The organism is Pseudarthrobacter sp. CCNWLW207 (assembly GCF_037203945.1).
Taxonomy (GTDB): domain Bacteria; phylum Actinomycetota; class Actinomycetes; order Actinomycetales; family Micrococcaceae; genus Arthrobacter.
Map to the genome: position 1 here is coordinate 385,984 of NZ_JBBCBS010000003.1, position 57,671 is coordinate 443,654.

Genomic DNA, 57,671 nt, shown 5'->3' on the forward strand with positions numbered 1-57,671 from the left:
CTTTTAGTATTGTGCTGCCCGTTTTTACTCACCTAGGCCGCGGCGGGTGGTTTCAGGACCTGGCCCGGGAGCAGGACGTCCGGGTTCTCACCAATTTGAGCTTTGTTGGCCTGGTACCAGCGAGGCCAGTGCAGGGCCACCTCGACGTCAGAGGCGGTGGATCCCAGGTCGCGGGCCGCGATGTCCCAGAGCGTGTCCCCGGCAAGTACTGTGACGCCTGCCCGCGCTGTTGGAGGCGCCTGCCTGGCCCGGGAGGGCGAGGCGACAACGAGGTCCGGTTCAGTGATGGGAGAAGTTGGCCGCCAGTTCGGATGCATCCCCGACAGGGGAGCCTGATGTTCCAACGCCATACCCCCGGAGCCAGTTGATACTAGGGCGATTGTGCCGGCGGTAGGTACCCATACCGCCGGCGCCGCGACCGATTGCGTTGGGCCCCAGCCAGGTCCGGAAACCCGCTCATCGGCATGGGCGAGAGGGGTGGAGACGATCTGAACGGCCAAGAATGCGAGCGCCAGCCGGCGCATAAAAGCCGGACAGTACCTGCTTGCCGTAGCGGCCGCGCGTTTCCGGCCCGTGCGTTCCAAGGCTGCCGCGAGGAAGGCGCAGGACATGCAGAGCATCCACCAGCTGGCAACTCCCACGCCCGCCGCAGTTGTGGCAGCACCGAGCAGTTGGTCCAGGTCAGGTCCGGGTCTGCCCGCGGTGGCGAGGACCCATGGTGCCGCGAGTCCATGCCCTGTGACCAACAGGAAGCCGCCCAACAACAGGATGGCCGATGCCATGCCGGCGTCAGTGCCAAGCTTCCGCTGCCCTGTTGCTGCCATGGCTACTCCTTGGTCTTTGATGTTGTTTAGTGCTGTTTGATGTATTCAAACATAGTTTGCGCTAGTTTATCGATTTTTGTCCATACGTTGGAGTGGATCAGGATATGAATTGACCTCTCGGCAGGGTCGCCTTACGCTGGCCGAATGCGTTGGGATGCCCTGTTCAATGACATGGAGGCCCAGTTTGCCGAAGGCGACAGGCTTTCGATGGAGGCCGAAATCTCTGAACGTGCCAGAGTGGACGCGGCCGGACTCTGTTTGGCCGACCGCCTGCGTGGATCCTTGGGGACCATCGTGAAGGTGCACCTCGTCTCCGGTGCATTTTTGGAAGGGACCCTGACATTCGCGGGGGCTGATGCCTTTGTCTTGAATGACAAGCGGCACCAGGTGCTGATTCCACACGGTGCCGTTTCGAGGTATGCCGGATTAGGCCGGTTTTCCGTGGGTGAGCCTTCTGCGGTGCGCAGCCGCATTGGGCTGTCGAATGCCCTTCGTGCCCTGGCCCGGGACCGGGCGGAGCTGACAGTCACGCTCAGAGGGGCAGATCTGCAGGACTCCGGAGTGTCGGGCGTCATCGACAAGGTAGGCCGCGACTACATCGACCTGGCTGCGCTCCGGCCCGGGGAAGCGCGGCGCGCACCACAGGTGGGACAGGTGTCCACTATCCCGTTTTCCGCCCTTGCTTCCGTCAGGTCACCGTTCAGAAGCGAACTGTAGCTCTCACGTTGTTGGCTGGCGGCCGGCAGGGACAGGGCCGAATCAGACTGATTTTGACTTGGATTCCTGGATCATCCGGCTCGCTTCGGCGTAGCGCTCCTCGATGTACTGCTCCAGCATCTTTTCCTCCACGCGCCATTGGCCGCGGCCGCCAACCTGGATCGCCTTGAGTTCTCCGCTGCGGACCAGTGCATAGGCTGCCGGCGAGTTGATCTGGAGTTGCTCTGCGACGTCTGCAAGGGTGAGGAATCGGGGCATAATGCCATTTTGCCACTTCAGGGGCCCTTCGGTGCAGTTTTCCACAATCTGATGCTGTTTGGCCTTTTTGACTTCCTGTTCAGCCTTCCATGCCGTAACAATGAGGTTGTCCGGCGTGCGGCTAACTGCGCCGGTGCGGAGCGAGGGGGAGACTGCGCGTGAGTATTGATAGTGCGACCACATCGGCGAGGTTGAAACGGCCTTCCTGGAAGGATCCTCGGCTTCTTGTTGGCGTTTTGCTTGTCCTTGCCTCCGTGGCGGGCGTTATTTCGCTTGTTGGCAGCGCCGACAGGACGACTGAGGTCTATGCTGCCCGCGATGCCATCGCGGTCGGTGAGGCGCTGACGCAGGACAACGTGGTCCGCGCCAAAGTGCGGCTAGGTGATACCGAACAGCATTACTTCACTGTCGAGGGCGGCCTGCCTGAAGATGCGGTGGCAGTGCAACGAATTGGCAAGGATCAGCTCGTTCCGCGGGAAAGTCTGGGCACCGCCGATGCCCTGGACCGCAAGCCCGTAGCGGTTACGGTAGAGCAGGTGCTGCCAAACCAAGCCGTAGCCGGCACGCGGGTCGATGTGTGGGTTGCCCTACCCGATACGAAGAATGGATACAGCGAGCCGAAGCTGCTCCTTCCAAACGCCGAAATTGCGCAGGTCACGTCGGGCTCAACAGCGTTGGGTTCGTCCCGAAGCACCGTGCTGATGGTTCTGGTGTCAGATAGCCAAATGCCAGGGCTGCTGGGCGCGCAGGCAAATCAAGCCAAGATCGCCGTGGTGTGGAATCCTGGCGGGGCCGCTTCGTGAGCATTCCCGTAGTGACCGTCGGGCAGGCGCAGGAAGATGTTGTCGGCGGACTCGAACGGTTGCACGGTCCGGTCACGGTGGTCCGTCGATGCGCCGAACTCACAGAGCTGCTCGCCGCCTGCCAAAGTGGTTTGGCCCGCGCCGCCGTGGTCGCGGACGGATGTGAAGGATTGACCGCCTCCCTTGTGGACAGGCTTGGCGCCGTCGGCGTGGTGGTCATCGCCCTCACCGATGATCCTGATGAGGCATCCCGGCTCCGCGGAATCGGTGTCGCGTCAGCTCTTTCGGGTGTTGAGCCTGCCGCCTTGGCGGCACGGATTTCTGAGGCTGTCGGCCGATTGGGGGGTTCCTTGAAGCCCGGCAATCCATCGTCCGGCCTGGCCGATCCCTCCGCGGCGTTAAGGCCTGTTCCTGCAGTCCCGGAGGAGGTCATGGACACTCCCGGTGCCGGCAGCATCATTGCTGTCTGGGGTCCCACAGGATCGCCCGGAAGGACCTTCGTAGCCGTGAATATGGCGGGCGAGCTTGCCGCTGAGGGCAAATCCGTGCTGCTGATTGATGCCGACAGCTACGGGGCCAGCGTTGCGGCGGTCCTGGGCCTCTTGGACGAATCGGCAGGCCTGGCACAGGCTTGCCGGCTCGCGGACCAAGGTCTTCTTGACGCCGACGCAATGCTCAGGATTGCCGCGCCAGTAGTGACCCGGCTTGGCACATTCCGGGTCCTGACCGGCATTACCCGGGCGGACAGATGGACCGAACTGCGCGCGGCGGCCCTTTCCCTGGTTCTTGAGCGGGCCCGGGATATCGCCGATGTAGTGGTCATCGATACGGGCTTCTGCCTGGAAGCGGATGAAGAGCTCAGCTTCGACACCATGGCCCCGCGACGCAACGCAGCCACCCTGCGGAGCCTCGAACTCGCTGACACGGTCTACGCCATCGGGTCGGCAGACCCTATCGGCGTGCCCCGGCTGGTCCGCGGCGTGGCCGAACTTGAGCTCGCCGTCCCGCATGTTGCTCCGATTGTGGTGATGAACAAGGTCCGGGCCGGTGCTGTGGGCAGGGCGCCCGAACGCCAGCTGCGCGACGCGTGGAACAGGTATGGACCAGCCGCGGCAATCAGTGCGTTCCTGCCCGCAGACGCTCCCGCGGCCGATTCGGCCCTGCTCGGCGGCTCGCTGCTGCTTGAATCCTCGCCCGAATCGAAGCTGAGGACAGCGATCGCTCAATTGGTCTGTGCATCAGTCCAGCAAAAAGGCAGATCCTCTGTATTTTCTTCCACAGCGAGGCGCCGACTAAAGGGTTAGGCTCACCATAAGAGCTGCAAAGGTGCAGCATTAATCTTGTGATGGAGGCGTTTGTCGATGTCGTCTGGATCCAGCGTGGAGGATCAACCCCTTGCCATTGGGGACCGTGAAGGTTTCCTGGGGGACTACTACCAGCATCTAGCCGAAGAGGATGCGCGCAGTTATTCGCAGGATGTGCTTGCCTCCCGGGCCGAAATGCACCGCGAGGTCGCAGCTGTTCGCCTGCCTGGCCAAGCCAAGATCGCGATCAGCACGGAGGCGGACAGCAGCGTTGTGTATGTTGTCACGGACGACATGCCGTTCCTCGTTGACTCGGTCAACGCTGAGCTGGTCCGCCAGAACTCGGCCATTCACCTGGTAATCCACCCCCTTTTCGTGGTCACCCGCAATCGCGAATCGGGACAGTTGGTCAGGGTCGACCGCGTGCCTTCCCAGTTCGGAATTTCCAGCGGCGACACCGCCGCCATGCCCAGCATGTCGCACCTCATCGCTACAGGCGACAACGCCTCCCACATGGAGTCCTGGATCGCCGTAGAAATCGATCGCACCAATGACGACGCCCGGGACGCACTGCTTGCCGGCCTGGAACGCGTCCTGGGTGATGTCCGGGCCGCCGTCGAGGACTGGCCAAAGATGCGCAACAAGGCCCTGCAGATTGCGGAGAGCCTGGACAAAGTTGCCAACCCTGCCCAGATCACGGAGCTGAGACAGGCCCAGGATCTCCTCCGCTGGCTCGATGAAGGAAACTTCACCTTCCTGGGCTACCGGGAATACGACCTCATTAACGTCGACGGCGAAGACGTCCTCGAGCTGCGCGAAGACAGCGGGCTCGGACTCCTGCGGGCTGCAGCTGATTCCCACCATGTCCAGCACCTGACTGACGCCGGCCGGAAGAAGGCACGTGAAAAGCGCGCACTCGTAATTACCAAGGCCAACTCAAGGTCAACGGTGCACCGGCCCGCGTACCTCGATTACATTGGCGTGAAGAGCTTCGACGCCGCGGGAAACGTCAACGGTGAGCGGCGCTTCATTGGACTGTTTGCCACCAGCGCCTACGCCGGGTCGGTCCGTAACATCCCGATCGTCCGGGAAAAGGTGGACGCCGTCCTGAGGAGTGCCGGCTTCCCGCCTGATTCGCATTCCGGCAAGGACCTTTTGGGAATCCTGGAGACTTATCCGCGCGACGAACTGTTCCAGATCGAGATCCCGGACCTCGCGGCGACCGCGATGGGGATCCAGCGGCTGCAGGAACGCCGCCGCACCCGGCTGTTCCTTCGGCCGGATATTTACGGCCGGTTCATGTCCGCCCTCGTATACCTTCCGCGTGACAGGTACACCACCAACGTACGGCTCCGCATAGAGGACGAGTTGCGGGAAACGTTCCAGGCTGTCTCCATCGACTACGAAGCCCGGATGACCGAGTCCGCCCTGGCTCGCCTGTTCTTCCGCATCCGCCTGCCTAAAGGCGCCGACGTCAGCCACGTTGACGCCGAAGAGCTGGAGAAACGGCTGGTTCGTGCTGCCCGCTCGTGGAGCGAAGGCATCGCAGAAGTCCTGCGAGGGCGCGAGGACGATGATCAGGCCAAGGAACTGGCCTCCATCTGGTCGGAGGCGTTCCCGGCGAGCTACCGCGTGGACTACGAAGTCGAGGAGGCCCTCCAGGACATCTCCCGCTTCGAAAAGTACGGCGCCGAAGCGGAACGCATCGCTGGGGCCAAGCAGGAGCGACCGGGTGTCCATGTCTATCTCCCCGAAGGCGCAGGAGCGACCCTTGAGGAAGACGCCCGGGTCAAGCTCTACATGCTCGAACCCAAAAGCCTCAGCCAGATCCTGCCCTATTTCCACAACATGGGCCTTGAGGTACTGGATGAGCGGCCTTTCGAGATCGAGACGGCTGACCGCCGCGACTTCTTCCTTTATGACCTTGGGCTCAAGTACCCGGCAGGTGTAGACCCGGTAGCCACCGGCGAACTGCTGGCAGACTCCTTCGGGGCCGCGGTGTCCGGTGCCATTGAATCGGACAGCTTCGACCGCCTCGTGCTCCGTGAGGGAATGCACTGGCGCCAGATCACCGTTTTGCGGGCCTACGCGCGCTACATGCGGCAGATGGGAAACACCAACTCATTCGGGTTCATCGCCGATACCCTGCTTGCCAATCCTGCGGTGACCAAAGGCCTCAGCGCGCTCTTCGCCGCCCGTTTCGATCCCTCTGTCGATGAAGATCAGCGGGCCGCGACCCAGGGCTCCGTCCGGGCTGCACTGAACGAAGCGATCGAGCAGGTCGCAACCCTCGACGCCGATCGTATCCTCCGCACCTTCATGAATTTGATCGAAGCCACGCTGCGCACCAATTACTACCAGTTCAAGCAGCACTTGAGCTTCAAGCTGGATCCGACGAATATCGACGGGCTGCCGTTCCCGCGGCCGAAGTTCGAGATCTGGGTGTATTCGCCAAGGGTGGAAGGCGTGCACCTGCGGTTTGGCAAAGTGGCACGCGGCGGGCTTCGCTGGTCTGATCGCCGCGAAGACTTCCGTACCGAGATCCTGGGCCTTGTGAAGGCCCAGACCGTCAAGAACGCGGTGATCGTCCCTACCGGTGCCAAGGGCGGCTTCTTCGCCAAACAGCTCCCTGATCCGGCAGCAGACCGCGCGGCCTGGATGGCCGAGGGCATTGAAAGCTACAAGACCTTCATCCGTGGGCTGCTGGACCTTACCGACAACCTGGTTACGAGCCCTGACGGCGAAAACCTGGTGCCGCCGTCGGACGTTGTGCGCCACGACGACGACGACTCCTACCTTGTAGTGGCGGCGGACAAGGGAACGGCTACTTTCTCCGACATCGCCAACGGCCTGGCCGCCGAGTACGGTTTCTGGCTCGGAGACGCCTTCGCCTCAGGTGGTTCCGTAGGTTACGACCACAAAGCCATGGGGATTACGGCGCGCGGCGCCTGGGAATCGGTCAAGCGCCACTTCAGTGAATTGGACCTGGACACCCAGACCCAGCCCTTCACCGTCGTCGGTGTCGGGGACATGTCAGGTGACGTCTTTGGCAACGGCATGCTCCTGTCCCGCCATATCCGCCTGCTCGCCGCCTTCGACCACCGCCACATTTTCCTCGACCCCAATCCCGATGAGGAATCGTCTTATGCTGAGCGTCAGCGGTTGTTCGAACTGCCCCGCTCCTCGTGGGATGACTACGACAAATCGCTGATTAGCGAGGGCGGCGGCGTTTTCGTCCGCCAGGCCAAGACTGTCCCTGTTTCCGAGCAGGTGCGCGCGGCGCTGGGCCTCCCGGAATCCACCACCCAGCTGAGCCCGCCGGAACTTCTTCGCGCAATTCTGTTGGCGCCTGCCGATTTGCTCTACAACGGCGGAATCGGAACATATGTGAAGGCAAGCACCGAGTCGAATGCCTCCGTCGGGGACAAAGCGAATGACGCCATCCGGGTGGATGGCCGTGACCTGCGGGTGAAAGTCGTCGGTGAAGGCGGCAACCTTGGGATGACCCAACGCGGGCGCATCGAGGCAGCACTGCAGGGCGTGATCCTCAACACTGATGCCATCGACAACTCGGCTGGCGTGGACTGCTCCGACCACGAAGTCAACATCAAGATCTTCGTGGACCGGATGGTGGCCGCTGGCAAACTCTCCGCAGAAGAACGCGCAGGATTCCTCTCGTCGATGACCGAGGAGGTGGGCAGGCTGGTACTCCAGGACAACATTGACCAGAACATCCTGCTCCTCAACGACCGGATGCGTGTTGCCGAGTGGAGCCCCAGCTATGAACGCCTGATGGACTGGCTTGAAAAATCAGCCGACCTCAAGCGTGATCTGGAAGCCCTGCCATCCACGGAGTCGTTGCGGGAAAGGCTGACCCAAGGACAGGGCCTGACGTCCCCGGAACTTTCGGTACTGGCGGCGTACGCCAAGATCGAGCTGACCTCCGCCTTGCGGGAAAGCGACCTCGCCGACGATCCCTGGTTCCGCAGCACTCTGCGGGCCTACTTCCCCCGTCAGCTCCGCGAACGGTTTGATGCCGAGCTCGACACACATCCGCTGCGGCGGGAGATCATCGCGACGGTTGTGGCGAACGACATGATCAACATGGGCGGCATCACCTTCGCCTTCCGGACGATTGAAGAGACGTCCGCCACGGAAGTCGCTGTTGCCAAGGCGTTCGTGGCCCTCCGCGAGATTTACGAGCTGGACGTCATGGTGGATGAACTCAACAGCCTCCCGGCGTCTTTCCCCACGGAGCACTGGAGCACCGTCCACCTGGACATTCGGCGGCTGCTGGACCGCGCCGTCCGCTGGCTCGTCGGGCAAGGCGGAGCCAGCAGGCCCATCGCTGATATCGTCGCCGAATTCAAACCGGTCATGGATCCCATGCGAGCCCGCCTCCTCGACTATGTGAGAGGTGACGACCGGGAGCGTCTCTCCGCCTGGCTTGAAGAAGCCAGGGAATGGAAGCTGCCGGAAGGCCTGGCTCTGCGCTGGGCTGAACTCTTTGAAAGTTTCGTGCTCCTGGACATTGCCAAGATCGCCAAGGTCCGCAAGGATCCAGTCGAGGAGATCGCCTCCGTTTACTACACCGTGTTTAATCGCTTCCACGCTGATGCCCTGCTCGAAAGAATCAGCAGCCTGCCAAGGCAGGACAGGTGGCAGGCGCTGGCACGTGCGGCCTTGCGGGACGACCTCTACTCGACGGTGTCGGACATGACCATGGCGGTGCTCGAATCCACCGGTTCGGGGCTTTCGCCGGAGGACCGGCTGAAGGAATGGGAAAGCCAGAACGCTGAACAACTGGGCAGGGCCAAGAGCATGTTCGACGAGGTCAATTCCCTCGAAGCGGACGATATGGCGTCACTGTCGGTAGCATTGAGGCTCTTGAGGTCAATCGTCCGACGCTAGGGATACTGGCGTCGCAACTGGAGGTGCAGTGGCAATCTTTACGGACCCCATCAGGGAACATGCTGATTTCGGGCCGGGCGATGCCGAATGGCTGCACCTCCTGGTGGGTGACTGGCAGATGGTTGCCGACCTCGCGTTTGCGGACCTGGCCCTCTGGTTCCCCCACCCGGACTACGGCTATGTGGCGTTGGCGCACGTCCGGCCGTCCACCACGCACACCGTTTTCCACGGGGACTTTGTGGGGGAGGGTATCAGGTCGGATCTGCAGCCCCTTGTGGACAAAGCATGGTCCAGCCGTGCCATTGAACGGTCCAGCGAAACAAACTGGAGCAGCGACATGGCTCTGCGGGTCGAGGCCGTGCCCATGGTCCGCAATGGCCGAACCTTGGCCGTTGTAACCACTCACATGGATCTGTCCAGTTCGCGAATGCCGTCAAGGCTGGAGCTCACCTATCGGCAGTGTGCCTATGACTTGCTGCGAATGGGCACGTTGGGGCTGTGGCCAGATTTTGCCTCGCCCACTGGATCCCGTCGTGGCGCACCGCGGGTGGGAGACGGCCTGATCAGGCTCGACGCTGAAGGCATCGTGCAGTATGCGAGCCCCAACGGCGTGTCCGCCTTCCGGCGGCTGGGCGACGGTGAATCGTTGGAGGGACGTTCGCTTGCGGAGGTGACAGCCAGCCTGCTGAAGGACAGGCGAATGGTCGATGAGACGCTGCCACTGGTGGTGACGGGCCGGATGCCGTGGCGCAGTGAGATTGAATCCCGCGGCGTGAGCCTGTCCCTGCGGGCAATTCCGCTTCGTGATGAGCAACACCGTTTTGGGGCGCTCGTTCTATGCCGCGACGTTTCCGAACTGAGGCGGCGCGAGATGGAGCTCGTGACCAAAGACGCGACCATCCGCGAGATCCACCACAGGGTCAAGAACAATCTGCAGACCGTGGCGGCGCTGCTGCGCATGCAGTCGCGCCGCATGGTCAGCGATGAGGCCAAGCAGGGCCTGGAGCAGGCGATGCGCCGCGTAGCCACCATTGCCCTGGTCCACGAAACGCTTTCACAGGGGCTCGCGCAAAGTGTTGACTTCGACGAACTGATCGGGCGGCAGTTCAGGCTGTCCGCTGAGGTTGCGTCACCTTCGCAGCAAGTCAAGACTCAACGGGCAGGGTTGTTCGGCGAACTGCCCAGTGACTTCGCGACCCCGCTGGCGCTGGTGATTAATGAATTGGTGACCAACGCCGTCGAGCACGGCCTCGAGGGACGCACGGGGACTGTATGGCTTCTGGCTGACCGTTCTGAAGGGGACGACGGTGAAGAACTGCTGACGGTTACCGTCGCAGATGACGGCGTGGGCCTGCCGGAGACCCCGCATGTCGAGGGACTGGGGCTCCAGATCGTCCGGACACTGGTAACCAGTGAGCTCGGCGGCACCATCGCGTGGCAGCCCCGGGAGGGCGGCGGAACCGCCGTCCGGATCCGGCTGAGCCTCATGCCGAAGTAATCGCGACACGTGCACTTGCCGTAGTCGTCCGGCTGCCAAAAGGAATGGCCGCAACCCCTTGGGGTTGCGGCCATTGCCATCTGTTGATGCCTTAGCTCAAATTACGAGGCCCGGCGGGCGCGGGCGGCCCGCCGCTTCAGGGCGCGACGCTCGTCCTCGCTCATGCCGCCCCAGACGCCGGCATCCTGTCCGGACTCCAGCGCCCACTGGAGGCACGTATCAACAACGGGGCAGCGGCGGCAAACGCTTTTGGCTTCCTCGATTTGGAGGAGGGCAGGGCCCGTGTTTCCGACCGGGAAAAACAGTTCCGGGTCCTTGTCAAGGCACGCTGCGCGGTTACGCCAATCCATGCTGATCAGTTGCTCCATTTCTGGGAAGAGCTCTTTGTGAAATTATTCACTAGTAGCTACAAAGGAAAGGGGCCCTGCGGGCCCCCTTGGTCATCTGAATTAAGCCTGTCATGTTAACGCTGTGTAAACAAGGGGTAATTAGGCTTGAAATCCCCGGAAAGCTGAGCGATACATCACATCGGTGTTAGTGGCCCTCACCACTGTCCGACTATGTCCGGTAGGGTGCCAGTGTGTCAAGACCCCCCGTACCCCCCTCGAACGCCCTTCCCGACCCTGATGCTGAAGAACCTGGACGGACAGCCGTGCGGCCCCGGGCCATCACGGTCATCGCTTCTGTCGTCGCTGCTGAAGCCACGGCTTTGCTTGGTGCAGCTGCCTGGTACGGGTACGAACTCGTTACCGGTGCCCCAGTTCTCTCGTTCTGGGGAGCCGTATTCACTTTGGCCCTGCTCCTCGCCTTTGCCGCGTGGCTCTACGCAGTGGGTCATTTCCTGTTCCGCGGATACCGCTGGACCCGGGCGGCTGCCTTAGTGGCCCAGCTTTTCGTCCTGACCATCGGATTCCCAACCCTGACGGGGGGTCTTGTCTGGGCAGGTCTTGCCATGCTCGTCCCGGCGGTCCTTGTGATCGTCCTCCTCTTCGACAAGCGGGTTGTCACTTATGCCTCGAGGACCGGCGGTTCCGCGCCGGCCATCTGACGGGCCACGCTCCCTTCTTTCGTGGCAGGCCGGACCCAGCCCAGCTGGATCGGGAGCGGCCGGCCATTTGCTATCAGAATGCTCCGACCCGGTGGCGGAGTGGGCTCCACCTCGAACCTGACTGCAAACAGGTCGCCGTCCATGACGCTCCGTGGCGCGATCAGCATCCCGTTCCCCGTGCCCCGGGCGCTGAGCGCCAAAGGTACTCGCTGGGTCAGCAGGGGACTGTACCCGGCAGTGAAAATCACACTGACCCCTCTTCCGCTAAGTTCCGCAAGATCCTGGTGTGTTGACTGCGGGAGCAAGTCGGCATCATCGACAAGTGCGATGGCGTGCCGGTCCACAGCCCCGGCCGAAGCCTCCCGAAGAACACCGGACCAGTATTCGCATGGTCCGACACCCTCATCCGGGGCCAGCCACCGAGCTGACCGTCCGTTGAGCGCAGGCAACACGTGCAGAAAGTTGGTCTTGCCGGCACCAGGCCCACCGAGCACGGCGAAAACTCCGCCAAAGGGAATCCGGAGTGAGGCCGGGGCCAATTCGTCGCCGCCGAGGCCAATGAGGAAGGTCCGTGAGCCGGGCTGGGCGGCTGCGGTCCTCGGAGCCGTGGCCACCAGAAGGTCTGATGTCGCGTCCTCGCCGGGTATTCCTCGGGCCACGAGGTCCTCTACCGTGATTCTCGTAGGCAGTGGTTCCACGCGGAAGGGTCGGCTGATGACGGAGTGGCCCACGGCTTTCTCCGCGGCAGGCCACAGGGATTCTTCGCCATCAGGATGGGCATAGAACTGGCACACGGCAGTTTTGCCGGCCGATACCGGTCCGAAGGCCACCGCTCTGCCAGGGACTGGAGCGGTGGTGGGCATCTTCGGCCAGGCAAGGCGGCTGTCGTCGTTGGCGCCACATGGAAAATAGACACGGTTCGGTACCGAAGCGAAGAATCTGGCTGTCACCAGTTCGCGTTGTCCCGAAATAGCGACGATGATTCCTGCACGGCCGCCGTCGCGGAGAAGGTCGTGGACCAGGTCTTCCGCCCAGGCCAGCGGCCCCGACCGGAGGGAGGAGGCCCACGTGCCCCATCCTGCGATGACCAGCAGCAGGGGAGTCCGATGACCGTCCCTGGAGCCCATCAGCCGCTCAGACAGCTCCTGTTTGAGTCGTTCCAGTATCCGTACAGCCCGTCGGAGGTCATGCGGACCAGCTTTAGCACCGAGGCGGCCGCCCCACTCGATGCCGTCCAGGGAAGCGTCCGCGTCAAGGACGTAGAAATGAGCCTCGGACGCATGCGATGCGAGGGCGCTGACGGCCACCGCCAGAGCCTCGGGCAGGCCTGACGCAGGTGCTCCAACGAGCCCCAGATGTCCGTGTTCGGCGGGAAGCCAGTCGAGCGGTGCTGTCCGTTGCTCGTCCGGAAGATCCATGAGGCCAAGGCGAACGGCCCACGCCTGCGGTGCGCCATTCCGGGACCCTGGGGCAGGGCAAATGTCTTGGACAGCTGACGCCAGCGGTGGTTCCAGAATGGACGGGAGTGGCGGAGCGACCGGTGGCCTTGCCGGCTGGCCCTCCAGGACCTCCCACAGGCTGGACATCGTGCTAACCAGGGGCGCGGCAGCCAGCGCGGGGGTCAGGTCCTTGTTGTCGGCAACCTGAGTGCGTTCGATGTCTGGGTCCTTGAGCACATCAGACGAAAGACGAACACGGACCCCCTCCGGGAGGCTCGCTTGTGCCGGATCCTGCAAGGACGCTGCCTGAAATTCGATCGGATCTTCCGTGCCGCGGACAAGGAAGGCCCTTCCTGGTGTCCTCAGGCTGATGTTTGACGCGGCGTTGGAATTGATGATGTCCAGCGACTCCAGATCGGATTGGACGCGCAGGGCGATGCTCGTCGTCACGTTGGCGCGAATATCTGCTGTCAAAGCCCCCTGCGGGCGCTGTGTCGCCATGATCAGATGGATGCCCAGGGAGCGCCCGATAGCGGCGATCCTCATGAGTTCCGTCAGGGCCGCGGGCGCCTGATCAACAAGCATCCGGAACTCATCAATGACTACAACGAGGTGGGCTAACACTGGATCCCCATCTGTCCGGGCAGCGCGATACGAAGCCAAATCGGGTGCCTGCGCGGATGCCAGTAATTCCTCACGGAGCCGGATCTCGGCCCGAAGTGATATCAGCGACCGCTCAAGCTCGTGTTGTGCCAGGTCAGTCAGCATTCCCACACAGTGCGGAAGGCCCAGGAGCGGTCCCAGGCCCGAGCCGCCTTTGAAGTCCACAAACAGGAAATTAATGCGGTCCGGCGGGTAAGAGAGGGCTAACGCGATGGTCATGCTGCGCAGGAGTTCGGATTTTCCCGACCCGGTGGTCCCTGCTACCAGCAAATGGGGTCCGTCCCCTTGGAGATCCAGCACGCGTTCGCCGTCGGCGGACTGACCGATTGGCACGGCCAGTCCGGGCCGGTGGCGGGACTCTACCCACCGGGCCGACGTTTCAGCGCTGCCGGGGTTGAGCAGGTCGCCTAGAAGGCAGGATTGCGGCACGAGTCTGTCCAGCGGGGCGGCGTCGCGGGCGTGCAGCCGACAAAAGCGGTTGAAGACGTCACGGGGAGCGAGGTCCGGTATGAAGCGCGTTGGGCCCCCCGGTCCCTGCAGCTGGCCTGCACGGTATGACAGTTCAATATCGGCCAGCGCCATCATGGCGGGCCGGGAGCGGAAATGGATGACTTGCCAGTGGTTTTCGATCGCGAGCGCGATGACGTCGACCTCGTCCGAGTCTCCGGCGTCGACGACCAAAAGCACACCGGGTGTTTTTGGGGAAGCGCCCTCCGGTGCCAGCACGGCAGTTGCCGCGGCAGCTGTGGCTGTCAGCATGACATCCGACAGAAAACGGGCGCTGAGTGGAAGCTGCGCGGCTGGCCCATGCACTGCAACGCGGATGTGTGCGGCCCTCGGATAACCAGCCAATTGCATGATGAGTGACCGCATGAGACCTTCCACGGACTCGTGTGGGCCGTTGACGACGGTGACGCGGCGGGCCGGATCAAGGGTCAGCGGCTGTACTCCGGCCGACGGAATTTTCAGATCCGGTGCGGCCGGCTCGAACCGGATATTGGCCGGTTGGACTGCCAGCCCGAGGCGTAGCCAGATCCCTTGTTGGCCGGAACTTTGCTCACCAGAAGTGCCGGATGGCACGCCACTGGCGAGAACCAGTTCGGAAAGGGGCGGACCGGCGCGTCGACGGCGGTCCTGGTCCTGGCGGAGAACGTTCGCAACCGCTGTGGACAATTCCTTGCGCTGGCGTCTTCCGGAGAGGACCGGTACCAGAACGGACACGGCAGACACAGCCGTGAAAGCGAGGAACATCCACATGCCTGTGACGACCGCCAGCCCTACCCCAATGGCCAGTGGGAGCCCGGCCGTCAGCACAAGGGCGGTGCGGTTTCCGGATTCCACCCGCCGGTTGATCACCAGCGGTTCCTGCACGCCTGTACCTGCGGCTCCCAATTTCGGGCCCTCAGGATCCATAAAGACCAGCGACATCGAGGAGTTGCCGCAGCGGATGACTGAGCCGGTTGCTATCACCGTATTTCGCACATACTCGCCGTCGACCTTCGTCCCGTTGGCACTGTCAAGGTCCTCGATGGTGATGGCGGTGTCGGAAACCAACAAACGGGCATGCTGCCTGGACAGGTCAGGATCGGGCACGACTATGTCCGCGTTGCTTCGCCCGATCGTGTAGCTTCCGCGCCCCAGGGGTACTACCGTCCCGGCGCCGGCGCCGCTATGGACTGCCAAAGCGAGCGGTGCCGGCAAGCTGTCGACTCGCCGTGGCCTGAGGGCGGGGCTCCGCGTGCCGCCGTCGACTATTACCGCCCCGTTCACCAGCGGCGGCTCGCCGACTGTCAGGGAGGAGAGTTGCGCGCCGTCCACGGACAGGGCACCAGTGCCGAATCCGGTTTCCAGCGCTGCCTGAATTTCCGCACCACACGTTCCCACGGTGGCGTCCACCGTGAGTTCCAATGGTGGTTGGGCTTTCCCCGTGCCGGGGCTGCGAACCAGAGTGCACTCGAGCGGCATGATGGTGAATTCCTAACGGTGGGGCCGGTCTACGCGTCCACGCTAGTAACACGGTGAGCATGCTGTCCCGCTTGGAGTGTCCCATGTGGATAAGCGCCGTGTTCGGTGGGTGATGGCGTGTTCCGCGGGCCGGCGGACTGTAACATCCGAGGCAGGCCTCCCGCCGGGTTTGGCCAGCCGCTGCAGCGTCTCGGGTAGGCTAGAACAGCAGACTTTGCACAACATTGCGCTGCCCGTATTCGAAACTGGAGATTTTGTGACTGCTGACCTCGTCATTGTAGGGTCGGGCTTTTTTGGCCTGACAATCGCAGAACAGGCCGCGACTGAGTTGGGCTTGAAGGTGGTCGTCATCGACCGTCGACACCACATCGGTGGGAACGCCTACAGCGAAAAAGAAGAGCAGACCGGGATCGAGGTGCACCGCTACGGTGCCCACCTTTTCCATACGTCCAATGAACGGGTGTGGGAGTACGTCAACCGGTTCACGACTTTCACCAATTACGTCCACAAGGTCTATGGCGTGCACAAGGGCGAGGTCTATTCGCTCCCCATCAACCTGGCCACCATTAACCAGTTCTTCCGCGCCAACCTGACGCCGGGCCAGGCACAGGCCCTGATCCAGGAGCAGGCCGGAGAGCTCGCCGGGACTGATCCGCAGAACCTCAACGACAAAGGCATCCAGCTCATTGGCCGGCCGCTGTATGAAGCGTTCATCAAGCACTACACCGGCAAGCAGTGGCAAACGGATCCCAAGGACCTGCCTGCCGGAATCATCTCCCGGCTACCGGTGCGGTACAACTACGACAACCGCTACTTCAACGACACGTACGAGGGCCTGCCCACCAACGGCTATACCGCTTGGATCGAGAAGATGGCGGAGCATCCGAACATCGAGGTGCGCCTCAACACGGACTTCTTCGATGAAACGCAGGAGTACAGCAAGAACAAGGTTGTCGGCAATATCCCGGTGATTTACACGGGTCCGATCGACCGCTATTTCGACTTCGCTGAAGGTGACCTTTCCTGGCGCACCATCGACTTCGAAGAAGAAGTATTGGAAGTTGGGGACTTCCAAGGCACGTCCGTGATGAACTACAACGACGCCGACGTGGCCTATACCCGGATCATCGAGCCGCGCCATTTCCACCCGGAGCGGGATTACCAGACCGACAAAACAGTCATCATGCGTGAGTTTTCCCGGGCTGCCGAAAAGGGCGATGAGCCTTACTACCCGATCAACACTGCTGCGGACAGGGAAAGACTGCTCAAATACCGCGACCTTGCCGCGGCAGAGCAGAGCGTGCTGTTCGGAGGGCGCCTTGGAACGTACAAGTACCTGGATATGCATATGGCTATTGGCTCTGCCCTGAGCATGTTTGACAACAAGATCCGGCCGCATTTCGAAGACGGCGCCAAGCTTGAAAGTGGAGGAGTGGACGCATGAGCGAGACGACAGACTCGAAGACGTGGTCAACGTTGCAGAGGGTGATCCTTCCATCCGCAGACCAGATGGACACGGTGTCACTTTACGTTGACGCCGGTACGGCCAGCGGCATCCGCCTTCGGGAGAATGACGAGCTGGCGCGCACTCCCAAGCTGCCTGAACAGAAGCTGCAGATGTTCAGCTCCGGCAGCCGTGAAGCGCATTTCGAAGACCTGCTGACTAGGCACTCGATGCGCGTCCGCTCGGGTGAGCAGATGTCATTTGGCACCTACTTCAACGCCTTTCCTGCCAGTTATTGGAAACGCTGGACCTCTGTCCGGGACGTTCGCTTGGTGGTACGGACGAGCGGCACCGGAACTGTCACCGTGTACAAGTCCAACGCACGCGGGTCGGTTCAGCGGGTTGACGGTAAGCACGTCGACGGCGCTGCCACCTCAGTCTTTGACCTCACCTTGAAGCCGTTTGGCGACGGCGGCTGGTACTGGTTTGACCTGGCCGCAAGTTCAGGCGAACTGCTGTTGGAGAACGGCGAATGGCAGGCCGAGAGCAGCCGCGATTCCAAGGGCCAGGTCACCCTTCAAATCACCACGATGAACAAGCCCGACTTCTGCCTGAATAACGCCCGAATCCTGGCAGGGAATCAAGACGTCCTCGAGAACGTCAAAGAGATCCTGATCGTGGACCAGGGGACGCAAAAGGTCGAAGCCGAAGATGGCTTCGCCGCAGTCAAGGAATCATTGGGCGGAAAGCTCAGGGTCATCAACCAAGCGAACCTGGGCGGGTCCGGTGGGTTCGCGCGTGGGATGTACGAGTCGGTGGAGAATGGCAGTGACTACGTGCTGCTCCTTGACGATGACATCGTGGTGGAGCCGGAAAGCATCGTTAGGCTGCTGACATTCGCTGACCACTGCAAGAAGCCAACCATCGTTGGCGGGCACATGTTTGACCTCTATAACCGCAGCGTGCTCCACACCTTTGGCGAGGTTGTTGACCCGTTCCGGATCGTCCCGGCACTCCCGCACGCGGACATGGAAGTACGGCATGACTTCAGCATTGCAAACCTCCGCCAGACCGCGTGGCTGCACCGGCGCGTGGACGTGGACTACAACGGCTGGTGGATGTGCCTGATCCCCACCGAGGTCATCAGGGAAATCGGCCTATCGCTGCCCCTATTCATTAAATGGGACGACGCCGAATACGGCCTTCGCGCCCGCGAAGCCGGATTCGCCACAGTATCCTTGCCTGGCGCCGCAGTGTGGCATGTTTCCTGGATCGATAAGGACGACCTCGTGGGATGGCAGGCGTACTTCCACGAACGCAACCGCTTGATTACCACCTTGATCCACAGCCCCTACCCGAAGGGCGGACGGGTTCTGCGCGAATCCGTGCAATCCGACGTCAAGCACCTGGTATCGATGCAGTACTTCACCGAACATGGCCGGATCGAGGCCTTGAAGGACCTTTTCAAGGGGCCGGAAGACCTCCACCGCGTGCTCGGCACCAAGTTGCCTGAAATCAACGCCCTGAAGGCGTCCTACCCGGACGCCCAATTGAAGGATGACGTCGACGACTTCCCCGCCCCGAAACTGGGCCGTGGTCCGATGGGGGGCACCGTCGTTGGCATGCCCAGCAAGAAGGAACTGATTCCCTGGGGCATCAAGACTGTTGCCCGGCAGCTGATCAAGGCGCCCGGACCGGAAAGCGCCGAGCGCCCCCAAGGGTATCTCGCCCACCGGGACAACCGCTGGTACCGGGTCGCCCACTACGACAGCGTGGTGGTCTCCAACGCCGAAGGAACGGGCGCCTCCTGGTACCAGCGCGACCCCCGGAAGCTGAAGTCGATGCTGACAGAGGCAACCCGCCTGCACGTCCGGCTTTTCCGTGAGTGGGACAGACTGGCCGAGCAGTACCGCAATGCCGTTGCGGAGGTCAGCTCAATGGAGTCCTGGAAGAAGACCTTTGACGCCGCTTCGGAGGATTCGAAGTAGATGGCCGGCAGCACTGAAGGAATGATCCGCCCAGGCCAGGGGCGGGGACTCCTTGACGTCTATGACCATCGGTTCCTGCTCAAGCTATTGGTGCGGAAGGAGATCAAGGTCCGTTACCGCGGATCGATCCTGGGTCTCCTGTGGTCCTACGTCAAGCCATTGATGCAGTTCCTCATCTATTTCGTGGCATTGGGAATCTTCCTGAACCTCCAGCGCGGAACACCGAACTACGCCATCTACCTGTTCGCAGGCATTGTCTTAGTGAACTTCTTTACGGAGTCCTTGGGCAACGCCACAAGGTCCATCGTGGACAACCGCGACCTCATCCGGAAGATCTATCTGCCCCGTGAGCTGTTTCCGGTGGCAACCGTGTGGGTTTCAGCAGCACATTTCCTGCCTCAAATGGTGGTGCTCATCGGTGCCTGCCTCATTGCGGGGTGGACGCCGACAGTCCTTCAGCTGGCCGCCGCAATCCTGGCTTTTGTGCTGGTCTCAGTCCTCGCGACCGGACTGGGCCTGCTGTTCAGCGCCGCAAACGTCTACTTCCGTGATTCGGAAAACATCGTTGACATGATCCTCATGGTGGTGACGTGGGCTTCGCCGGTGCTCTACGTCTGGACGATGGTGAGGGACGTGATGGGGTCCTGGTACTGGCTGTACCAGCTCAATCCCATGACCGTCGCTGTGGAAATCTTCCACTGGGCCTTCTGGTTCCCCACTTTGAAAGAGGACCAGCTGGAGCTCGCTGCGATGCCGCCGGACCTTATGACGGTTTGGCTTCCGGTGGCTTTCCTGATTTCCATCGCAGTGCTGTTTGTGGGCCAATTGGCTTTCCGGCGCTCGGCCGTCCATTTTGCACAGGAGCTCTAACGTGACAGCACGAGGCGAGATAGCAATCAGCTGCAAGAAGCTGCGCAAGCAGTTCGTGTTGCGCCATACCCGGTCCATGAAAGAGGCCGTGGTCTGGCTGGTTAAGGGACGGAAGGGCGACCTCTCCAAAAAGTTCATGGCGCTCACGGACGTGTCCCTTGAAGTGCAGCAGGGTGAGACGGTGGCCTTGCTTGGGCTCAACGGTTCCGGAAAGTCCACGCTGTTGAAGCTGATCTCTGGCGTTCTTCAGCCCGACGGCGGCACCGTCCACACCCGCGGACGGGTTGCGGGCCTTATCGAGGTTGGAGCAGGCTTCCACCACGACTTGAGCGGGCGCGACAACGTCTATTTGAACGGTGCGATCCTCGGCATGACCGAGAAGCAGATCGATGACATGTTCGATTCAATCGTTGAATTCTCGGAGATCGGCGAGTTCATCGACACCGAGGTCAAGTTCTACTCTTCCGGGATGTACCTGCGGCTGGCCTTCTCCATTGCCGTGCACACCGACCCTGAGGTTTTCCTTATCGATGAAATCCTTGCGGTGGGGGACGAGCCGTTCCAGCGCAAGTGCATTGCCAAGATCAAGGAACTGTCGGACAAGGGCAAAACCCTCTTTGTAGTCAGCCACGACCTGGATCTGGTTTCCACTGTGTGCGAGCGGGGTATCCTCCTCGAACACGGCGAGGTCATCATGGACGGCGAAGTGCATGAGGTTGTGGCTGAGCTTCGGAGCCGCACGGCCGCCTGACAACCCGCCTGACCGAACTGACCGGGGCGTGCCCCGGTCAGTTCAGGCAGGCCGTGATGTGATAAAGCCTGGCCTCGCCTTGGCTGTCTACCAGCTGTACGCCCGGATTCCGGTCAAGGTTTCTGAGCCCGGCCGGAGTATGGCTTCCGCCATGGACTTCCTTGGACCCAAAGTCGAGGACATAGAACGCATTTTCATTCCTGACCGCGCTGCAGACGTTCGGGTCGCTCTCCACGGAGCCGAGGTCGTTATAAATCTCCTGCAGTTCAGGGGACACGTAGCTGAGGATATGCATCTGCGCAGCCTTCCGATCTCCGATCGCGTAGGCCAGCGCGGCGCCGGTGTAGGGATTTCCCAACAGGACCGAGTCTGCCGGCACAGTCTCCGGGAGCCGGTCCATGAGTTCGAGTTCATCCGCTGATACCAGCGGGGAGTCATTGCTGATGGCATAACGCGTCGACGCCTGAGCCGCCTCGTGCTGCACTCCACCCTGTTGTCCCAGCGCAACCGCACCCACGGAAAGCACACCAACGGCAGCGATTCGGAGCAGTCGCCCCCTGCCCTCGGAGCCAGCAGCCCGTTGGAATATTGTCAGGGCCGGACTCGGCCGCTGCCCTGTGCTGAGTTTTGCTTCTGCCCAGTTCACGCCGATGGCCACCAAGAGTACGGCGGCTACGGGAAGAAGGGCCGCAAGGCGGTAGCTGTCGTTGTACCAGACGCCGGCCAGGAAGTTCCTGATGGGCGAGATCGGGAAGCCGGAAACAACAACGAAAATGGCAGAGAAAATCAGGAAAGCAATTCCGGCCCAGGCGAGGTTTTTGTTCGTCCTGAAGCAGGCCCATAGTCCAACGAGTGCCAAGGGTGCCACCAGCCAGGCGGGGGCGAGCCCCATGGGTGCGAGGAAGAGGGCCTCACCCAACGCCTGGGGGACCGTGTGATACGGACCCCAGAATGACGCCTCCTCGGGTGGCCTCAAGAAGATCCACAGAGCGAGGAAAATAAGGCAGTACGCGACGAGGCCGGCCGCCTGAAGGTTGAAACGACGCCGGTTGGCGGCCCGGTCTCTCCACAGCCCGGAAGCCGACCTGTAGGCGGAGAAAGCCACCATGGGAAGCGTCCAGACAAGCCAGGCCATAAACGTTGTCGGGTGGGCCACGATCAGGCCTGCAAGGCTCAAGAGCAATGCAAGGATTGCAGGCAGAGCCGGTATTTGCGTAGTCGGCGCCGCTCCCGTGATGCGGGCCGCCAAGGCGATGCTTGCCGGCAGGATGCTGATTGCCAGCAGGTTCGGATACAGGACACCGAAGTCCATCATCAGCAGCGGGAAGGCCCCGAGAGAGGCACATGCTATGCCGGTTGCAATCGTTGCTGCCGTCTGGCGTCCCGCAACCCAGGTTGTCATCAGGAGGCAGCTCAACGGCCAAAAGACCGCCGCCAGGACAATGCTGGTGATGTTGACGGCCACGGGTACGGCAGCGCCTGTCGTTGAGGCCACAAAAGCCGCTACCGCGTTCCACCCGGCCGGGTAGAACCCGCCTCCGGTCATCGCGCCAATGGTGAGGGAGGAAGCCTGGCCGGTATCTAAGGCGAACCGGACGGAGTTAAGGTGAAATACAGCGTCATAAGTCTGGGATATGGATCCCGGGGACCCCAAGACCTGAAAAGTCCGCCAACCCAGCAGCACCGCGGCAACAGTAACCGCAATGAACGGCGCCAACTTGGCCAACGTTGACCTTCCTTGGCCAGCGTGCTGTTGTTGGGGGCTGAGACGGCCCAGGAAAAATCCAAGGGAGGCCAGCAAAGCCGTGGCGACGCCGACAGGCAGCACCCCAAACTTCACCCCAAGGAACGGGGTGGCGGTGGCAGTCAAAACGATGACTCCCACCGACAAAGCCGGCGCAAGCGAGAGCGCGTTGAATGACCTAAACCTCAGGGCAAGGGAAACTATGAAGCCCGGGGCCAGGAGCAGGAGTGCGGCAATGAAAATTTGCGGAAGGACAGGCAACCACATCTGGCTTGCTACGGCTCGAGCAAGCCGAGCAGATATGCTCCGTAACCACTCTTCACCAGGGGCTCTGCACGCTGGCGAAGCTCATCGTCGCTGAGGAATCCGAGGCGCCAGGAGATTTCCTCGGGCGCACCGATCTTGAGTCCCTGACGGTTTTCGACCGTTCGAATGAAATTCGATGCGTCGCTGAGATCGTTGAAGGTACCGGTATCCAGCCAGGCCGTTCCCCGGGGGAGGATCTCCACCTGGAGCTTTCCCTTCTCAAGGTAGGCACGGTTGACGTCAGTAATCTCAAGTTCCCCCCGCGGCGAAGGCCTGAGGTTGCGGGCGATGTCGATGACGTCATTGTCGTAGAAGTAGAGACCGGGCACCGCGTAATGGCTCCGGGGCTTTTCCGGCTTCTCCTCCAAGGAGAGGGCCTTGCCCTCGTCATCGAACTCCACCACACCATACGCCTTGGGGTCTTTGACCCAATAGCCGAAGACAGCGCCGCCGTCGATGTCAGAGTGTTTGCGGAGCTGGGTACCCATTCCCTGACCGTAGAAGATGTTGTCACCCAGGACGAGCGCAACCGTCTCGTTGCCGATGTGCTCAGCACCCAGGATAAATGCCTGGGCGAGTCCATCCGGTGAAGGCTGCTGGACGTACGTAAGATTGACGCCAAACTGGCTGCCGTCACCGAGCAGCCTCTGGAACTGCTCCGCGTCGTGGGGAGTGGTGATGATGAGGATGTCCCGGATGCCCGCAAGGATGAGCGTCGACAGCGGGTAATAGATCATCGGCTTGTCGTAGACGGGAACCAGCTGCTTGCTGATGCCGAGGGTGATCGGGTGTAGCCGGGATCCGGTCCCGCCGGCCAAGATAATTCCACGCATGGTCCCAATCCTCTATCAATGAAGCCCTCACAGCAAACCAGTGCAGAGTGACCTAATCGATGACCTTGGTAGTATCTAAAGACCCCCTGTCTCGAAAGTAGTGGAAATACCTATGTCGTCAGCACCCGCCCTCGGGCTTCAGTCCCGAGCGCAAACGCCACCTCAGGGGCACAGGCGTCGACTGGATATCGAGGGTCTTCGCGCCGTTGCCGTTCTTGCGGTCGTTTTCGATCACTTGATTCACTGGCCGGGCGGCGGGTTCATCGGCGTAGACATGTTTTTCGTTATCTCCGGGTACCTCATTTCCGGAATCCTGCTTCGTGAGGCGACAACTCGAGGAAGAATCTCGTTCCGAGAGTTCTACCTGCGTCGCTTCAAGCGAATTCTTCCCGCCGCTGCGCTCGTATTATCTGTAACAGTCACGGCGGCGTACGTTATTTTTTACGCGGGCCGTGCCTCATCAATTGCGACAGATGCCTTCTGGGCTTTGGTCTTTTCGGCGAACTGGCGGTTTGCCCTCCTCGGGACCGACTATATGAATTCAGGTTCGTCCGTATCGCCGATCCAGCATTATTGGTCCCTCGGCGTTGAGGAGCAGTTTTACATTTTTTGGCCCTGGGTGATTATAGGGGCACTGTTTCTCGCGCGTCGATTGAAGTGTAACCCTCGCGGAACTGCCGTAGTCTTGGGCTTCTTTGTTGCTGTGCCCATTCTTCTTTCGTTTGCATTTGCCCTATGGGAAACGAATTCCAACCATACGGTGGCCTACTTCTCGACTTTCTCTCGGGGATGGGAGCTGGGCGCCGGAGCGCTGTTAGCGGTATTGACGGCGAGATTCAGCGGATTCCCTCAAAAATTGCAGATCGGCCTTCTTTCATTTGGCCTGTTGCTCATTGGTGCCTCACTCATCCTGATAACGCCAGAGACACCATTCCCTGCACCATTCGCCATTTTTCCAGTCTTGGGCACCTGCCTGGTTATCCTTGCGGGTTGCGGGGGCACCGGGCCGTCATACAATCGGCTGGCGTGGATTCTGACTAACCCAGCTTCCCGGTACGTCGGCAAAATTTCTTACTCTCTGTATCTTTGGCATTTCCCCGTGATCATTCTTCTCGGCGCATTCGTGGAGCCAGACACCCTGTGGTTCTATCTCGTAGCAGTCACGCTCATGACCGTTCTATCGGTGGCGTCGTTCAAGTGGGTTGAGGATCCGATACGGCGTAGCCGCCTCGGTGCCAAGCCCTCGCTAAAGACCGGCCAACGGCCACGACCGGTGCGACGGCGGGAGGTCCAGGGCCTTGCCGCATTCGCAGCGTTGGTTCTGGCATTTCCACTTATTGCTTTCGCCACTATAGGTCAGCGCGATGCTTCAGACCTTGGGGCCGGAAGTTCTGCTGATCCCGGGACTCCGGTGACGGCCATGACTGCGGACCAGAGGCAGGAGCAGTTGCGGGCGGCCCTAGCGTCTTCTGAGTGGCCAGCCCTCCGGCCGAATCCGGCGGAAATGGGGCCGGACGGAGCACTCGCTAAACCCGACGAGTGGATAAAGGACGGCTGCTTAGGTGGTGAGCTATCGCCGTTGGCTCATGACAAGGACGTGACTGCCAACGCCTTGCGGTGCGTATATGGCCCTGAGAACGCAACTCGTTCATTGGTAATCTTCGGAGATTCGACGACGATGAGTTTTGTCCCTGGCATCCGGAAAGCCTTGGAAGGGCAGGACTGGCAGGTGCACATATACACGGTGGCAGCCTGTTCGCCGGTGCTAATACCAGGCCGAAACGACGCATCGGCAGACGAATGCAAGCGATTCAAGCTCTGGGTTCAAGATCAGATTGGACGTCTCAATCCCGATGTTGTCGCGTCCTCGTTCTTGCGCAATGACGGTCAGTTGTCGAGCGGTGCAGTTGGGCGCGAAGCGGATGCCGAGTGGCAGAAGTACGTCACTGACATGGGGCGTTACGTTGTCGGGCAGGGCGCTCGATATGTTCTTCTGGAGGCACCTGCTCCCGCTAAGGCCGAGCCAAGCCAATGCATAACAAGGTTTAGTGTGCCCAGTGACTGCATAACGGAGCGCAGCACGATATTTGATGGGCAAAGCGAAGTGGAAGCCCGTGCAATCGCCGATGTCGGTATCAACGCAACGTTCGTCCCCACAAAGGAGTGGTTCTGCGTGAACTCAAGATGCCCGGCCTTTGTCGGAAGCACAGCCATGTACGCCGACATCAACCACATTAGTGCCCTTGCCTCGGAGGAGTTGGCGCCACTGCTGAGGCCGGCACTAGCACCGTAGTGCCCGCGAATGAAGGATGACCTACAGCTGTCGGCGGGGACGCCGTCGAGGGCTGTTATTTACGCCCGCTCGTTCCTTTGAATCCGTCTGACATGCCGGCACGGGCACTTACTATTCGTTGGATTCGTCCGGGCGCAAAGATGCTGACTAGGGCCAGATGCCTGAAATCAGCCAGGAAGCCCTTCGCAGCCCAGCCGGGGTGGCGCCGGCCGTAGATTTTGGCGAGCAGGATCCGGTTGCGGAAAATGTAGTAATACCGCCACGTTGCGGCCGTCCTGATATTCACTTTCCTGCCCCACAGCGAGAACGTCCTGCCCATGATCTGCGCCGGTGTGCTGCTGCCAAGGGAATGATTCAACGCGGCCCCGGGTGCCAGAACCGTTTCCAGGCCGGCGTTGCGGCAACGTAGGTAGTACTCGGTGTCCACCCCGTCGATGAAGAGTTCGGCCTTGAAGAGCCCCAGCTGCTCAAGGACTTTTACCGGAATCAAGAGGCCGGACTGGATTGGTTCCCCGCCGAGCTGAACGCCCAGCTTCGTGCCCCGCCGTCGTACAGGCAGACCACGAACCGTGCCGGGGGCCACAAGGCCCACCGGGATGCCCTGAACCTCCGCGGCCGTCGCTGCCTCGACAAGGGACTGGACGTAGCCGTCCTCCAGCAGGGAGTCCTGGTCCATGGTGAGGACGTAGTCCGGCTTATCCGCTCGTGAAACTGCAAGCTCTATGCCGCGGTTCAGGGCTGCCGCAATTCCCGAGTTCTCGCTGAGACGTTCCACGGTGCAGCCCGCAGCCGAGAGCTTTGCCAGGATCCTGCTCGGGTCCTCGGTGCTCCCGTCGTCGACCAGCACGACATTGTCCACCTGTGATAGCAGGGCAGCCGCGTTGGCCAATACGCCGTCGTCGGGGTTAAACAGTGAGACGACGGCGCAGGTCCGGGTGGTGGTCATCGAGGCGTTTCCTGTTAGGCAGGCTTGACGTCAGGCTGTGCGTCAATCCATGTAGCCAAGCGGTCGATGCCCTGGGAGAGGTTGAACTGCGGAGTCCACCCGAGCACACGCTCGGCTGCCGTGACGTCGGCCCAGGCATGGCGGACATCGCCCTGGCGGTACTGGCCTGTGACGTGCGGTGCCGGCGCCTTGTAGTGCTCGGCGATCAGCTTGGCGGCTGTGCCGATCGTCTGGAATTCGCCGGAGCCGATGTCCATGGGCTCGCCCTGAACCCTGGGGGAGACCGCCCCGGCCACGATCGCTGACGCGACGTCGTCGATCAGGATGAAGTCGCGGCGGACTTCACCGTCTTCGTAAAGGGGGATTGACTTGCCGCCCATGGCCATCCGGCAGAACAGGCTCATGATTCCGGTGTACGGGTTGATCAGGGACTGCCCCGGTCCGTACACATTCTGGAGCCGAAGGATCACCGTCTCTACACCGAAGGACTTGGCCCAGGCCTGAAGCACATGCTCCTGGGCGAGTTTCGTCGCACCGTAGACGCTGACGGGGGCCGGGAACGTTTCGGAAGCCTTCATGGCCACCGGAACGGCGTTGGGAAAATCCCATTGCGCCTTGTCAAGCGTTTCGCTGGTCCGCTGCCCGGGGTAGAAGGTGGTGCCGTCGCCGTCCTGCCAGGCACCCTCACCGTAGACGGCACGGCTGGAGGACAGGACGATCCGTCGCGGCAGTTTCTGGTGACGGTTGAGCCCGTCGAGCAGCTGTGACGTGCCGACGACGTTCACGTGCGTGTGTCGGGTTGCTTCATCAAGGGACTGGCCCGTACCGGTTTCAGCCGCGAGGTGGATGACCACATCCGGGGTCACCTGCTCAAGCACACGATCCCAAGTGCTGGACTCCGCCACGTCCGCAATGATCAGTTCAGCGGCCGCATTGAGCTCTGCAGGCCTGGCGCCGGAGGCGTGGATCTGGGGGTGCAGGTTGTCCACCACAACGACGCGGTCGAAGGCCTCCATCAAAGAATCGGAGATAGCGCAGCCAATGAATCCGGCGCCGCCGGTGACGAGAACGGTACCGCCCGGGCGGGCAGGAGTTGCAGGAGAAGTCACTGGTGACCTTTCGTTTCTGGCTTAATTGCCGAATGAATGGCGGATGAGGGCCTTTGCCGCTGTCGCATTGCGGCTGATGATTGCCTTGGGGAGGAGCGCCATGGCGTGGGCGCGCGACGTCAGCCGGAGGCGGGCGGAGCGGGCAGCCCGGGTCCAGCCGAGTTCCTCGGCTTGGGCAGCTGAGACAGCAAAGTAATCACGTTCACCGGCGAATCTGGATCCGTCGATCAGTTTCGTGGAGGAAGCACTGTTGGAGTGCCTGCGGTAACGGAAGCAGACGGCCGGGTCGATAAGGAGTTGGTCCCCGTTGTACACCATGTCCATGATCAGGGCAAGATCCTGGATGATGGGGAACCCGTCACGAAAATCAACCCGGCGGATCTTGTCGGTGCGGAAGGCAAGCGACGGCCAGTAGAGCCAGTCGCCATGCATCAGATTGGTGGCGATGGCTTCGCCGGCAATGATCTGGCGGCCGCCGCCCCGCGGCTTGATGAGCTTCTGCTTGACGCTGTCGACCAGGGTGGAAACGACCTGGCCGTTCTCGTCGATGACTTCCACGCCCGGCTGGATGATGGCGGCGTCGGGGTAGCGTTCGTGTGCCTTGAGGATGACGTCCACGTAGTTGGGCAACAGGACATCGTCGCAGCCGAGGATCACCATGACTTCCTGCGTTGCCATGGAAACACAGGTGCGGTAGTTCGCGGTGATGCCGGCGTTCACCTCCTTGCGGATGTAGCGCACGCGTGGATCATCAATGCCCGCCATGAAGGCTTCAATCTCTTCGCCCGGATAGGCGTCGTCGACGACGGTCAACAGCCAGTCGCCGTTGCTCTGGGAGAGGACGCTGTTGACAGCTTCTTTCATGTATCCGGGGTCGCCCCAGTACGGCACAAAAATATCGAGAGGCATTTAGGAGTCTTGGCTTTCGCTCGGGCGGTCGTAGACCTGGGCAGAGGCTTGGGGATGCGCCGTGTCGTTGGTTGCAGAGTGGATGCCGGCTGTCGGAACGGAAGCCCGGTCTTCCTGGATTGACTCAATCTGGGTTCTGAGGATGGCGACTTCTTCGGCCAGCGTTCTGGTTTCGTCCTCGACGACCGAAATTTCCCACGACAGATGCAGGCACACACCGAGCAGCATGAGGATGCTCATCGCAAACAGCAGGTTCGATGGAACCTGCACACCCACCAGCGCGGCCACGATGTTGAGCAGTTGGGGAAACGCCGCGAGCACGAGTGTTGCGACGCCGACGATCAGCCATAGGGCGGCGTACTTCTCCCTGAGCTTCTTTCGGCGAAGCATCTCGAAGACCAAGGCCACGATCGCCAGGGCGAGAAGGAAGGCAGCAAGATTTCCCATTCCCTAGGCCACCACGGATTCAACAGCCGGTTTTGTCAATTTTGTAGGCTTTCTGGTCAGGGCGAAGAGGAGTGCGAACACTGATCGTCCCAGGTAAATCGCGGCTTTGAGCGGGTTGTGGCTGGGCTTGCCGCCTTGGCGCGGGCGCATCTCCACCGGGACCTGCGTGACTTTGCAGCCGGACCTGATGGCCACTACGAGGGAGTCGATGGTGTCACCGAGATACTCGGCCGGGTAGTGGTCCAGGTATTGTGTGACCGCACGCTCGTTGGCGGCGCGGAATCCGCTGGTAACGTCCGTGAGGCGGGTTTTTGCCAGGCCGGAGATGACCTTCGCGAGGAACTGCATGGCCCACTTGCGGGGTCCGGTTACTTTGTAGTCACCGCGTTCGGCAAAGCGTGCTCCGATGGAGATATCGGCGTGGGCTAGCCCGGCCAGGACTTCATCAATGCTGCGGGGGTCGTGCTGTCCGTCGGAATCCACCTGGATCACCTGACGGTAGCCAAGCCGCTGGGCGTACTTGAATCCGGCGCGCATCGCCCCGCCCACACCGAGGTTGAACGGAAGGTTCAGGACAGTCGCCCCTGCGGCTGCGGCTTCCTCGGCGGTGGCATCGGTGGAGCCGTCATTGACGACCAAAACGTCGTATCGGGTATTGGTGGTGAGAACCTCCCGCACGGTGTTACCGACAGCTTCGGCTTCATTCCAGGCAGGCATGATCACCAGGACGCGCGGATTGGGATTGGGTTCCATGTTGTCCAAACTATATCAATTGCGGGAGGGCACATCGGGAGCCGGCGGCCAGCACGGGCCCGGCTGTTCCGGCTATCGGTTCAGTTTCTCGCCCAATGCCGGGGGAATCGGACCCGTTCCGCCGCACACGGCGTCACGGAAGCCAGACACCGCGGCCCTGACGAGTTTGCCGCGGCCGCGACTGAACGCCAGCCTCAGCGTATGGGCTTTGGCCTCCTCGATGAGGCGACGAAACACCCATTGGGGATCCTTGCGGACGTAGCGCAAGGAAAGCGCTGTTCCGTTGCGGCAGATGTAGTAGACGCGGCCCGGTGAATGGTAGTTGTACGAGATGTCCCTGCCCATGATCCGTACCGGCCGTCCCAGCAGGACAGCGGGCTCCCGTTGTCCGAGATCATGCTGGATTTCACAGCCATCGCCGACCAGGACTTCAAGGCCGGCCGAGCGCGTGCGCATCGTGTACTCGGAGTCAACGCCGTCAATGAACAGGCCTTCGTCAAAAAGGCCAATCTCGTCCAGTGTTGCGCGGGGAATCAGGAAGCCGGACTGCATGGGGTCGAAGGCCCTGACAAATCCGGCTGCAGAACCGCGAACGGGAATGGGGTGGCCGCTGTAGGAAGAAGCGGAAATGAAGCCAACCCGCAGTCCGGCAAGCTGCGCCCTCCTGCACGTGTCCACCGCCGCAGCAACGTATCCGGGGCCGGGAAGGGAATCCTGGTCGAACGTCAGGAAGTAATCCGGTTCAGATTCCTCCCGGGCGTGAGCGATACCTGCGTTGAGGGCGGCGGCTATTCCCTTGTTGGACGGCTGCGTCACGACCGTAACACCTTCGGCCCTAAGCTCGGCAAAGAGCTCCTCGGACCCTGCTGGAGAGCCGTCGTCGACGACTACAACACGGCTGACCTGCCGGGCGATGCCTGCGATGTTTTCGCGCAGGGCAGGGCCGGGCCGGTAGGCAGCGATAACAGCCACGACACTCGGGGGAGGGTTACTAGGCGTCAACACGGTCCAATCTCTCGTTGGTCAGGAGCTTCCGTGCAGGGAGCATGAGGGTAATGAACAGGAGAGCTTCGCTCAGGGCCATGCCCAGCGCAACTCCCGGGGCGTTACCCAGCACACCCGCCCAAACCATGACGGCTAGCCCGAAAGCGGCAGAAACAAGAGTCCAGCGAAGAACGAGTCGGTCCTTACCTGCCGGAATCAGCAGGTTTCGGATAAACGGCGTGCTGGCACTAAGGAACGCGAAGGCGAGACCGTAGTAGAAGCACAATTCGGTGGTGGCTTGGGCTTTTCCAGCGAAGAGGAGGCTGCTGGCAAAGGGGCCGGCAAGAGTGAGGATCACCGCGCCGACCGCGCCCAGGCCCACGTGAGCCCAAATGGCGGCCAGGTGCCGTTTCCGGCGGTTCTCCGCTCCGTGTTCGAGGGTCCATCCCTGGAACGCGTTACCCAGGGCTACCACTGTGAAGAGACCGAAGCGGTATAGCGTGTCGGCGGTTGCAAGGCTGCCGGACGCGGCCGGAGCAGTCGTGGCGGTGGCGATCGGTGCTGGAGTGGAAGCATATGCGTTTGCGGCAAGGCTGATGCCGGCAGTGCGCCGCTGGGCGGAGAGGTCACGCACGGCCGCAGGAAGGTCGCTGGGGAACCAGCGGCCCCCCTTGGCATACCGCGTTTGGAACGCCGTCAGCGAAATGACCGTGGCCAGCGCGGCAAGGCCCGGGTAAAACCACAGCTGTCCGGTGGTGAGCAATAGCGGAGCCGCTGCGGCGGTCGCGATGAAGCGCGGAACAGTGTCGTATACAGCCAGCAGTTTGGGTTGCCCCATACCGATGCAGAACCATGCGGGCGACAGTCCTGCGAGGGCGACAGCGAAAGCCATGGCCATGGCTTCGCTTCTGAATTGGGGCACGGCGACTACCGCCGCCGCTGCTCCTGCCAAGGGAAAGACGAGAACCAGCAGAACGAGTCGGGTTCGGATGCTTTGCAGGTAGACGTGCGCCCGGGCTGCCGGATCCGCCGACCGGGCCACGGCTACGGGCCCTTCAACATTCCATCCCCACATCAGTACCGTCGCGGCGAAGGTGCCGATCGCCTGGCCTGAGATGATGCTGGAAATGCCCTCCCCACCTACGATCCCCGAGACGATGGGGATGAGGAGAAGTGGCGTGATAAGGGAAAGCAAGGGCAGAACCGTGAAGCCGGACAGGCGAAGCAATACGGTTTTCATACGGTGGTTTGTCCTTGGTTCGCTGGCAGTCCTGAACGATCTTACGTGATTCCTTGGCCTAGCTTGGGGTCGCATAGGATGGGGCGGGCAACCGGTGGGACCCTTACTGCCGTTGTTTTGCCCTTGAAGTCGAGCGAGACGTGAGGCCATGAACGCCCCAACCCAGCCTGAGACGGCGCCCGTACGAGCGAGCATTTGTATGGCCACTTACAAAGGTGCCAGGTACATCGACGAGCAGCTCACATCGATCCTGGATCAGCTCGCAGAAAACGACGAGCTTGTCATCGTGGACGACGCTTCGCCCGATGACACTGTTGAACACATCCGCAGATTTCATGATCCCAGGATTAAGTTGATCCAGGCCGAGCGGAACCAGGGATACGTCAGGTCCTTCGAACAGGCGGTGCTTGCGAGCAAGGGCGCTGCCATTCTCCTGGCCGACCAGGACGATGTCTGGATTGAGGGTCGCCTGGATACCTTGCTGGCCGGGCTGGAAACGGCGGACGTCGTGGCCAGCAACTTCGACGTCCTGGGCGGCGGCCGTCGCCCCGGCATTCCGCTGCTTCGAAGCGCCGACAGCGGACGCCACCGTGCGAATCTTTTAGGGATTCTGATCGGTTACCGTGCCTACTACGGCTGTGGGATGGCCTTCCGGCGCGACGTTCTGCACGACTTTGCCCCGGTGCCCCGCTACCTCCGCGAATCCCACGATCTTTGGCTCGCCATCCTGGGCAACACGGCAGGATCCATCATGCATGTCGACCGCCCGACACTGCTGCGCCGACTGCACGACGAGAACGCCACGCCCAGGGGCTGGAGGTCCTTGAGCGTGATCGTCGCCGCGAGAGTGGTCCTACTCAGGCTAATGGTCGAGGCGCGGCGGCGCCTGCGGTCAGGGAAGAAGCCGCGGCCCCGATGAGCCAGCTGGCAGTGGTCGCGTCCCGGCGAAACGGCTCATGTCAGAACTAATACACGACTGCGTCAACGGTTTGGGCCGGGATGGTGTTACTTAGGAAATGGACCGTAGTGCGCCGTAGGCCCACTGTTGTTGACCAATTCCCATTCCAGTCGCCGGCTAGGGGACGGTCGCCCGGATTGCCAAACGGAAAAGCTGAAGCGACGGATGAGCTCCGGTTGCTATTGCCGAGAGCAAATACGTTGTTTCTGAAGATACCGATGGTTGTTGTTCCGTTGGCGTCCCAATCACCGGCGAGGGGAGCGTCGCCGGCCTGACCAAAGCTAACTACGTGAGTGATGCTGGCTGCCCCCGCGCTTCCGTTGCTCAGAGCCCAAACTCCATTGCGAAAAATACCAATACCCGTCCGTCCAGTAGCCGACCAGTCGCCGGTAACAGGGATGTCCGTGGGCAGCCCGAACGATGCCACCGAATCAATCGCGGGTCCTGTCAGACTATTGGTGAGGTACCAGTGGCCGTTGCGCACGATACCAATGGTGGTTATTCCGTCACCATTCCAATCCCCAGTTACGGGAATATCGCCCGCAGTTCCAAACGAGAAGCAGAGAGGAACGCCATTGGGGTTCTGCAGGCACCAGAAGCCATCAAGCATCCACCCCACCAGCCAACGCCCTGCCCCGTACCATTTGCCAGAGATTGGCGTCGAGTTTGCGGGCGGGGCCATCGTAGTGAAATCCGGCGTCCCTGCGAGTCTCCGCAGCTGGTCCATTGTGCCGTTGAACACATTCTGGTCCCCGGGGAACGTTGCCTTGACGGTCTGTGAGGCGTCGGCATAGTCGTTGGCGTACTGCCAGATTGTGTAGGTCGACCAGCCCCCGGGAATGGCGGGGCTGTTGGTGTAATACGAGGCGAGCCAAAGGGGATTGGTGCTGCTGAATTCGGTGGTGTTTCCCAGGCAGTCGCGCCAGAACCAATAGCCCGTGTAGATCATGGCCTGTTTGTTGGTCAGCCGGTAGATCGTGGAGGTAAAGTCCCGGACCCAGGTGGTGAGCTGGGACGGAGACATGCCATAGCACTTGTTGGTCCCGCCGTACGGGTTGTCCTCAATGTCCAGCGTTGGTGGCATGGTGATTCCGTCGGCTGACCAGCCACCACCATTGTTGACGAAGTAGAATGCCTGAGTCGCTCCATCGGATGCACTTGGTGCTGCGAAGTGGTAGGCGCCCCTGATCAGCCCCACGGAGGTGGCACCGCCGATCTGGGCGCCGAAGTACGGGTTCTTGTAGGTGGTTCCTTCGGTCGCCTTAACATAGGCGAACCGTGCGCCGTTGCTCTTGACCGCGGCCCAGTTGACCGACCCCTGCCACGAGCTGACATCCAGGCCCAGTGGCTGGCCCACCGTGCTGGCAGGCTGCTCGGGGACCGATGGCTGCGCTGACTCCGCGCTCAGTGCCTTGGCTTGGGGAACCTGGCCCTCCGCCTCCGGTCCATTCATCCCAGCCCTGCCCATCGCGGCCTGTCCTGCTTCGAGGGACGGAGCTTGCGCTGCCGCCGCTGTTTCGATGGCGTCAGGCGTGGGCGATGGCGAGGGCGTCGGCGACCCTTCGGAAGCGGCGGCCGGAGGGGTCGACGTCGGCTGCAAGGCACGTGCGGTCTGTCCAGGGGCTGATTCGGACGGCGAAGGCTCCGGAAGTACCGCCGTCGTGGGCGGCGGAGTCGGTGCCGGAGTCAGTGCCACGGCTGACGTTCCGTTCAGAATGAGTGGAAAAACGAGCGCGGCGGTTATCAGGGCCGTCCGGCGGGAATTCAGCATGGTCACGGTTGCTCCCGGTTATATCTTGCGCGGGGAGAACTTCCACCGACGTCCTACCGAGAGTACCCAACCGTTACTGGTGTGACCAGTGGTGGAGGAGTGAAGAATTTGTGGCTTTCTCTGAAATCGGCCGGCCACGCCTCAGCCGGTAAGCTGGGCACCATGCAGAAACTCCTCGTTACCGGCGGCGCCGGCTTCATCGGTTCCAACTTTGTTCACTACGTCATCGCCAATACGGACAGCCACGTCACCGTTCTGGACAAGCTCACGTACGCGGGAAACCTGGAATCGCTGCGGAACCTCCCGTCGGACCGCTTCGCCTTTGTGGAAGGTGATATTGCCGACGGCGGCCTGGTGGACGGGCTCGTGGCCGACACCGATGTGGTGGTGCATTACGCTGCCGAGTCACACAACGACAACTCCCTGCATGACCCCCGGCCGTTCCTGGACACGAACATCATCGGCACGTACACGCTGATTGAGGCGGCCCGAAAGCACAACAAGCGTTTCCACCACATCTCCACCGACGAGGTCTACGGCGACCTCGAACTCGATGACCCGGAGCGCTTCACGGAGCAGACACCGTACAACCCGTCCAGCCCCTACTCATCCACGAAGGCCGGCTCAGACCTGCTGGTCCGCGCCTGGGTGCGTTCCTTTGGGCTGCAGGCCACCATCAGCAACTGCTCGAACAACTATGGCCCCTACCAGCACGTGGAGAAGTTCATCCCGCGCCAGATCACCAATGTGATCGACGGAATCCGCCCCAAGCTGTACGGCAAGGGTGAGAATGTGCGGGACTGGATTCACGCCAACGACCACTCCTCGGCGGTGCTGGCCATTATCGCCAAGGGCAAGATCGGCGAGACCTACCTGATTGGTGCCGACGGGGAGAAGAACAACAAAGACGTCGTGGAACTGATCCTCAAGCACATGGGCCAGTCCCCGGACGCCTACGACCACGTCGTCGACCGGCCCGGGCATGACCTGCGCTACGCGATCGACTCCACCAAGCTCCGCGACGAACTGGGCTGGGAACCCCAGTTTTCAAACTTCGACGCCGGCATCGAGGACACCATCGCGTGGTACCGGGACAACGAGGACTGGTGGCGGCCGCAGAAAGCCCAGACCGAAGCCAAGTACAAGGAACAGGGCCAGTAAACGATGACCATCGAGTTCTCGAAAAAGCTGACCACACACGAAACGCCGATCCCCGGCGTCGTCCTGTACGACCTTCCGGTCCATGGCGACAACCGTGGCTGGTTCAAGGAAAACTGGCAGCGGGAGAAAATGGTGGCCTTGGGGCTGCCCGATTTCCGTCCAGTGCAGAACAACATCTCCTTCAATGAGAAGGCCGGAACCACCCGCGGTATCCACGCTGAGCCGTGGGACAAGTTCATTTCTGTTGCCACCGGGAAAATCTTCGGTGCGTGGGTGGACCTGCGCGAGGGGCCTTCCTTTGGGGCGGTATTCACCGCCGTCATGGACCCCAGCCAAGCCATTTTCATCCCCAGGGGAGTGGGTAACGCTTTCCAGACCCTGGAGGACAATACTGCCTACACCTACCTCGTCAACGACCACTGGTCAGCCGACGCGCAAGGCCAATACACCTTCCTGAACCTGGCTGACGAGACTGCCGCCATCGAATGGCCGGTGCCGCTGGCGGAGGCCGAACTCTCGGACAAGGACAAGGCGCATCCCAGGCTCGGCGAGGTAGTCCCGATGCCGCCGAAGAAGACACTGATCCTTGGCGCAGATGGTCAGCTGGGCAAAGCACTGCGGGAACTTTACGACGGCGACACATCAGTCGAGTTCGCCGGCCGCGCCGACTTCGACATCACCAGCGCGGACGCGTATGCCCGGAAGAATTGGAAGAACTACTCGGCCGTTATCAATGCTGCCGCGTACACCGCAGTTGACCAGGCGGAGACCCCTGAAGGCCGGGCCGCGGCGTGGAAGATCAATGTGGAGGCTGTTGCCCACCTGGCCCGCACCGCCGTCGAGCATGACCTGACCCTGGTCCAGGTCTCCTCGGACTACGTTTTTGACGGCTCCGAAGCTGACCACCATGAGGGCGAGGCGTTCTCGCCGCTTGGCGTCTATGGCCAGTCGAAGGCTGCCGGCGACGCAGTTGTATCCGTGGTGCCGCGCCACTACATCGTCCGCACGAGCTGGGTTATCGGCGAAGGGAACAACTTCGTCAGGACCATGTCATCCCTTGCAGGCCGTGGGATTGCACCGTCGGTGGTTAACGACCAGATCGGACGGCTCAGCTTTACCCAGGACATCGCCGCCGGTATCAGGCACTTGCTTGAATCCGGCGCAGCGTACGGGGTCTACAACCTCAGCAATGACGGCGAGCCGCAGTCCTGGGCAGACATCGCCGCTGATGTTTACGAGCTTAGCGGAGCCTCCCGGGACGACGTGGCCGGCGTCAGCACCGAGGAGTACTTCAAGGGCAAGTCCGTATCTGCCCGCCCGTTGAACAGCGTGCTGGATCTCTCCAAAATCAAGGCCGCCGGGTTCTTTCCTGCCAAGGCCGGAGACCGGCTGCAGGAATACCTGCGGGGCTAAGACCGGCAAGGCAATAAAGAACTCTGGACTTCCGCAGGATTACGGAGGTCCAGAGCTCTTTAGGGTGTTGTCAGGGTTTTGTGGAGTCTGCCCGCGCAACCGCCTGGCCGTTCGCAGACTGGGGGCCCTTCTGCCGGAACGAAAGCCGGGCCAGCGACCCTGGCATCGACAGCAGGGTGCCGCCCGGGTGAAGGTAGCCGAACAGCATGCCCGCACCAATCAGGACCGTGACGGCGTAAACGAGGGTCAGGACCTCCCAGGTGAAGGGTGGCTGCCATCCCGGAACAGTGATCATCGTCTGCCAGTTCCCCTTATCCGGCAGACCTACAACGTACCGGCGCAGCACAAACAGGAACCCGTAGACGTGCGCGATGGCACCAGCGAGGAGCAGGAGCCGTGTCATCGCCTGGGAAGGCCGGCTTTGTGGAAAGTGCCGGAACCGGAACGCCATGCCCGCCGCGATGACCGCTATCAGGAACAGAGGCAAGCTATAGCGGCCCTGCCAGATGAATCCCACGCTTGCCACGAGTCCGGCCTGCATCACGGACGGAACCAGCAGCAATGCTGCCAGGGCGGCAAGGAACCCCAGGCGCAGGCGCCAGTGCCTGACCAGGAAGACCATCAGGATCGCGAGCATCAGCAGCATGTTCCAGAACATCAGGACAGCCTGGGGCATGGGGGTGTCAAGCCAGCCCACAACGCCGACGTACTGGATGACGTAGTCGAAGGACCGGTCAAGCATGGTGAGGAAGGCGTTGTACGGCCGGACATCGTCACCGGTGACATTTGAAATTCCCGGCGGCGCCTCTCCCGCTGAGGGCGGTGCGTTGAGGATCAACAGGTTCCAGGCCATGCCCAGGGCCACCCCGACTGCTGCCACACCCACGGCCATGAGAACCACCCTGTTGCGGAATAACACGAGAAAGTCTTTCCAACGGTAAAAAACACAAGCGACGACGACGGCGCACAGCAGCCAAACGAGCGACACCGCCCTGGTATTGGCCAAGGCGATGATTGACACCGCGACGGTAATCACCGCTGGACGCACGACTCTCAGTTGGCTTGAGTTCTCCAAAACCACGAGGAAGCCGCAGAAGGCGGCCATGGTCGCAGCCACTTCCAGGGAATTGGGGTTGATGCCGCTCGCCAGGAAGAGAACCATGGGTGTCGTTGCCACTGCCGCGGCCGCCATGGGCCACTTTGGATGCCGCAGCCGGCTGAGGGCGGTGAAGCCTGCTGCGTAGAACGCGGCGGAGAGCAGCGCACTCAGAATGCGCATGGCGAAAACCGCAGGCGCTCCGGACATGAACAGGCTGGGGAGCCCCACGAGCCAGTAGTACATCGGGTTGTACAGGCCTGCGGATGTCACGCCGATCGTCAAGTAATTGTCATCGGCAGGGACCCCAGGGGCGCACCCGGCTGACCGGTCACGGTGGAACGCAAAGCAGGTCTGCGCCTGGAGGTTAGCAATGTAGGAGGGCACTTGTACATGGAGGCCGTGACCGAAGGACTTCCCCGCCTCCGGCGCGATCTGTCCGCGCGCGACGGCGGCGGCTTTGATGGTGTGCACCGGCTCGTCGGGGTAGGCCATGAGGGGAGTGGCCAGTGCCCAAAGCACCATCAGCCCTGACAACAGCGCGAAAACCCGGAAAAAGGTCTTGGCCGCTGGTCTCGTGCGGGTGGTTTGATCAGCGGGTGTTCCCGGGACGATGTGTGTCATGCCTGCCTTGCCTGAGGACGGACCGTGGGGCGTCATGCCCGGCCTGAGTTGTGCGCTCATTCGACGGAGGTGATGTCGTCGACGCGGGACTTGGCCATGGTCAGTGCCTTCTCGCTAAGGGTGGAAACGCCGGCGAACCGGGCGGAGTTGCCTTGTCCGCCTCCGCTGAGGACATAGTTGCCCCAGGATTTCACAAGCGTGGTCAGGGAAGGATTCGCGTAACTGCTGCAGTAGGCCTGGTAGGTCACTGTTGCGAGGCCATAACCGGAAGCGGCGGTGTTGTCGACGGCGAATGTGACGCTTTCCCCCGGACCGGTGCCGGTGGTTCCCGCTGCGATGGACTTGCCGAGGCTGTCGTCGCTCATTCTGACGAATCCTGTTCCGAAGTCGAGCAGTGCAGTGTCGAAACCGGACCCGATTCCTGCCCGGTCGACGAAGGCTATGGAGCCTGCCGTGTCGTCGACTTTCCGGGGTACTGCGTCGTACTTCTTGACCGTTACGTCTCCGGCCGGCTCCGGCCAGCTCCGGTCGGCCCGGGCAGGCCATCCAGCCGGAGTCAAATAGTCAGTGACAGCAGCCGTCAACGGGGACGCTTCTTCCGCCCTGATGGGAACGATGTCCTGGTCGGGAAACTCTGACTCCGGGTTGAGCCTTGCAATCTCCGGGTCTTCCCAGTTGGTGATCCGCCCGCTGAAGATTCCAGACAGCGTCTCGGAGTTCAGTTTCAGGTTTTTGACACTGGGAAGGTTGAACATCACGCCGATCGGGATGACGGCTACGGGGACCGAGAATGCGCCGTCAGGCCCGCAGGCGTCCCTAGATTTCTCCACATCCTCGCTGGTCAGCGGGGTGTCGGTGGCAGCGAAGTAGGCCTGGCCGGTGATGAGCGCGTCCACTCCAACGCGCGGACCATCGGGTGAGTAGTTGAGCGAAGTCTCGGGAAATTCCTTCATCCAGCCGCTGCGCCATGCCGAGATCGGCGCGCCCTGGGCAGGCGTTCCGATTGCGGTCAGTGCGCCGCGCACGGGGGCCTCGGATTGCGGCACCGCGCAACCTGCCAGGGAGGCTGCCAACGCGGCCGTCATGGCGAAGGACCGGATCGAGAGTGGTCTCAATGCTGTATTTCCTCTTCGTTCAGATTCTCCGCACACGGCGGACCGGGGCCAGTCAGGCCCGCACTTCCTCGGCCTAGCCTACTTTGCCGGAGCCCACGGCATGGTCAGCGCTGGGCCTGACCGGGTTTTCCACATCTTCACAATATGACTTGGTCGTATGGTGTAGGGTGCCTAGGCTGTACCTCAGTTACACTGCTCCGCTGGGGGCGGCAGTTGTATGGGGGAATCATATGGACGCTGTGCAAATCGTGGAGGACGAAGTCCGCGAGCTGATCCGACGTCGTGGCCTGGACCCATCGCGGCAGGCCGGAGAGGTCCGTCGGCTGGTTGAGGCTGCTGTCACCGACTACGACGAACGGGCTCTCGTGGGGCCACTTCCTCCGATCGGTCCGCTTGAGACGGCGCGCAAGTTTGTTTTCGATGCCGTTGCAGGGTTCGGGGTCCTTCAGCCTCTGCTGGATGATCCCACCATCGAGGAAATTTGGCTCAACGCCCCTGTCAAGATTCCATTTAGGTTGCTTACCACGTAGCTTTAATTCATGAGTTCAACTGTGCAGGCCTGCGGCATCTACGCCCGTATATCTTCCGACGACGGAACAGCCCTGGGCGTGGGCAGGCAGATTGAAGACTGCACTAAAGAAGCCAAGCGCCGTGGGTGGCCGCTATCCGAGGTCTTCACTGACAACGACGTAAGCGCGACGAAAGCCAAGCGCCGGCCCGAATATGAACGGCTGCTTGCCGCTATCGAAAGTGGCGCCGTTGACGCCCTGGTTGTCTATGACGTGGACAGGCTTACCAGGACACCTGCCGAGCTTGAGCGATTTATCGACCTCGCAGACCGCCACCACGTTGCCCTAGCGTCAGTCGGTGGGGAAGTGGACCTAGCAACGCCCCAGGGGCGCCTTACAGCCCGTATCAAAGGCAGCGTAGCCCGCCACGAGGTAGAGCAGATGTCGCGGCGTCTCAAGCGGAAATTTCAGCAGAACGCGACCGAAGGCAAAGCCCATGGTGTAACCCCGTTCGGATACCGGCGCGAAAGGATCATCGACGATCAGGGGAGGGACGCCGGCTACCGGGAAGTCATCGACCCCGCACAGGCTGACGCGATCCGCGAACTGTACCGAATGGTTATTGCGGGGGAGACCCTGCGGAGCATCGCGAAGTACCTCAACGACGCTGGGTTCAAGACAGGCAGGGGTAACGCGTTCGCTGGGAACGTCGTGGGCAACATGCTCCGCAGGCCTCGCTACGCGGGCCACCGGACCCATGAAAAGCAGATAGTAAGTAAAGGCGACTGGGAACCTATCGTCAGCCAAGACACCTACGACCAGGCCTTAGCCATCCTCAGCACGCCGGGACGCCGCCACAGCCGCGGGCTCGAGCCAAAGTATCTGCTGTCGGGGATTGCTCTCTGTGGCCGTCCTGGTTGTGGTGCTGCCCTGCGCCCGAATATCCATAAGCCACGGCCAGACGGTAAGCAGCGGGGCCCCGGCTATGCCTGCCCAGAGTGCATGAAGCTCACGAGGCAGATGGGGCCTGTAGATAGTGTGGTTAATGACTTCATGGTGGGCTACCTGACTAAGTTCGATCTACGATCCACCGCGGGGGAGTCGCCTACGGCGTTGGGTTCGGCGTTGGATGCCCGAGATGCCGTGCTGGCCCGAATGGATACGGTTGCTGACAGCTTCGCAAGGGGAGAGGTCACTGCGCGGCAGATGGTCCGCATCAACGAGCAATTACAGGCCCAGCTCACTACTGCGGAGCGGGACATTCAACGGTTGCAGCCCACGCGAATCCTGGAAGGCCTGACCGGCCCCGGAGCACCCGCGGCATGGGCAGCAACGTCGATAGAGCGGAAGCGGACGATCATCCGTAGCCTCATGAAGATTACGATCCTGCCCAGCGGCCCAGGTGTCAGGTTCTCAGAGGACCAAGTACGAATAGAGCCCAAAGAAGAAATCATGTAGGGCCATGCCTGTGGACGAAGGAAATTTTCGTGGACCACGATTCGCGGATATCCACAGACTGGGGAGACGTTAAATGGACCAAAATCCGCGAGAACATAGGGATGACGCGAGCGGGGACATTTCATAATCCACAGCCTGTGCACAAAGAACCCTTAACCATACACAGGCAATCCACAGCCGGTCAACCCTCGAGGTCTGTTAATTCAGTGGTTTGTCTGCCAAACTGGAATTGAGGCCGGAGGGGATACAAAAAGAACCCGCCACTCTTCGCAGGAGTTGCGGGTTCATCGCGTTCGGCCAACCAAAGTAAAAATGCACCGCTCATGGTGCTGCATGACTATTAAGGAGTCATTTGTTGGTTCACGCTACCCCGGATCCGCGCTCATACGGTTCCGAAGATACCACCAAGATACACGCCCCGGCGCAGGCTAGTCAAACCGCCAAGCGGGCCGCATACATCGAAGCCCTCCTCAAGGACTGGCCGGCACCAACGCCGCAGCAGCGTCGAACTATCGGTTCCCTGCTCGGCAATGCAACGCCCGTGGTATCGGTCGCCGACTACCAGTCATGGGAGATCAAACGCCATGTAGAAGCTACCGAAACCCCAGGGACTCACGGCACCTACGGTAACGAGGTCGCTGCGTGAACACGACTCCCGAGGAATGGGAAGCCCGCCAAATCGCATTGCATGAAGCCCAAACACTAAAGGGCTCAGGGCTGAAGCTTCGCCGGGCAACTGAACTCAAACTTCCACCTCACACTAAATGGCTTGGACGCGGCTGGTTGCCGCGCCGGGAAATAACGGTCCTGGTAGGCGCGGAAGGCATCGGCAAAAGCCTCCTGTGGGTACTCATGGCCATGCTGGTGACAACAGGCAGATCATTCCCCATGTTCAACTGGGCAGCCCGCAAACCCGCAGATGTAGTTGTCATCGTCACCGAAGACTCCGCAAGCGAAGTTGAAGCGAGGCTTAGGACAGCCGGCGCCGACATAAGCCGGATCCACTTCTTCTGCGCAGAGGATGACGGGACAGGTAGCCCGGTCTTCTCAGGCGGGAACAACGGCGACATGCTCCTCCTCCACGGCCTTCTTGAACAAATGGACGAAAAGCCCGCATTCCTGGTTGTAGACGCTTGGCTCGATACCGTAGCCGGAAACCTGAATATCAGGGACACCCAGCAGGCAAGGCTTGCGCTGCACCCTTGGAAGGACCTGGCTACGCGGCACGACCTCGCAGTTCTGCTAGTAACGCACACAAACCGGATGGACACCACCAACACCCGCGACCTTATGGGTGGGACAGCAGCGCTACGGCAAAAGGCCCGCATGGTGCTATTCGCCGCCCGTCAGCCTGGGCAGGACGACTCTGGGCAGTTCTTGTGGGTGGGCCCTGATAAAGCCAACACCACGGGAATTGTAGACGCAGTGAAGTTCCAAGTACGGGTAGAGCAGGTGCGAAGCCAGACTGACGACGACCCGGGAACGACGGCACTACTCGCAGCGCCGGCATCTGCTGCCATGCCAATCGCTCAGCTCATCCACGAATGGAAACGAGCTGAGACGGAGGCCGAACGCACGCCATCCAAGGCCGAAGAAGCTGAGGCGACTGTGAAGGCGTTCATGGCTGAGACGGACGGCACGGCACCCGCTGCGGACGTGAAGGAACACCTCCGCCAGGAAGGCTACGGGAAGACAGCCGCGGAAAAGGCCATGAAGGCGCTGGGATCTTCAGCCCCCACAGGACCCGGACAGCCGTGGATATACACGCTCAGCCAGACTTCCTACCCTCTAGGCCTATCTCAGGAGACTAGGAACTCTGAGAACACTAGGAACTCTGAAGCTGAATCTCTGAGTATTCCTAGTCTTCCTAGAGTTCTTACGTCCTACACAGACGTTACCCCCTATAGGAACTCTGAGATATGCGGCATCTGTGGAGACCTGCTGAATGACGATGAGAACGGACACCACCAGGAGTGCGCAGCATGACGTACACGGAAGCCGAAAAATGGCAGCACCGAGCGGCGATACGCCAGGGCATCATCTCCAAACTTGAGAAGAAGCTTCTCCGGGCTGAGACCGAGATCGCGACTCTCAAAGCTTCACTAGCCGCGAGTAACGCAAGGCTCGCCCTGTACGACATAAGGGAGGCCGCATGAAGCTCACCAAAGCCGACCTCGAGACGCTCTGTGACGCTCTGAAGGCCAAAGCCCTTCATGAGCAGATGGAGCGCCGCAGATGGCAGCAACGCGCCCAGGAAGCCGAACAGCGCCTCGCGATATACGAGCCCACCGAATGAGTGAACAGTTCACCGACGCTGACCGTATCGAGTACCTACAGAACCAGCTCCGCCACTATCGGGATCTGAGCCTCAGACTCCATCACCAACTCATGGCCACCAAGAACCAGCCCGAACGACACAGGGACCGCGGACTTCACCGAGACCCCGTGGGCAACGAAGTAGCACGCAAAATCGACCGCGAAAGAAGGAACTGACATTGGCTTACGATCCCTATTCCACTGCTGTCACGGATTCTTGGAGCTGGGAGGCACAATGCGCTCTGTGGCAGCAGCGGGCCCTTCATCAGGCCGAACGAGCAGCCTTTTACAAGCGCCTATCCGAGGCCACTAAGAATGGCGCCGAGATGCAGGTGTCCGACAAGGAGCCCGCGTTGTGAGCCCGGAATTAACCGCGCTAGCCCTTGTGCGGCAGATCCTAGAGGCCCCGGGCACTATCACGGACTCTTTGCTCATGGAGGCGGCGATGGGCGCGGCGGATCCGTTACAGCACCAGCTCGACATTACCCGCTCACTGATCCGCATCATCGGGGCACTGCTCAACATCGCTGGCGGCACCAACGAGCGCGCCCTCATCATCCTTTCCAGCATTGAAGCCGAGTACCAGACCGAAGGACACAGCTAAATGTTCGTCAGCAACGACACCTACTACGCCCGCAACCTCCGCGAAGGAGAAAGCCTCCGCGCACGGGCGGCGATTCTCGAAGGCCCCAACGGGAAAGAGCCAGGGGTAGCGATCCTCACCGGCTACCACCCCCGCTATGTCCTCAGTGAAGACCACGCCATCGCCCTGTGCAACGCCATCATCGACTCGCTGGACGAGCACCGGACAGGCGGCAAGCGGTGACCGGCGGGCGGCTATGACAGCCCCCAGACGCCCGCCAGAGGCCTACGTTCACGGAGTGGGTGCCCCGGTCGTTGTGGTCCCCGCGAGAGTCTGTGCGTGGCTTGAACGGCACGCCCGACTAAATGAGGTCCGCGTAGAGAACCGCGGCGCCGACGCGGAAGTGGATGCCGTCCTTGTGGCCCTCCGCCTAGCTGCTCTCACATGGCGGGCTTCCGCAACCGGAAGCCCTGTAGCGGCAAAACCGGAAGCAACCGCAGACTTAAATGAATGGGTTAGCACGACACAAGCCGCTGACATCCTCTACATCACAGACAGGGCAGTACGCCTCGCAATAAGCGAAAAACGCCTGCCCGCCACACAAGTAAACGGGCGCTACCGAATCGCCCGTGAAGACATCCAACACTTCGCCGCAGCAAAAGCGGCCCAAGCAGCATAAGGACAAGAACCATGAGTTTCAGCGAAACCCCCGAAGGCCGCCAAGCCGACCAGATCCACACAAACTATGCCAAGGCCCTCGAGCGCATCCGATCTGACAAAAACCTCACTTCAGAGGGGAAGAAGGAGCAGATCGCCGCCGAGTACAACCGCGCCGCCGGCTCACTCAACGCAATCAAGGAATCCTTCAATACCGCCAAGATCTTGCGAACCCATGTCCTGCGGCGTGACCTGTTCGGCAGCGCAGCAACTGACGCGCAGACGGCAATAAGCTTCCGCGACGCACAGGACCGCGTCGGTTCCCTCGGACAATTCGACCAGAAGAAGGCGCTCAAGCTCCTTGACCAGGCCGAACTCTCCGGTGACGCGGTGATGGTCAAAGCCATCATGCAGCGCGCTATCGAACTCTCATGGACTGACGTAGCCGACAGCTACGGCGGAAAGCACCCCCAGTATGGGGAGAAGCTGAAAGAATTGCTCTCCCTCCAGACACCGTCGGGGATCTTCTCAAGCCGGGAGACTATGGAGAAAGGGCTCATCCTGCACCTTCAGAGGCCCGCGGAACTCGGCTGGGGATAGAACCCGCACAGCCGCAACCGCGGTTAAACCTGAAGGCCCCTTGGCTGAGTATCGATCCTCAGCTTTCGGGGCCTTACGGGTGGCTGGGTCCCTCTACTAAAAGCGCATGCCGCTCGTGGTGTGCCCGTTACCGTCCCACAGGCTCGGGGTACGAATATTTTCGGTGAAACTGGTTCCCTCTGGGAACCGCAAGGTGAGGCGAAACAGCTGCCCTGGGCTCAGGCGTCGCCCCGGCATTGCGTAACCAACGCGGGTCGGCGAGAGCATCTCAGAGAAGGTGTGTGCCCCACGGAAAGCCCCTGGTCCTTCCCAGGACGCGCCCAAATGTGCCACAGGAGTAGTTATGTCTACGGCGAAGGAAATTTCCTCAGCCCAAGACCGAACCGCAAAAGCGACTTGGCCCTCGTGGCTCATGCCAGGTTGGGGATTAACTACAGCAGAAATTAGAAGGTTTGGAGCCGCAGCAACGTTCTTATTGGTGACAGTTCCATCAATTGAAGCCTTTACCTCAGTCAGCCACTCGTCCAACGTCAGCTTGTCGAGGTCAATGTATTTCTTGTCTTCGAGGAATGGCGGTACGTGGTCCAGCCCGCCGAACTTCACGGGCACGACAAAGCGAGGCTTGATGCCATTTATTTCGTGGTTGAGTGCGCGTTTCAGTTCTGCCTGCACCCACGGTTTGGTGATTGAGATGGGCGACAGGAAGATAAAGAACCTGTCGGCCCGGTCCATGCCCTCTGCGATCTTGTCGATGAGGCTGTCGCCGGCGAGGATCTCGAACATGTCTATCCATGAGGATATTTCCGGGTACTTCAACAAAATCTGCGCATAGACCTGCAGGACCCGAGGCTTATCTTCGGTCGCGTGGCTGAGGAAGATACGGGACGGTTCAGGTTCGGATGCCATCCGGAAATTATAGGCAGAACTAAAGGGGTGCAGCGCACCCTGCCATACACCCTATGCAGCCCGCTTATGGCGGGTTTTTTCATACCCAAAAACCAGACAAGGAACAACCCCAATGCAGCCAACTAGTAAGCGACTCGTCACGGAAGCAACCGTAGGCGAGCACGTCCTCACAAACCTCCCCGCCAACCTTCAGCCGGCGGCACTTGACGCCACTTACGCACCCGCTGCCATCGCCCGCCGCGCCGTCTACGGTCCACGATGGGTGTTCGACGGTGACTCGATCACCATCAACGGCATCAGTGCCCTGTACGGCAACCAAGACCGTTCCCGCACATGGACATCCGAACTGGCGCGGCTCTCCATGGGGCGCATCAACTACGTCTACAACGCCGCCGTCGCCGGCTACCGCATCGACCAGCTCCTCGCCCGATTCGATGCCTTCGTTGCACCACAGGACCCGGATGTGGTGCTGCTGACGGCGGGCACGAACGACATACGCCAGGGCCGCTCCATGGCACTCTGGAAGGCCGACCTGCTGGCCTACTACGAAAAGGTCAAGGCCATCGGTGCTGACCTCATCGTCGGCGCTATTTGGCCCTCTTCTGACGATAGCTCCGCTCACGCACCCACGGCCCGCACATGGAACAACGAACTGTATGCGTGGGCGGCGGCGAACAACGTTCAGGTGATCCCGTGGGATACCCTCGCTGACCCTGCCACGGGCGGCTGGCCCGCGGGCTGGTCCAGCGACTTGCTCCACCCCACACTGCTGGACTCCTACGCCGTCATCGGCAAACTGGGCTGGCAGTCGGTAGAGCCAAAGGTAGGCCCACCCGTAGTCCGCCGCGCCGTAACCAACGGTGCCGATGCACTCGCTAACGGCTTTTTCACCACACTTACCGCGGTGCAGGCACCGCCGAGCCTCACCGCTGGCACTGCCGACACTGCCAGCGGCACCCTGCCCGCAGGCACCTACTCCTACAAGTACACATCCCGGACCTTCTGGGGCGAATCTCTGCCCTCGGCAGAGCGAAGCGTGGTCCTGTCTGCAACGGGCAAGATCACCGTCACCAACGGCACGGTGTCCGGCTCACGCGGCTACAACGTGTACCGCAAGGGACCATCGGACACGGCCTGGAAGTTCATCACCTACTTGAACAGTTCAGTGACCACATCGTTCGTAGACGATGGCAGCATTGCCGCCGGCACGGACATGTCAGGCGTGGACACCTCGCAGTACCCCACCGGGCTGGTTTCCGGTTCCACCACCGCGCACAAGATCGGGCCGGTAACCGTGACTGAGGCGGGCATCCGTGGCCGCATCTACCGTTCCATGCCCCTGGACGGAAGCGCAGCAGCGCCGAATGACTACTTCCCAATCACAGTGACGGCGGGCGAAACCTACGACATCTCCTGCCTGATCCGCTCGACAGGGACAACCGAGGGTATCCTCATCGCCCGGTTCCGCAACGCATCCAGCGTTGCTATCGGGCAGGTCTACGTCGCACGAGACCGCATGGTCAACGGGTGGGGACTCGCCGCCCACCGCGTTACCATGCCCGCCGACACTGTCACGCTGCGGCTCAGCTTCGAGCAGACCGACAGCAGCTCCACCGGCTATGCAGAGTTCGCGGAAGTCCGCTGCCAGAAGGTCTAGTTTCGAGCGGAACTGTCCTTAAGCGGAAAGTGAGAGACCCCGCAGCACGAGTCAGGCATTGCGGGGTCTCTCTAAGCCTCTTTCACATGAATTGGGGGACATGTGAAGTGACTCACCAACGATATAGACAGCCTGCTTACTTTCCAAATCAGCACCCTTCACTGAGGCTTGCAGGGCGCGACGCTGGGCCCGTAGCTACATAACCACGGCTACGGGCACAACTTGCGTGGGCTAACTCGCCAGTGCCATCTGAAGCGATGCGCCAGCAATAGCAAAGCCGCCCACCACAATAAAGGACCAAGACCAAGCGGCAGTTTCTTTCTCGCTGACGCGAAGAGAGTTGAGAGTTGCAAGTAGACCGCCGATGGCTACAAACGCTGCACCAAAGAAGTTGCCCCATGCCGGGGACCAAGTTTCATTAGGCATCAATGCTGAGGCGAAGACCACAAGGCCGACTAAGGAGAGAACCAGGGTATGTCTCCAAGCAAGCGAGCGAGGAGTCTTATTGATTTCAGGGGATTCGAGTTTCACTGGGTCACTCTATCCGCGTATTTGGGTCAAGCCTCGGAAGGCTCGTCCAATACTTCGCCAGCCGTTATCCGTTCAGCAGTAACCCTGTACGCCTGGGCGATGTAGTCCTCAAGATCCTTGGCAGCCACACGCCAAAGACCACGGGCACCAACCTGGATCCCGCGCAACTCACCCGACTTCAACAAGGAACGCACCAACGGCAAACCAACAGCCAACTCCTCAGCCACCTGCTCAACAGTCAAGAACCTAGGGCGCTTCGGCGCAGCATCATCAGTCACCCGACAACCATAGCTAAGCGACAGGGGCTAACGGCCAGGAGTGGGCAACCACGAAGAAGGCAACGGCCCCTCGTTGGCATCGCTGACGGGGCTCATGCACCGATGACACTGGAAGTACGGGCGCCCATCTGTAGACTCACCGGCCTCCCAATGAGGACCCTCTTGATCACAACGTAAGCAGTACACGTCCGAATACTTAGCGCCGCTCGAATCCACTCTGATGGTCATGACTGAATGCTAAGACACCGCACCGGATTGACCCGCTCACAACACCCGCGAGGGTAACGCAAACCCTGACCTCAAGGCCCCCACCCCGGGGACCCCCTAGGCCCCTCTGAGAAACCCCGCAGGGTATAGGCGTGATCTCTCTCTGAGGATCTGGATGAATCGACCTAATGAAAGGACAAAGGCAATGAATCACCGACTTCCCGCGGGTTTGAAGGCCGGCGGGCGTAAATTATGGCGCTCTGTAACAGACGAATTTGAGCTTGGAGAGCACGAATTAAGCATCCTCTTGGAGGCTTCCCGCACAGTTGACGCCCTAGACGCGTTGGAAAAGATCGTCAGGGACGAAGGAGTGACCAACACATCCCCGCAGGGCGTGAGGGCTCACCCGGCACTTGTGGAGGCGCGGCAGCAGCGCGTAACGCTCGCCAAGCTCGTTGCTTCTATGCGGATCCCCATGGAAGAGGATGAGGCCCCCAGCCGAACAAGGCAGCAGCGCGTGGGAGTGCGGGCAGTTTCGAGTATCCGGTGAGGCGTCGGCAGCGCCTATCTACCCAGTCGATTGTCCCGGAACCGCTGGGCGCCTTCGTTTCGGCTGATTGGCCGGGCCGCTCTGAGTTCCAGCAGTGGAGGGCCTGGGATGAGGCTCGCCGGTCGTGGGCCCTGGCGAACCTGCCAGGTGGGGAAGATGACCTTCCCGACTGGGACGGTATGGTGCCCGACCAGCCTTGGGATGAAGTCAAACACATTATTTAGTCCCCTTCGAACTCATAACCAATTAGCAGTTCCCGTTTAGCCCGCCACAGTGCGGGCTTTTTTGTACCCAAAAGAGAGTAGGTAGACATGGCAGACCGCCGTGTGAAGGTGATTTTCAGCGCCGAGATCCAGAATTTCAAGCGTGCAATGGAGGAGGCGGCGCAGGCCACTAAGAAGACGCAGCAGGCGTCCGAGGATTCCTCGAACGCGGCGGACGGCTACTTGGCTAACCTGGTTCGTTCGGCGCACAAGAACCGTGAAGCGTGGGAGCTTTCGGGCGCAGCGCTCCTCGGCTTTGGTACTGCCGCGGTTGGTGGGCTGGCGCTGGCTGGTAAGGCTGCGATGGACTGGGAGTCCGCGTGGGCTGGCGTTACGAAGACTGTTGATGGTACGCCGGCGCAGATGGATGAGCTTGAGGGTTCTCTGCGTAACTTGGCGAAGACTCTGCCGTCTACGCATGAGGAGATCGCGGCTGTTGCTGAGGCTGCGGGTCAGCTTGGTGTGAAGCGTGAGGATGTTGTCGGGTTCACGAAGACGATGGTGGACCTTGGCGAAACGACGAACCTTTCCGCTGACGAGGCTGCTACGTCTATCGCCCAGATTTCTAACGTCATGGGCACGATGGAGCGTGAGGGGTCTAAGGGTGTTGAGCGTTTCGGCGCGACACTGGTTGCTCTGGGTAATGCTGGTGCTTCGACTGAGGCTGAGATCCTGGAGATGGCTAAGCGGATCGCGGGTGCCGCGAAGCTTGTTGGGGCTTCTGAGTCTGACGTGCTGGCACTGTCTAACGCGATGGCTTCTCTTGGTATTGAGGCGCAGCTCGGCGGCGGTGTTATCTCCCGTGTGATGCAGCGCATGTATGGCGATGTGAAAGCTGGCGGCGAAGGGCTTGACCGGCTGGCGGAGGTCGCTGGGGTTTCGGCTAAGGAGTTCGCTACAGCTTTCGAAACTGACCCTGTCCGTGCTGTTGACATGATGGTCAAGGGCTTCGGGCGGATCAAGGACGAGGGCGGCAACGTCATCGACACGATGTCAGACCTTGGCATTAAGGGCACTGAGGAGACGGGCGTTATCCTGCGCCTCGCTGGTGCCGGCGACATCCTCACAGACTCGTTGAAGCTTGGAGACTCCGCGTGGCAGTCGAACTCGGCACTGGCCGAGGAAGCGGCTAAGCGTTACGAGACGACCGAGTCCAAGGTCAAGGTCGCTTGGAACAACATCAAGGACGCTGCGATTGAAGCGGGCGCTGTACTGCTTCCTGTAATCGCCGGGATTGCTGAAGGCGCCGCAGGGCTCGCGCAAACATTCGGGGCCCTCCCAGAGCCCGTGAAGGGTGTTCTGACTGTCCTCGGTAGTGTCGCCGGCGTTGCCGCCTTGGGCGCTGGTGCGTTCCTGACCTTGACGCCTAAGATCCTGGATTCGGTGCAGGCGTTCACGACCCTAAACACGAGGGCGGACGGCAGCTCACGCGGACTGGGTAAGGTCGCCAAGAACGCAGGCATCGCAACCGCCGGGATACTCGCACTCACCGCTGCGGCCTCAATTGGCAACAAAATATTCGGCAAAGCAGAGGTCTCCTCAGCACAGTTCGCGCAAGGACTCCTGTCAGTAGGCGAGAACACTGAGAAGCTCGACGCGCTGTTCAAGGATGGCGGGCTCGGCACCAGCATTGACGGCGTCGGGGACGCCATCAAGCGCATGAGCGAGAAGTCGATGTTTGACGAGTTCAGTATTTGGCTGGGTGACGTATCTACGTCAGGGTCAAAGCTGAACACGCTTCGGGACAACCTGGCAGGCGTGGACGGGGCCCTCTCCGGCCTTGTGGCGGAAGGCAAGGGCGAGGAAGCTGCCAAGGGATTCCAAGCCATCAAAAACGCGGCGGAGGAGCAGGGCGTTCCGCTGGAGAAGCTGGTGGACATGTTCCCCCAGTACCGGGACAAGCTACTCGAAGCTAAGAACGCTGCCGGGGAAACGAACGTTACTCAGGACGACCTGTCCAAGTCGATGCTCGAAGGCGGCAAAGCTACGGACGTGGCCGCGGAGGCTCTGAAAGCGGCAGCAGAGGCAAGTGAGGAAGTCCAGAAGGCGCTGGAGGATGTAGGCCTCGCGGCGGACGGTTCCGTGACAGATATCGATAAGTTCGCCGCTTCGTTGTTCGCAGCTGGGCTGATTCATCTTTCGGCTTCTGATGCGTCTATCGCGTATCAGGCTGCTATTGACGCAATGACTGAGTCGGTTATCAAGAATGGCACGACCCTGGATATCAACACTGAACAGGGACGGGCAAACCAGGCTGCGTTCAACGGTATCGCCAGTTCCGCTATGACTGCGGCTGAGGCTACGGCTGCTGAGACCCTGGCTACCCAGGGTTCGGCTGCGGCACAGGCTCAACTTCAGGCATCGTTGCGGACGAGTTATGACGACCTTGTTAGGGCTGCCGGCCAGTTGGGTATCACGGGCGACGAAGCGGACACCATGGCGCGCAAAGCCCTGGGTATCCCCAAGGAAGTCCCGATTGACACGTGGGTGAACGACAACGCCACAGCCAAGCTCGACGCGCTCAAAACCAAGGCCGACAATTTGGATGGCAAGCAAGTCAAGATCACCACGGTTGAGCACAATATCAAGATCCTCGAAACGCAGGTCCGCGGAGGTAATGCCGGGCTCGGGGATGATGTGTCGTTGACGGCGCTTGATCCTGGCCGCGCTACCGGCGGGCGGATCCCGGGTCTGGATCTGACCCGGGCGACAGGTGGCAGGATTCCGAGTCTGGCTGAGGTTGGTTACGCAGCGGGCGGGAAGCTTCCAACGACGGGCCCAGGAACGGACACCACTGACGGGTTCCTTGGGATCTCATCTGCGGGCGTTCCACTGGCGAGGGTGGACGCTGGCGAGTGGATCATCAACGGGCGGTCTTCAGATAGGTACAACCGCGAACTTGCAGCGATCAACGCGGGCACCTTCCCGAAGATGCCTGGTTACGCGAATGGCGGGCAGCCATCCCGTGAGTACTCGGCGCGTGAACTCGGATATTCCCCGGCTGCGTCGTCAGCCGGTTCACCGAGTGCTATACCAGACATCTATGTAGAGAACCCCTTTACGGGCGAATACCTGTTGGCAAAGGTTGACCACCGCGCTGCCGCAGCCGTCACTAGGTTCGACGCCAATTCACCGTACATGCGTCCTGGCCGCACCCGCTGACCCGGCACCCTTTTCACCTTGGCGACGGGGCTGGACTGACGGGCCTTTTGGGGCTTTTCGTTAACCCGAAGAGCGACGCTGCGGTCACGTAGCCGGGCCGGTACATTCAAAACACAACGGAACCCCTGTCAGCATCTACTGACAGGGGTTCCGTACCTCTTCGGAAATGCGTACTGTCAGTGAACGGCTATCCATCTGGGGGAATAATGCGCAAGCTTTTGACACTTCTGGTAATTGCAATATTCCTACTGACAGGCTGCTCTCAGTCTTTGAAGGAAACTGACCCAGAAGGACAAGAAGCCTGCCATCGTCTGGACCGTGCTCGAGACAAATCCGTTGACACAACGGAGGCTATGGGTCTGATCCTTTGGGGCGTCGGCGAGAAAGCTGTCCTAGCCAAAACCGAGAGCATACGCAACGGCGTCACCGAGAGTCCTGAAATATCGAAACTGTCCAAGACAAAGTCTTACTCCATCAAGGATTCGCTGGCTCAAACATGCAGGGACCTTGGCGTGCCGGTCAGGGAAGTCACCAAGACGCCCTAATGCGGATCCTCTTGGACAGTTTCCAGGTCCCAACTCGGAAGGATGCCGCGCAGGGGCGAGTTGGATAGGCTCTCCAGACGAGAGAAACCCTCGTCAAGGTCGGACAGAGTCTGCCTGGTAGGCTTCTCAGCCATGTGCTGGCGATAGGACGCCGCTTGGTCCGGAGTCCTGCTGTTGGTCTTCTGCGGTGGCGGTAGCGACTCAAAAGGGAGCCAGAGCACCTCGTACCCGGTTAAGGGGAAAACGATTGGGAAGACCTTTCCTGGAATTCTTCTCAGCGTCATGGTGAGACTGTGTGTTTTGAGATTGCGGATGTAACGCACTCCGGGCAGTATGTGGCCGATCGGGTCCGTTCTAAGAAAATTAACGTACCGACCTTGGTTCCTCAGCTGATCGTCCAAGATCGCCGCCCAGAAGACAGCCTCGGTTGCGGAGAGGAACAAAAGTGTTGGATCAGAAATCGCGGAGGGATCCGTATGCCTTGCCCTGGCCTGCCGGAAGCCCTCTAGGGCCACTGGCAGCATCGGTGACCTAGAAGCTTGATGATCCACTATGCTCCTCGCCTTCGCGATTCTTTTGTTCCAGAAGGCTACCGGGCGTAGGGCAAATCTTGTCGTAGCCCCAAGCTAGCCTCAGCCATGTGGTGAAGATAGATGTTGAAGCGGTAGGCAAGATGCTCGATGACCTGCTGGCCCCGGTCGAGCGCTCACCATACGAGGAACTAGAACCCGATTACGAGTACATGCCGGCACCCTGGTGCAACTGCCGGTGTCACTAACAGATTAAACTCGTGGCCATGGAAGCAGAACACACTAACGAAGACACCCAGAGCCGGAACGCCAGGCTGCCCGTGGAGTATCTATACTTCACAGTTGACGACGTGGCAGAAATGCTCTGTGTGGCCCCGAGCACCGTTCGCACGCTCCTGCGGAAGGAACGCTGGCCGCACTCGAAATTCGGTGTCCAAGTGCGCTTTACCCTCGCTGACTTGGACGCGATCCGGACTATGCACCGTGTAGATGTGGCCCTGAAGGCGCGGCCTACTCATATTGGAAGCGACCAGGCACGCCGTCGTGCTCACGCCTACAACATCAGGAACGGGCTAGTGGAGCAGAGGTACAGCCGCCCCATCCCCTAGCACGTGTTGGTTGTTTAGCTTCAGCACGGCTTTCCTCTAGATCTTCCAAATGTTCGATGTTGAAGTGCGCGTAGCCATTCGCGCGCGCATCGGACTCGTACTGATTAATGAATGCTTCGAACTTTTCTTCCGCGGTCATGGCGCAAAGCTTAACGTGGTCAACAGGGGAACGGTAGAGCAGAGATGCCTGCACCTACGAAACCAGGGCAGTAGGAGCGAATCGGAACTGCATAGACGGGCACAGGCGGCAGTTTGAGCAACCAGCCTCACGCGCCTGCTCATCAGTCAACGTTGCCGCACGATCCATGAGTACCTGACGTGTCACGCCCAAGCTCACAGCCGCTTCCTTGATGGAGCCACCGCTGCACCCTTGGAGCATGTCTGGGAGCAGCCTCCGCGCCACCTCGTAGCGAACCATCATTTCGATAGCTTCCGTTTGGTGTGTGCTGTGGCCTTGTTCGATGTGGATTTCTTCGTGGAGAACGGCGCACTTCAACTGAATAGCGTTCAGCCTGTCATCGACGTAGATGTTCACGCCGTCTGTTGCTGCTGCCATGCCATCGGGCATACGGCGACGAATGATAGGCCGGCTCGGGGCAAATGATTCCCCCATGATTTTCCCCCTGGAAAGTTTTCAGTTGTGAGACCCTGCAACAGGTAGAGACCAATCGAAGCCCGTTGCTGTGATTATGGCAGAGCGGTTAACTGTTTTCGGTTACCTCGTGGTGCAGCAATGCGGCTTTCGCGTCCGTCTTTGTTCGGAACCCGCCGAACGTGACAGCTCCGCAAGTCTCGCAGCTAGCGGCGTAGCCCTTCTGCTCGCCTTGGGCACCGTAGGTTCCTCGTTCAAAAGCTACTGACTTGTGCTTGATCGTGCTACTCATGGGAAGAAACGTATATCGAATCTTTTCCCCGAACGAAATCTATGTGGCACGGAATGGTGAATCCGAGCTGACATCCCTGAGCCTTTCAGACCAACAGGTCCGCGACCTGGTGGAACGGATGCTGAAGAGCTCTGGCCGCCGCCTGGACATGTCGTCGCCATTCGTGGATGCCGCCCTTCCGGATGGATCAAGGCTGCACGTAGTCATACCGGATGTAACGCGCCGGCACTGGGCAGTGAATATCCGGAAGTTTGTCGTGAAGGCGAGCAGGCTCGAGCACCTGGTTGAGCTCGGCACGCTGACGCCGCAGTCGGCACGGTTCCTGGGGGCGGCCGTCGCAAGTGGGCTGAACATCCTTGTGTCCGGCGCTACCCAGGCCGGAAAAACCACCATGCTGAACTGCCTGGCCGCGAGCATCGGTAGCAGGGAGCGGGTGGTCACCGTAGAGGAGATCTTTGAACTTCAATTTCCGCTACGTGATGTCGTGGGCCTGCAGTGCCGTCAGCCCAACCTGGAAGGCCAGGGCGAGATACCGCTGCGCCGGCTGGTGAAAGAAGCGCTGCGGATGCGTCCGGACCGCCTGGTGGTGGGGGAGGTCCGGGAGGCTGAGAGCCTGGACATGTTGATTGCCTTGAATTCCGGACTTCCCGGGATGTGCACTGTCCATGCGAACTCGGCCCATGACGCAGTGACCAAGATCTGTACCCTCCCGCTGCTTGCCGGTGAGAACATCTCGTCGGCGTTTGTTGTACCCACGGTCGCATCATGCATTGACCTGGTAGTGCATTGCAGCCGCCAGGCCAACGGGCGCCGCCAGGTCACCGAAGTACTGTCGCTGGGGAGAAGAGTCGAAAACGGCGTTATCGAGTCGTCGATGGTTTTCGGTATGGACGATGGGATGCTCCAGCCACGGGCCAACTCCATGCCGGCAGCTGAGAAATTTGCGCGCGCCGGCTACGACGTCGCGGCGCTGCTGGAACCGCACTGATGGCACCGCTCATGGGGGTAGTTGCCGGCGCTGGGTTCTTTCTTATTTGGTGGTCGTGTTGGGAGAATCCGCAACCGGCCGCCCGGCCGGCCAGATCAAACCGGCTGGAAGACCTTCTGGCGTCCGCCGGTATTGAGAGAGTCTCGGCGGCCGGTTTGATGGCCAGTTGCCTTGGACTGGGCCTTTTTGTGGCGCTCGTATTCTTCGCCGTCAGCCGCTCGTGGCCGATGGCGGCGTGCTTCGGCCTCTTCGGT

49 protein-coding genes and 1 pseudogene (1 of these 50 running past the window's edge) are annotated in these 57,671 nt (G+C 60.9%); 28 read left to right on the top strand and 22 right to left on the bottom strand.

The features are described 5' to 3' along the window. Window positions 1–32: 32 nt before the first annotated feature. The gene (locus V9L17_RS07480) at window positions 33–824 is read right to left on the bottom strand and encodes a LysM peptidoglycan-binding domain-containing protein (RefSeq protein ID WP_337350979.1); all 792 of its coding nucleotides are present in this window, start codon (window positions 822–824) and stop codon (window positions 33–35) included. A gap of 144 nt (window positions 825–968) precedes the next feature. Between V9L17_RS07480 and V9L17_RS07485 the strand changes: the two genes are divergently transcribed. Beyond that, complete coding sequence (locus tag V9L17_RS07485; RefSeq protein ID WP_337350980.1) at window positions 969–1,541, top strand: hypothetical protein; 573 nt, start codon at window positions 969–971, stop codon at window positions 1,539–1,541. Between the two features lie 42 nt (window positions 1,542–1,583). Here the strand turns inward: V9L17_RS07485 and V9L17_RS07490 are convergent, their stop codons facing one another. Continuing rightward, window positions 1,584–1,799 carry a helix-turn-helix domain-containing protein gene (locus V9L17_RS07490; RefSeq protein WP_045729765.1) on the bottom strand — a complete coding sequence of 72 codons (216 nt, stop codon included), beginning with the start codon at window positions 1,797–1,799 and terminating at the stop codon, window positions 1,584–1,586. A 164-nt stretch (window positions 1,800–1,963) separates the two neighbouring features. On the opposite strand from V9L17_RS07490, the gene V9L17_RS07495 reads away from it, so the two are divergent. From V9L17_RS07495 to V9L17_RS07510, 4 genes are read left to right on the top strand one after another with little or no spacing between them, the layout of a single operon-like run. After that, window positions 1,964–2,602 carry a hypothetical protein gene (locus V9L17_RS07495; protein WP_443197928.1) on the top strand — a complete coding sequence of 213 codons (639 nt, stop codon included), beginning with the start codon at window positions 1,964–1,966 and terminating at the stop codon, window positions 2,600–2,602. After that, window positions 2,599–3,906, top strand: a complete 1,308-nt coding sequence (locus tag V9L17_RS07500; protein ID WP_337350981.1) for an AAA family ATPase — start codon at window positions 2,599–2,601, stop codon at window positions 3,904–3,906. Before V9L17_RS07495 ends, V9L17_RS07500 begins: the two co-directional genes overlap by 4 nt. Before the next feature lie 57 nt (window positions 3,907–3,963). Then, on the top strand, window positions 3,964–8,817 hold the full coding sequence (locus V9L17_RS07505; protein ID WP_337345773.1) for an NAD-glutamate dehydrogenase: 4,854 nt from the start codon (window positions 3,964–3,966) through the stop codon (window positions 8,815–8,817). Window positions 8,818–8,845: 28 nt separating this feature from the next. Further along, window positions 8,846–10,315 carry a sensor histidine kinase gene (locus V9L17_RS07510; RefSeq protein ID WP_337345774.1) on the top strand — a complete coding sequence of 490 codons (1,470 nt, stop codon included), beginning with the start codon at window positions 8,846–8,848 and terminating at the stop codon, window positions 10,313–10,315. A 101-nt stretch (window positions 10,316–10,416) separates the two neighbouring features. Here the strand turns inward: V9L17_RS07510 and V9L17_RS07515 are convergent, their stop codons facing one another. Continuing rightward, window positions 10,417–10,665: a WhiB family transcriptional regulator gene (locus tag V9L17_RS07515; RefSeq protein WP_003804966.1), complete on the bottom strand. Its 249-nt coding sequence runs from the start codon at window positions 10,663–10,665 to the stop codon at window positions 10,417–10,419. Between the two features lie 230 nt (window positions 10,666–10,895). Between V9L17_RS07515 and V9L17_RS07520 the strand changes: the two genes are divergently transcribed. Beyond that, window positions 10,896–11,363, top strand: a complete 468-nt coding sequence (locus tag V9L17_RS07520; protein ID WP_376044295.1) for a hypothetical protein — start codon at window positions 10,896–10,898, stop codon at window positions 11,361–11,363. On the opposite strand, the gene V9L17_RS07525 is transcribed toward V9L17_RS07520, so the two are convergent. Beyond that, on the bottom strand, window positions 11,324–15,430 hold the full coding sequence (locus tag V9L17_RS07525; RefSeq protein ID WP_337350982.1) for an FtsK/SpoIIIE domain-containing protein: 4,107 nt from the start codon (window positions 15,428–15,430) through the stop codon (window positions 11,324–11,326). The two genes, V9L17_RS07520 and V9L17_RS07525, sit on opposite strands and share 40 nt — an antisense overlap. 256 nt (window positions 15,431–15,686) lie before the next feature. On the opposite strand from V9L17_RS07525, the gene glf reads away from it, so the two are divergent. The 4 genes from glf to V9L17_RS07545 all read left to right on the top strand — a co-directional run bounded on the left by glf (window position 15,687) and on the right by V9L17_RS07545 (window position 20,483). Beyond that, complete coding sequence (gene glf / locus V9L17_RS07530; protein WP_337350983.1) at window positions 15,687–16,874, top strand: UDP-galactopyranose mutase; 1,188 nt, start codon at window positions 15,687–15,689, stop codon at window positions 16,872–16,874. After that, window positions 16,871–18,862, top strand: coding sequence for a glycosyltransferase (locus V9L17_RS07535; RefSeq protein WP_337345777.1), 1,992 nt, complete (start codon window positions 16,871–16,873; stop codon window positions 18,860–18,862). Before glf ends, V9L17_RS07535 begins: the two co-directional genes overlap by 4 nt. Further along, window positions 18,863–19,732: an ABC transporter permease gene (locus V9L17_RS07540; protein ID WP_337345778.1), complete on the top strand. Its 870-nt coding sequence runs from the start codon at window positions 18,863–18,865 to the stop codon at window positions 19,730–19,732. Between the two features lie 76 nt (window positions 19,733–19,808). Beyond that, on the top strand, window positions 19,809–20,483 hold the full coding sequence (locus V9L17_RS07545) for an ATP-binding cassette domain-containing protein (RefSeq protein ID WP_082979333.1): 675 nt from the start codon (window positions 19,809–19,811) through the stop codon (window positions 20,481–20,483). Window positions 20,484–20,520: 37 nt separating this feature from the next. Here the strand turns inward: V9L17_RS07545 and V9L17_RS07550 are convergent, their stop codons facing one another. Both V9L17_RS07550 and rfbA read right to left on the bottom strand, forming a co-directional pair. Beyond that, a complete protein-coding gene (locus V9L17_RS07550) occupies window positions 20,521–22,494 on the bottom strand; it encodes a DUF6541 family protein (protein ID WP_337350984.1) in 1,974 nt (657 codons plus the stop codon). An 8-nt stretch (window positions 22,495–22,502) separates the two neighbouring features. Continuing rightward, window positions 22,503–23,366, bottom strand: a complete 864-nt coding sequence (gene rfbA / locus V9L17_RS07555) for a glucose-1-phosphate thymidylyltransferase RfbA (RefSeq protein WP_337350985.1) — start codon at window positions 23,364–23,366, stop codon at window positions 22,503–22,505. 112 nt (window positions 23,367–23,478) lie between these two features. Between rfbA and V9L17_RS07560 the strand changes: the two genes are divergently transcribed. Further along, entirely contained in the window at window positions 23,479–25,659 is a 2,181-nt protein-coding gene (locus V9L17_RS07560) for an acyltransferase family protein (RefSeq protein ID WP_337350986.1), read from the top strand. Between the two features lie 55 nt (window positions 25,660–25,714). Here the strand turns inward: V9L17_RS07560 and V9L17_RS07565 are convergent, their stop codons facing one another. The 7 genes from V9L17_RS07565 to V9L17_RS07595 all read right to left on the bottom strand — a co-directional run bounded on the left by V9L17_RS07565 (window position 25,715) and on the right by V9L17_RS07595 (window position 32,047). Then, a complete protein-coding gene (locus V9L17_RS07565; RefSeq protein WP_337345782.1) occupies window positions 25,715–26,605 on the bottom strand; it encodes a glycosyltransferase family 2 protein in 891 nt (296 codons plus the stop codon). A 14-nt stretch (window positions 26,606–26,619) separates the two neighbouring features. Next, window positions 26,620–27,714 (bottom strand): NAD-dependent epimerase/dehydratase family protein, encoded by a 1,095-nt coding sequence (locus V9L17_RS07570; protein WP_337350987.1) that lies wholly within the window; start codon window positions 27,712–27,714, stop codon window positions 26,620–26,622. 21 nt (window positions 27,715–27,735) lie between these two features. Beyond that, on the bottom strand, window positions 27,736–28,623 hold the full coding sequence (locus V9L17_RS07575) for a glycosyltransferase (protein WP_337350988.1): 888 nt from the start codon (window positions 28,621–28,623) through the stop codon (window positions 27,736–27,738). Then, window positions 28,624–29,070: a DUF2304 domain-containing protein gene (locus tag V9L17_RS07580; RefSeq protein ID WP_337345785.1), complete on the bottom strand. Its 447-nt coding sequence runs from the start codon at window positions 29,068–29,070 to the stop codon at window positions 28,624–28,626. A 3-nt stretch (window positions 29,071–29,073) separates the two neighbouring features. Further along, entirely contained in the window at window positions 29,074–29,823 is a 750-nt protein-coding gene (locus tag V9L17_RS07585; protein ID WP_337350989.1) for a glycosyltransferase family 2 protein, read from the bottom strand. 72 nt (window positions 29,824–29,895) lie between these two features. After that, window positions 29,896–30,795, bottom strand: a complete 900-nt coding sequence (locus V9L17_RS07590; protein WP_337350990.1) for a glycosyltransferase — start codon at window positions 30,793–30,795, stop codon at window positions 29,896–29,898. A 19-nt stretch (window positions 30,796–30,814) separates the two neighbouring features. Then, window positions 30,815–32,047 carry a polysaccharide biosynthesis protein gene (locus V9L17_RS07595; protein ID WP_337350991.1) on the bottom strand — a complete coding sequence of 411 codons (1,233 nt, stop codon included), beginning with the start codon at window positions 32,045–32,047 and terminating at the stop codon, window positions 30,815–30,817. A 199-nt stretch (window positions 32,048–32,246) separates the two neighbouring features. Here V9L17_RS07595 and V9L17_RS07600 point away from each other — a divergent pair, with 199 nt between their 5' ends. After that, window positions 32,247–32,966 (top strand): glycosyltransferase, encoded by a 720-nt coding sequence (locus tag V9L17_RS07600; RefSeq protein ID WP_337350992.1) that lies wholly within the window; start codon window positions 32,247–32,249, stop codon window positions 32,964–32,966. Window positions 32,967–33,012: 46 nt separating this feature from the next. Here the strand turns inward: V9L17_RS07600 and V9L17_RS07605 are convergent, their stop codons facing one another. After that, window positions 33,013–34,362 (bottom strand): GH25 family lysozyme, encoded by a 1,350-nt coding sequence (locus V9L17_RS07605; RefSeq protein ID WP_337350993.1) that lies wholly within the window; start codon window positions 34,360–34,362, stop codon window positions 33,013–33,015. A gap of 169 nt (window positions 34,363–34,531) precedes the next feature. Next, on the bottom strand, window positions 34,532–34,822 hold the full coding sequence (locus V9L17_RS07610) for a hypothetical protein (RefSeq protein ID WP_337345791.1): 291 nt from the start codon (window positions 34,820–34,822) through the stop codon (window positions 34,532–34,534). Between the two features lie 116 nt (window positions 34,823–34,938). On the opposite strand from V9L17_RS07610, the gene rfbB reads away from it, so the two are divergent. Then, a complete protein-coding gene (rfbB, locus tag V9L17_RS07615; protein WP_337350994.1) occupies window positions 34,939–35,937 on the top strand; it encodes a dTDP-glucose 4,6-dehydratase in 999 nt (332 codons plus the stop codon). 3 nt (window positions 35,938–35,940) lie between these two features. Further along, window positions 35,941–37,350: a bifunctional dTDP-4-dehydrorhamnose 3,5-epimerase family protein/NAD(P)-dependent oxidoreductase gene (locus tag V9L17_RS07620; RefSeq protein ID WP_337350995.1), complete on the top strand. Its 1,410-nt coding sequence runs from the start codon at window positions 35,941–35,943 to the stop codon at window positions 37,348–37,350. A gap of 70 nt (window positions 37,351–37,420) precedes the next feature. Here V9L17_RS07620 and V9L17_RS07625 read toward each other — a convergent pair whose 3' ends face one another. Both V9L17_RS07625 and V9L17_RS07630 read right to left on the bottom strand, forming a co-directional pair. After that, entirely contained in the window at window positions 37,421–39,130 is a 1,710-nt protein-coding gene (locus V9L17_RS07625) for a DUF2142 domain-containing protein (protein WP_337350996.1), read from the bottom strand. Continuing rightward, window positions 39,127–40,185 (bottom strand): substrate-binding domain-containing protein, encoded by a 1,059-nt coding sequence (locus V9L17_RS07630; protein ID WP_337345795.1) that lies wholly within the window; start codon window positions 40,183–40,185, stop codon window positions 39,127–39,129. Before V9L17_RS07630 ends, V9L17_RS07625 begins: the two co-directional genes overlap by 4 nt. Before the next feature lie 230 nt (window positions 40,186–40,415). Here V9L17_RS07630 and V9L17_RS07635 point away from each other — a divergent pair. From V9L17_RS07635 to V9L17_RS07655, 5 genes and pseudogenes are all read left to right on the top strand, one after another. Beyond that, window positions 40,416–40,691, top strand: a pseudogene (locus V9L17_RS07635) (CpaF family protein); the annotation flags it as partial. 33 nt (window positions 40,692–40,724) lie between these two features. After that, a complete protein-coding gene (locus V9L17_RS07640) occupies window positions 40,725–42,152 on the top strand; it encodes a recombinase family protein (protein ID WP_337350997.1) in 1,428 nt (475 codons plus the stop codon). Window positions 42,153–42,794: 642 nt separating this feature from the next. Next, window positions 42,795–44,138 carry an AAA family ATPase gene (locus V9L17_RS07645; protein WP_337350998.1) on the top strand — a complete coding sequence of 448 codons (1,344 nt, stop codon included), beginning with the start codon at window positions 42,795–42,797 and terminating at the stop codon, window positions 44,136–44,138. Next, window positions 44,135–44,308, top strand: coding sequence for a hypothetical protein (locus V9L17_RS07650; RefSeq protein ID WP_337350999.1), 174 nt, complete (start codon window positions 44,135–44,137; stop codon window positions 44,306–44,308). Before V9L17_RS07645 ends, V9L17_RS07650 begins: the two co-directional genes overlap by 4 nt. Then, a complete protein-coding gene (locus V9L17_RS07655) occupies window positions 44,305–44,448 on the top strand; it encodes a hypothetical protein (protein WP_337351000.1) in 144 nt (47 codons plus the stop codon). Before V9L17_RS07650 ends, V9L17_RS07655 begins: the two co-directional genes overlap by 4 nt. Before the next feature lie 35 nt (window positions 44,449–44,483). Here the strand turns inward: V9L17_RS07655 and V9L17_RS07660 are convergent, their stop codons facing one another. Then, window positions 44,484–44,648, bottom strand: coding sequence for a hypothetical protein (locus tag V9L17_RS07660; RefSeq protein ID WP_337351001.1), 165 nt, complete (start codon window positions 44,646–44,648; stop codon window positions 44,484–44,486). A gap of 175 nt (window positions 44,649–44,823) precedes the next feature. Here V9L17_RS07660 and V9L17_RS07665 point away from each other — a divergent pair, with 175 nt between their 5' ends. Genes V9L17_RS07665 through V9L17_RS07675 form a run of 4 tightly spaced genes read left to right on the top strand, consistent with a single transcriptional unit; the run spans window position 44,824 to window position 46,308 of the window. Continuing rightward, the gene (locus V9L17_RS07665) at window positions 44,824–45,072 is read left to right on the top strand and encodes a hypothetical protein (protein WP_337351002.1); all 249 of its coding nucleotides are present in this window, start codon (window positions 44,824–44,826) and stop codon (window positions 45,070–45,072) included. After that, entirely contained in the window at window positions 45,073–45,294 is a 222-nt protein-coding gene (locus V9L17_RS07670; RefSeq protein ID WP_337351003.1) for a hypothetical protein, read from the top strand. It begins immediately after the preceding gene. A 13-nt stretch (window positions 45,295–45,307) separates the two neighbouring features. After that, the gene (locus V9L17_RS21280; RefSeq protein WP_443198016.1) at window positions 45,308–45,730 is read left to right on the top strand and encodes a helix-turn-helix domain-containing protein; all 423 of its coding nucleotides are present in this window, start codon (window positions 45,308–45,310) and stop codon (window positions 45,728–45,730) included. Window positions 45,731–45,741: 11 nt separating this feature from the next. Next, the gene (locus V9L17_RS07675; protein ID WP_337351004.1) at window positions 45,742–46,308 is read left to right on the top strand and encodes a hypothetical protein; all 567 of its coding nucleotides are present in this window, start codon (window positions 45,742–45,744) and stop codon (window positions 46,306–46,308) included. A 96-nt stretch (window positions 46,309–46,404) separates the two neighbouring features. On the opposite strand, the gene V9L17_RS07680 is transcribed toward V9L17_RS07675, so the two are convergent. Further along, a complete protein-coding gene (locus V9L17_RS07680) occupies window positions 46,405–47,214 on the bottom strand; it encodes a toll/interleukin-1 receptor domain-containing protein (RefSeq protein ID WP_337351005.1) in 810 nt (269 codons plus the stop codon). A gap of 112 nt (window positions 47,215–47,326) precedes the next feature. On the opposite strand from V9L17_RS07680, the gene V9L17_RS07685 reads away from it, so the two are divergent. Beyond that, window positions 47,327–48,871 (top strand): SGNH/GDSL hydrolase family protein, encoded by a 1,545-nt coding sequence (locus V9L17_RS07685; RefSeq protein ID WP_337351006.1) that lies wholly within the window; start codon window positions 47,327–47,329, stop codon window positions 48,869–48,871. Window positions 48,872–49,102: 231 nt separating this feature from the next. Here the strand turns inward: V9L17_RS07685 and V9L17_RS07690 are convergent, their stop codons facing one another. Beyond that, window positions 49,103–49,402, bottom strand: coding sequence for a hypothetical protein (locus V9L17_RS07690; protein WP_337351007.1), 300 nt, complete (start codon window positions 49,400–49,402; stop codon window positions 49,103–49,105). A 26-nt stretch (window positions 49,403–49,428) separates the two neighbouring features. Next, window positions 49,429–49,680 (bottom strand): helix-turn-helix domain-containing protein, encoded by a 252-nt coding sequence (locus tag V9L17_RS07695; protein WP_337351008.1) that lies wholly within the window; start codon window positions 49,678–49,680, stop codon window positions 49,429–49,431. Window positions 49,681–50,748: 1,068 nt separating this feature from the next. Between V9L17_RS07695 and V9L17_RS07700 the strand changes: the two genes are divergently transcribed. Both V9L17_RS07700 and V9L17_RS07705 read left to right on the top strand, forming a co-directional pair. Further along, entirely contained in the window at window positions 50,749–53,862 is a 3,114-nt protein-coding gene (locus V9L17_RS07700; protein WP_337351009.1) for a phage tail tape measure protein, read from the top strand. Between the two features lie 1,341 nt (window positions 53,863–55,203). Beyond that, a complete protein-coding gene (locus V9L17_RS07705) occupies window positions 55,204–55,545 on the top strand; it encodes a helix-turn-helix domain-containing protein (protein ID WP_337351010.1) in 342 nt (113 codons plus the stop codon). A 193-nt stretch (window positions 55,546–55,738) separates the two neighbouring features. Here the strand turns inward: V9L17_RS07705 and V9L17_RS07710 are convergent, their stop codons facing one another. Then, window positions 55,739–56,101 carry a hypothetical protein gene (locus V9L17_RS07710; RefSeq protein WP_337351011.1) on the bottom strand — a complete coding sequence of 121 codons (363 nt, stop codon included), beginning with the start codon at window positions 56,099–56,101 and terminating at the stop codon, window positions 55,739–55,741. A 326-nt stretch (window positions 56,102–56,427) separates the two neighbouring features. Here V9L17_RS07710 and V9L17_RS07715 point away from each other — a divergent pair, with 326 nt between their 5' ends. Together V9L17_RS07715 and V9L17_RS07720 are read left to right on the top strand one after the other, a co-directional pair. Then, complete coding sequence (locus V9L17_RS07715) at window positions 56,428–57,417, top strand: CpaF family protein (protein ID WP_337351012.1); 990 nt, start codon at window positions 56,428–56,430, stop codon at window positions 57,415–57,417. After that, window positions 57,417–57,671, top strand: partial view of a type II secretion system F family protein gene (locus tag V9L17_RS07720; RefSeq protein WP_337351013.1) — the 5' portion only. It continues 600 nt past the right edge of the window; the window shows 255 of its 855 coding nt (coding positions 1–255); it begins with the start codon at window positions 57,417–57,419; the stop codon falls past the right edge of the window. Before V9L17_RS07715 ends, V9L17_RS07720 begins: the two co-directional genes overlap by 1 nt.

Bases quoted from the DNA above. Each gene is read 5' to 3' on its own strand.
- V9L17_RS07480 (WP_337350979.1), bottom strand. From the start codon at position 824: ATGGCAGCAACAGGGCAGCGGAAGCTTGGCACTGACGCCGGCATGGCA.
- V9L17_RS07485 (WP_337350980.1), top strand. From the start codon at position 969: ATGCGTTGGGATGCCCTGTTCAATGACATGGAGGCCCAGTTTGCCGAA.
- V9L17_RS07490 (WP_045729765.1), bottom strand. From the start codon at position 1,799: ATGCCCCGATTCCTCACCCTTGCAGACGTCGCAGAGCAACTCCAGATC.
- V9L17_RS07505 (WP_337345773.1), top strand. From the start codon at position 3,964: ATGTCGTCTGGATCCAGCGTGGAGGATCAACCCCTTGCCATTGGGGAC.
- V9L17_RS07515 (WP_003804966.1), bottom strand. From the start codon at position 10,665: ATGGATTGGCGTAACCGCGCAGCGTGCCTTGACAAGGACCCGGAACTG.
- V9L17_RS07525 (WP_337350982.1), bottom strand. From the start codon at position 15,430: ATGCCGCTCGAGTGCACTCTGGTTCGCAGCCCCGGCACGGGGAAAGCC.
- V9L17_RS07535 (WP_337345777.1), top strand. From the start codon at position 16,871: ATGAGCGAGACGACAGACTCGAAGACGTGGTCAACGTTGCAGAGGGTG.
- V9L17_RS07540 (WP_337345778.1), top strand. From the start codon at position 18,863: ATGGCCGGCAGCACTGAAGGAATGATCCGCCCAGGCCAGGGGCGGGGA.
- V9L17_RS07545 (WP_082979333.1), top strand. From the start codon at position 19,809: ATGAAAGAGGCCGTGGTCTGGCTGGTTAAGGGACGGAAGGGCGACCTC.
- V9L17_RS07550 (WP_337350984.1), bottom strand. From the start codon at position 22,494: ATGTGGTTGCCTGTCCTTCCGCAAATTTTCATTGCCGCACTCCTGCTC.
- rfbA (WP_337350985.1), bottom strand. From the start codon at position 23,366: ATGCGTGGAATTATCTTGGCCGGCGGGACCGGATCCCGGCTACACCCG.
- V9L17_RS07560 (WP_337350986.1), top strand. From the start codon at position 23,479: ATGTCGTCAGCACCCGCCCTCGGGCTTCAGTCCCGAGCGCAAACGCCA.
- V9L17_RS07565 (WP_337345782.1), bottom strand. From the start codon at position 26,605: ATGACCACCACCCGGACCTGCGCCGTCGTCTCACTGTTTAACCCCGAC.
- V9L17_RS07575 (WP_337350988.1), bottom strand. From the start codon at position 28,623: ATGCCTCTCGATATTTTTGTGCCGTACTGGGGCGACCCCGGATACATG.
- V9L17_RS07580 (WP_337345785.1), bottom strand. From the start codon at position 29,070: ATGGGAAATCTTGCTGCCTTCCTTCTCGCCCTGGCGATCGTGGCCTTG.
- V9L17_RS07585 (WP_337350989.1), bottom strand. From the start codon at position 29,823: ATGGAACCCAATCCCAATCCGCGCGTCCTGGTGATCATGCCTGCCTGG.
- V9L17_RS07595 (WP_337350991.1), bottom strand. From the start codon at position 32,047: ATGAAAACCGTATTGCTTCGCCTGTCCGGCTTCACGGTTCTGCCCTTG.
- V9L17_RS07600 (WP_337350992.1), top strand. From the start codon at position 32,247: ATGGCCACTTACAAAGGTGCCAGGTACATCGACGAGCAGCTCACATCG.
- rfbB (WP_337350994.1), top strand. From the start codon at position 34,939: ATGCAGAAACTCCTCGTTACCGGCGGCGCCGGCTTCATCGGTTCCAAC.
- V9L17_RS07620 (WP_337350995.1), top strand. From the start codon at position 35,941: ATGACCATCGAGTTCTCGAAAAAGCTGACCACACACGAAACGCCGATC.
- V9L17_RS07625 (WP_337350996.1), bottom strand. From the start codon at position 39,130: ATGAGCGCACAACTCAGGCCGGGCATGACGCCCCACGGTCCGTCCTCA.
- V9L17_RS07640 (WP_337350997.1), top strand. From the start codon at position 40,725: ATGAGTTCAACTGTGCAGGCCTGCGGCATCTACGCCCGTATATCTTCC.
- V9L17_RS07650 (WP_337350999.1), top strand. From the start codon at position 44,135: ATGACGTACACGGAAGCCGAAAAATGGCAGCACCGAGCGGCGATACGC.
- V9L17_RS07655 (WP_337351000.1), top strand. From the start codon at position 44,305: ATGAAGCTCACCAAAGCCGACCTCGAGACGCTCTGTGACGCTCTGAAG.
- V9L17_RS07660 (WP_337351001.1), bottom strand. From the start codon at position 44,648: ATGTCAGTTCCTTCTTTCGCGGTCGATTTTGCGTGCTACTTCGTTGCC.
- V9L17_RS07670 (WP_337351003.1), top strand. From the start codon at position 45,073: ATGTTCGTCAGCAACGACACCTACTACGCCCGCAACCTCCGCGAAGGA.
- V9L17_RS21280 (WP_443198016.1), top strand. From the start codon at position 45,308: ATGACAGCCCCCAGACGCCCGCCAGAGGCCTACGTTCACGGAGTGGGT.
- V9L17_RS07675 (WP_337351004.1), top strand. From the start codon at position 45,742: ATGAGTTTCAGCGAAACCCCCGAAGGCCGCCAAGCCGACCAGATCCAC.
- V9L17_RS07680 (WP_337351005.1), bottom strand. From the start codon at position 47,214: ATGGCATCCGAACCTGAACCGTCCCGTATCTTCCTCAGCCACGCGACC.
- V9L17_RS07685 (WP_337351006.1), top strand. From the start codon at position 47,327: ATGCAGCCAACTAGTAAGCGACTCGTCACGGAAGCAACCGTAGGCGAG.
- V9L17_RS07700 (WP_337351009.1), top strand. From the start codon at position 50,749: ATGGCAGACCGCCGTGTGAAGGTGATTTTCAGCGCCGAGATCCAGAAT.
- V9L17_RS07705 (WP_337351010.1), top strand. From the start codon at position 55,204: ATGGAAGCAGAACACACTAACGAAGACACCCAGAGCCGGAACGCCAGG.
- V9L17_RS07710 (WP_337351011.1), bottom strand. From the start codon at position 56,101: ATGGCAGCAGCAACAGACGGCGTGAACATCTACGTCGATGACAGGCTG.
- V9L17_RS07715 (WP_337351012.1), top strand. From the start codon at position 56,428: ATGGGAAGAAACGTATATCGAATCTTTTCCCCGAACGAAATCTATGTG.